Source organism: Streptomyces sp. NPDC050416, from assembly GCF_044458845.1.
Classification (GTDB): Bacteria; Actinomycetota; Actinomycetes; order Streptomycetales; family Streptomycetaceae; genus Streptomyces.
This window is the reverse complement of the sequence record NZ_JBITII010000020.1, coordinates 1-54424: the sequence shown is the minus strand read 5'-3', so window position 1 is coordinate 54424 and position 54424 is coordinate 1. Positions and strand designations below refer to the sequence as shown.

At 71.0% G+C, this 54424-nt stretch carries 54 protein-coding genes and 3 pseudogenes (1 of these 57 cut by a window edge); 30 read left to right on the top strand and 27 right to left on the bottom strand.

The genetic code is table 11. The features are described from left to right. The 3 genes from ACIBL4_RS38990 to ACIBL4_RS38980 all read right to left on the bottom strand — a co-directional run. Positions 1 to 220: the beginning of a VOC family protein gene (locus ACIBL4_RS38990; RefSeq protein WP_399416569.1), read on the bottom strand. The gene continues 221 nt to the left of window position 1, outside the view; only the first 220 of its 441 coding nucleotides appear in the window; its start codon is at positions 218 to 220; its stop codon lies off the left edge, out of view. Positions 221 to 330: 110 nt separating this feature from the next. Continuing rightward, positions 331 to 555, bottom strand: coding sequence for a hypothetical protein (locus ACIBL4_RS38985; protein ID WP_399416568.1), 225 nt, complete (start codon positions 553 to 555; stop codon positions 331 to 333). Between the two features lie 332 nt (positions 556 to 887). Continuing rightward, complete coding sequence (locus tag ACIBL4_RS38980; RefSeq protein WP_399416567.1) at positions 888 to 1733, bottom strand: LLM class flavin-dependent oxidoreductase; 846 nt, start codon at positions 1731 to 1733, stop codon at positions 888 to 890. 350 nt (positions 1734 to 2083) lie between these two features. Here ACIBL4_RS38980 and ACIBL4_RS38975 point away from each other — a divergent pair, with 350 nt between their 5' ends. The 3 genes from ACIBL4_RS38975 (at position 2084) to ACIBL4_RS38965 (ending at position 3234) form a co-directional block, all read left to right on the top strand. Further along, positions 2084 to 2422: a hypothetical protein gene (locus ACIBL4_RS38975; protein WP_399416566.1), complete on the top strand. Its 339-nt coding sequence runs from the start codon at positions 2084 to 2086 to the stop codon at positions 2420 to 2422. Positions 2423 to 2511: 89 nt separating this feature from the next. After that, a complete protein-coding gene (locus tag ACIBL4_RS38970; RefSeq protein ID WP_399416565.1) occupies positions 2512 to 2757 on the top strand; it encodes a hypothetical protein in 246 nt (81 codons plus the stop codon). A 45-nt stretch (positions 2758 to 2802) separates the two neighbouring features. After that, positions 2803 to 3234, top strand: coding sequence for a hypothetical protein (locus ACIBL4_RS38965; protein ID WP_399416564.1), 432 nt, complete (start codon positions 2803 to 2805; stop codon positions 3232 to 3234). A 92-nt stretch (positions 3235 to 3326) separates the two neighbouring features. Here the strand turns inward: ACIBL4_RS38965 and ACIBL4_RS38960 are convergent, their stop codons facing one another. Next, positions 3327 to 3833, bottom strand: a complete 507-nt coding sequence (locus tag ACIBL4_RS38960; protein WP_399416563.1) for a hypothetical protein — start codon at positions 3831 to 3833, stop codon at positions 3327 to 3329. A 319-nt stretch (positions 3834 to 4152) separates the two neighbouring features. Between ACIBL4_RS38960 and ACIBL4_RS38955 the strand changes: the two genes are divergently transcribed. The 7 genes from ACIBL4_RS38955 (at position 4153) to yicI (ending at position 12718) form a co-directional block, all read left to right on the top strand. After that, positions 4153 to 4575 carry a DUF350 domain-containing protein gene (locus ACIBL4_RS38955; protein WP_279543532.1) on the top strand — a complete coding sequence of 141 codons (423 nt, stop codon included), beginning with the start codon at positions 4153 to 4155 and terminating at the stop codon, positions 4573 to 4575. Between the two features lie 132 nt (positions 4576 to 4707). Then, the gene (locus ACIBL4_RS38950; protein ID WP_399416562.1) at positions 4708 to 5769 is read left to right on the top strand and encodes a LacI family DNA-binding transcriptional regulator; all 1062 of its coding nucleotides are present in this window, start codon (positions 4708 to 4710) and stop codon (positions 5767 to 5769) included. 90 nt (positions 5770 to 5859) lie between these two features. After that, a complete protein-coding gene (locus tag ACIBL4_RS38945; protein ID WP_399416560.1) occupies positions 5860 to 7113 on the top strand; it encodes an ABC transporter substrate-binding protein in 1254 nt (417 codons plus the stop codon). 10 nt (positions 7114 to 7123) lie between these two features. Next, complete coding sequence (locus tag ACIBL4_RS38940; protein ID WP_399416559.1) at positions 7124 to 8083, top strand: carbohydrate ABC transporter permease; 960 nt, start codon at positions 7124 to 7126, stop codon at positions 8081 to 8083. An 18-nt stretch (positions 8084 to 8101) separates the two neighbouring features. Next, positions 8102 to 8929, top strand: coding sequence for a carbohydrate ABC transporter permease (locus ACIBL4_RS38935; protein WP_399416558.1), 828 nt, complete (start codon positions 8102 to 8104; stop codon positions 8927 to 8929). Between the two features lie 13 nt (positions 8930 to 8942). Then, positions 8943 to 10376 (top strand): GH1 family beta-glucosidase, encoded by a 1434-nt coding sequence (locus ACIBL4_RS38930; RefSeq protein WP_399416557.1) that lies wholly within the window; start codon positions 8943 to 8945, stop codon positions 10374 to 10376. Next, positions 10373 to 12718 (top strand): alpha-xylosidase, encoded by a 2346-nt coding sequence (gene yicI, locus ACIBL4_RS38925; protein ID WP_399416556.1) that lies wholly within the window; start codon positions 10373 to 10375, stop codon positions 12716 to 12718. Before ACIBL4_RS38930 ends, yicI begins: the two co-directional genes overlap by 4 nt. A 162-nt stretch (positions 12719 to 12880) precedes the next feature. Here the strand turns inward: yicI and ACIBL4_RS38920 are convergent, their stop codons facing one another. Next, a complete protein-coding gene (locus tag ACIBL4_RS38920; protein WP_399416581.1) occupies positions 12881 to 13741 on the bottom strand; it encodes a helix-turn-helix transcriptional regulator in 861 nt (286 codons plus the stop codon). 136 nt (positions 13742 to 13877) lie between these two features. Between ACIBL4_RS38920 and ACIBL4_RS38915 the strand changes: the two genes are divergently transcribed. Then, on the top strand, positions 13878 to 14873 hold the full coding sequence (locus tag ACIBL4_RS38915) for an aldo/keto reductase (protein ID WP_399416555.1): 996 nt from the start codon (positions 13878 to 13880) through the stop codon (positions 14871 to 14873). A 33-nt stretch (positions 14874 to 14906) separates the two neighbouring features. On the opposite strand, the gene ACIBL4_RS38910 is transcribed toward ACIBL4_RS38915, so the two are convergent. The 4 genes from ACIBL4_RS38910 to ACIBL4_RS38895 form a co-directional block, all read right to left on the bottom strand. Continuing rightward, positions 14907 to 15749 carry a carbohydrate ABC transporter permease gene (locus ACIBL4_RS38910; RefSeq protein WP_399416554.1) on the bottom strand — a complete coding sequence of 281 codons (843 nt, stop codon included), beginning with the start codon at positions 15747 to 15749 and terminating at the stop codon, positions 14907 to 14909. Between the two features lie 3 nt (positions 15750 to 15752). Beyond that, the gene (locus tag ACIBL4_RS38905; RefSeq protein ID WP_399416553.1) at positions 15753 to 16772 is read right to left on the bottom strand and encodes a carbohydrate ABC transporter permease; all 1020 of its coding nucleotides are present in this window, start codon (positions 16770 to 16772) and stop codon (positions 15753 to 15755) included. 60 nt (positions 16773 to 16832) lie between these two features. After that, positions 16833 to 18173 carry an ABC transporter substrate-binding protein gene (locus tag ACIBL4_RS38900; protein ID WP_399416552.1) on the bottom strand — a complete coding sequence of 447 codons (1341 nt, stop codon included), beginning with the start codon at positions 18171 to 18173 and terminating at the stop codon, positions 16833 to 16835. Positions 18174 to 18267: 94 nt separating this feature from the next. After that, a complete protein-coding gene (locus tag ACIBL4_RS38895) occupies positions 18268 to 19290 on the bottom strand; it encodes a LacI family DNA-binding transcriptional regulator (protein WP_399416551.1) in 1023 nt (340 codons plus the stop codon). A gap of 181 nt (positions 19291 to 19471) precedes the next feature. Between ACIBL4_RS38895 and ACIBL4_RS38890 the strand changes: the two genes are divergently transcribed. Both ACIBL4_RS38890 and ACIBL4_RS38885 read left to right on the top strand, forming a co-directional pair. Further along, positions 19472 to 20821 (top strand): mucin-1, encoded by a 1350-nt coding sequence (locus ACIBL4_RS38890; protein WP_399416549.1) that lies wholly within the window; start codon positions 19472 to 19474, stop codon positions 20819 to 20821. A gap of 29 nt (positions 20822 to 20850) precedes the next feature. Then, positions 20851 to 22103, top strand: a pseudogene (locus tag ACIBL4_RS38885) (glycoside hydrolase family 1 protein). On the opposite strand, the gene murJ reads toward ACIBL4_RS38885, so the two are convergent. Beyond that, positions 22062 to 23738: a murein biosynthesis integral membrane protein MurJ gene (gene murJ / locus ACIBL4_RS38880; RefSeq protein WP_399416548.1), complete on the bottom strand. Its 1677-nt coding sequence runs from the start codon at positions 23736 to 23738 to the stop codon at positions 22062 to 22064. The pseudogene ACIBL4_RS38885 and the gene murJ sit on opposite strands and share 42 nt — an antisense overlap. 93 nt (positions 23739 to 23831) lie before the next feature. Continuing rightward, complete coding sequence (locus tag ACIBL4_RS38875; protein WP_399416547.1) at positions 23832 to 24449, bottom strand: hypothetical protein; 618 nt, start codon at positions 24447 to 24449, stop codon at positions 23832 to 23834. A 268-nt stretch (positions 24450 to 24717) separates the two neighbouring features. Here ACIBL4_RS38875 and ACIBL4_RS38870 point away from each other — a divergent pair, with 268 nt between their 5' ends. Together ACIBL4_RS38870 and ACIBL4_RS38865 are read left to right on the top strand one after the other, a co-directional pair. Further along, the gene (locus ACIBL4_RS38870) at positions 24718 to 25476 is read left to right on the top strand and encodes a DUF899 family protein (RefSeq protein ID WP_399416546.1); all 759 of its coding nucleotides are present in this window, start codon (positions 24718 to 24720) and stop codon (positions 25474 to 25476) included. A 104-nt stretch (positions 25477 to 25580) separates the two neighbouring features. Next, a pseudogene (locus ACIBL4_RS38865) lies at positions 25581 to 26052 on the top strand (DeoR/GlpR family DNA-binding transcription regulator); the annotation flags it as partial. 1 nt (position 26053) lies between these two features. On the opposite strand, the gene ACIBL4_RS38860 reads toward ACIBL4_RS38865, so the two are convergent. Both ACIBL4_RS38860 and ACIBL4_RS38855 read right to left on the bottom strand, forming a co-directional pair. Further along, positions 26054 to 26749, bottom strand: a complete 696-nt coding sequence (locus tag ACIBL4_RS38860) for an NAD(P)H-binding protein (RefSeq protein ID WP_399416545.1) — start codon at positions 26747 to 26749, stop codon at positions 26054 to 26056. Between the two features lie 188 nt (positions 26750 to 26937). Next, positions 26938 to 27297 (bottom strand): excisionase, encoded by a 360-nt coding sequence (locus tag ACIBL4_RS38855; RefSeq protein ID WP_399416544.1) that lies wholly within the window; start codon positions 27295 to 27297, stop codon positions 26938 to 26940. Positions 27298 to 27365: 68 nt separating this feature from the next. Between ACIBL4_RS38855 and ACIBL4_RS38850 the strand changes: the two genes are divergently transcribed. The 4 genes and pseudogenes from ACIBL4_RS38850 to ACIBL4_RS38835 all read left to right on the top strand — a co-directional run bounded on the left by ACIBL4_RS38850 (position 27366) and on the right by ACIBL4_RS38835 (position 30234). Further along, positions 27366 to 28337 (top strand): Clp protease N-terminal domain-containing protein, encoded by a 972-nt coding sequence (locus ACIBL4_RS38850; RefSeq protein ID WP_399416543.1) that lies wholly within the window; start codon positions 27366 to 27368, stop codon positions 28335 to 28337. 170 nt (positions 28338 to 28507) lie between these two features. Then, a complete protein-coding gene (locus tag ACIBL4_RS38845) occupies positions 28508 to 28777 on the top strand; it encodes a polyprenyl synthetase (RefSeq protein ID WP_399416542.1) in 270 nt (89 codons plus the stop codon). Next, positions 28767 to 29471 (top strand): annotated as a pseudogene (locus tag ACIBL4_RS38840) (polyprenyl synthetase family protein); the annotation flags it as partial. The gene ACIBL4_RS38845 and the pseudogene ACIBL4_RS38840, both read left to right, overlap by 11 nt. Positions 29472 to 29514: 43 nt before the next feature. Next, complete coding sequence (locus ACIBL4_RS38835; RefSeq protein WP_399416541.1) at positions 29515 to 30234, top strand: transporter substrate-binding domain-containing protein; 720 nt, start codon at positions 29515 to 29517, stop codon at positions 30232 to 30234. 25 nt (positions 30235 to 30259) lie between these two features. Here the strand turns inward: ACIBL4_RS38835 and ACIBL4_RS38830 are convergent, their stop codons facing one another. From ACIBL4_RS38830 to ACIBL4_RS38810, 5 genes are all read right to left on the bottom strand, one after another. Then, positions 30260 to 30823, bottom strand: a complete 564-nt coding sequence (locus ACIBL4_RS38830; protein ID WP_399416540.1) for a snapalysin family zinc-dependent metalloprotease — start codon at positions 30821 to 30823, stop codon at positions 30260 to 30262. A gap of 163 nt (positions 30824 to 30986) precedes the next feature. Beyond that, on the bottom strand, positions 30987 to 31661 hold the full coding sequence (locus ACIBL4_RS38825) for a hypothetical protein (protein ID WP_399416539.1): 675 nt from the start codon (positions 31659 to 31661) through the stop codon (positions 30987 to 30989). Positions 31662 to 31867: 206 nt separating this feature from the next. Then, positions 31868 to 33073, bottom strand: a complete 1206-nt coding sequence (locus ACIBL4_RS38820) for a glycoside hydrolase family 64 protein (protein WP_399416537.1) — start codon at positions 33071 to 33073, stop codon at positions 31868 to 31870. 519 nt (positions 33074 to 33592) lie between these two features. Continuing rightward, positions 33593 to 34834 (bottom strand): glycosyltransferase, encoded by a 1242-nt coding sequence (locus ACIBL4_RS38815; RefSeq protein ID WP_399416536.1) that lies wholly within the window; start codon positions 34832 to 34834, stop codon positions 33593 to 33595. Positions 34835 to 35005: 171 nt separating this feature from the next. Continuing rightward, the gene (locus tag ACIBL4_RS38810; protein WP_399416535.1) at positions 35006 to 36619 is read right to left on the bottom strand and encodes a cytochrome P450; all 1614 of its coding nucleotides are present in this window, start codon (positions 36617 to 36619) and stop codon (positions 35006 to 35008) included. Between the two features lie 150 nt (positions 36620 to 36769). Here ACIBL4_RS38810 and ACIBL4_RS38805 point away from each other — a divergent pair, with 150 nt between their 5' ends. After that, entirely contained in the window at positions 36770 to 37633 is an 864-nt protein-coding gene (locus tag ACIBL4_RS38805; protein WP_399416534.1) for an LLM class flavin-dependent oxidoreductase, read from the top strand. Between the two features lie 19 nt (positions 37634 to 37652). On the opposite strand, the gene ACIBL4_RS38800 is transcribed toward ACIBL4_RS38805, so the two are convergent. From ACIBL4_RS38800 to ACIBL4_RS38785, 4 genes are all read right to left on the bottom strand, one after another. Then, entirely contained in the window at positions 37653 to 38795 is a 1143-nt protein-coding gene (locus ACIBL4_RS38800) for an NADAR family protein (protein WP_399416533.1), read from the bottom strand. Positions 38796 to 38916: 121 nt separating this feature from the next. Next, positions 38917 to 39924 carry a trypsin-like serine peptidase gene (locus tag ACIBL4_RS38795; RefSeq protein WP_399416531.1) on the bottom strand — a complete coding sequence of 336 codons (1008 nt, stop codon included), beginning with the start codon at positions 39922 to 39924 and terminating at the stop codon, positions 38917 to 38919. Between the two features lie 238 nt (positions 39925 to 40162). Next, positions 40163 to 40645 carry an SRPBCC family protein gene (locus ACIBL4_RS38790; RefSeq protein ID WP_356928968.1) on the bottom strand — a complete coding sequence of 161 codons (483 nt, stop codon included), beginning with the start codon at positions 40643 to 40645 and terminating at the stop codon, positions 40163 to 40165. 140 nt (positions 40646 to 40785) lie between these two features. Then, a complete protein-coding gene (locus tag ACIBL4_RS38785; RefSeq protein WP_399416530.1) occupies positions 40786 to 41415 on the bottom strand; it encodes a flavin reductase family protein in 630 nt (209 codons plus the stop codon). 65 nt (positions 41416 to 41480) lie between these two features. Here ACIBL4_RS38785 and ACIBL4_RS38780 point away from each other — a divergent pair, with 65 nt between their 5' ends. After that, positions 41481 to 42206, top strand: a complete 726-nt coding sequence (locus tag ACIBL4_RS38780; RefSeq protein ID WP_399416529.1) for an ArsR/SmtB family transcription factor — start codon at positions 41481 to 41483, stop codon at positions 42204 to 42206. A 32-nt stretch (positions 42207 to 42238) separates the two neighbouring features. On the opposite strand, the gene ACIBL4_RS38775 is transcribed toward ACIBL4_RS38780, so the two are convergent. Next, positions 42239 to 42529 (bottom strand): zinc-ribbon domain-containing protein, encoded by a 291-nt coding sequence (locus tag ACIBL4_RS38775; RefSeq protein WP_399416528.1) that lies wholly within the window; start codon positions 42527 to 42529, stop codon positions 42239 to 42241. A gap of 173 nt (positions 42530 to 42702) precedes the next feature. Between ACIBL4_RS38775 and ACIBL4_RS38770 the strand changes: the two genes are divergently transcribed. Both ACIBL4_RS38770 and ACIBL4_RS38765 read left to right on the top strand, forming a co-directional pair. Further along, positions 42703 to 43020, top strand: a complete 318-nt coding sequence (locus ACIBL4_RS38770; RefSeq protein ID WP_399416527.1) for a DUF5949 family protein — start codon at positions 42703 to 42705, stop codon at positions 43018 to 43020. A gap of 10 nt (positions 43021 to 43030) precedes the next feature. Next, positions 43031 to 43192 (top strand): DUF5949 family protein, encoded by a 162-nt coding sequence (locus ACIBL4_RS38765; protein ID WP_399416526.1) that lies wholly within the window; start codon positions 43031 to 43033, stop codon positions 43190 to 43192. 54 nt (positions 43193 to 43246) lie between these two features. Here the strand turns inward: ACIBL4_RS38765 and pgm are convergent, their stop codons facing one another. Both pgm and ACIBL4_RS38755 read right to left on the bottom strand, forming a co-directional pair. Next, the gene (pgm, locus tag ACIBL4_RS38760; RefSeq protein WP_399416525.1) at positions 43247 to 44887 is read right to left on the bottom strand and encodes a phosphoglucomutase (alpha-D-glucose-1,6-bisphosphate-dependent); all 1641 of its coding nucleotides are present in this window, start codon (positions 44885 to 44887) and stop codon (positions 43247 to 43249) included. 239 nt (positions 44888 to 45126) lie between these two features. Continuing rightward, positions 45127 to 45555, bottom strand: coding sequence for a hypothetical protein (locus tag ACIBL4_RS38755; RefSeq protein WP_399416524.1), 429 nt, complete (start codon positions 45553 to 45555; stop codon positions 45127 to 45129). A 134-nt stretch (positions 45556 to 45689) separates the two neighbouring features. Here ACIBL4_RS38755 and ACIBL4_RS38750 point away from each other — a divergent pair, with 134 nt between their 5' ends. Further along, positions 45690 to 45836: a hypothetical protein gene (locus ACIBL4_RS38750; RefSeq protein WP_274813646.1), complete on the top strand. Its 147-nt coding sequence runs from the start codon at positions 45690 to 45692 to the stop codon at positions 45834 to 45836. A gap of 91 nt (positions 45837 to 45927) precedes the next feature. After that, positions 45928 to 46800: a hypothetical protein gene (locus tag ACIBL4_RS38745; protein ID WP_399416522.1), complete on the top strand. Its 873-nt coding sequence runs from the start codon at positions 45928 to 45930 to the stop codon at positions 46798 to 46800. Positions 46801 to 46807: 7 nt separating this feature from the next. Here ACIBL4_RS38745 and ACIBL4_RS38740 read toward each other — a convergent pair whose 3' ends face one another. Further along, a complete protein-coding gene (locus tag ACIBL4_RS38740; protein WP_399416521.1) occupies positions 46808 to 47758 on the bottom strand; it encodes a TIGR01777 family oxidoreductase in 951 nt (316 codons plus the stop codon). Between the two features lie 114 nt (positions 47759 to 47872). On the opposite strand from ACIBL4_RS38740, the gene ACIBL4_RS38735 reads away from it, so the two are divergent. Further along, positions 47873 to 48199, top strand: a complete 327-nt coding sequence (locus ACIBL4_RS38735) for an antibiotic biosynthesis monooxygenase family protein (protein WP_399416520.1) — start codon at positions 47873 to 47875, stop codon at positions 48197 to 48199. Between the two features lie 153 nt (positions 48200 to 48352). Here the strand turns inward: ACIBL4_RS38735 and ACIBL4_RS38730 are convergent, their stop codons facing one another. Then, complete coding sequence (locus tag ACIBL4_RS38730) at positions 48353 to 49705, bottom strand: diacylglycerol/lipid kinase family protein (protein WP_399416519.1); 1353 nt, start codon at positions 49703 to 49705, stop codon at positions 48353 to 48355. Between the two features lie 324 nt (positions 49706 to 50029). Here ACIBL4_RS38730 and ACIBL4_RS38725 point away from each other — a divergent pair, with 324 nt between their 5' ends. The 4 genes from ACIBL4_RS38725 (at position 50030) to ACIBL4_RS38710 (ending at position 54286) form a co-directional block, all read left to right on the top strand. After that, on the top strand, positions 50030 to 50536 hold the full coding sequence (locus ACIBL4_RS38725; RefSeq protein ID WP_399416518.1) for an SRPBCC family protein: 507 nt from the start codon (positions 50030 to 50032) through the stop codon (positions 50534 to 50536). Further along, a complete protein-coding gene (locus tag ACIBL4_RS38720) occupies positions 50536 to 51594 on the top strand; it encodes an LLM class flavin-dependent oxidoreductase (protein WP_399416517.1) in 1059 nt (352 codons plus the stop codon). The genes ACIBL4_RS38725 and ACIBL4_RS38720 overlap by 1 nt, the downstream gene beginning before the upstream one ends. Before the next feature lie 70 nt (positions 51595 to 51664). Further along, on the top strand, positions 51665 to 52354 hold the full coding sequence (locus ACIBL4_RS38715; protein WP_399416515.1) for a hypothetical protein: 690 nt from the start codon (positions 51665 to 51667) through the stop codon (positions 52352 to 52354). Between the two features lie 828 nt (positions 52355 to 53182). Next, positions 53183 to 54286: a GNAT family N-acetyltransferase gene (locus tag ACIBL4_RS38710; protein WP_399416580.1), complete on the top strand. Its 1104-nt coding sequence runs from the start codon at positions 53183 to 53185 to the stop codon at positions 54284 to 54286. The last annotated feature ends 138 nt before the right edge of the window (positions 54287 to 54424 follow it).

The window sequence follows — 54424 nt, the reverse complement described above, 5'->3', positions numbered from 1 at the left end:
GGCTGCGGTACTTCGCCAGCTCGAGCCGGCTGTGCCCGTCCGGGGTTCGGAGCATCGCGATGTCACAGCGGACGCCGTCGAGTCCGGTGCACTGGTCGGCGACGAGGCCCTCGACCTGCGCCCTGCCCTCCAGCTCCATACCGAGTTCCACGAAGAACGCGATGGCGGCATCCAGGTCCTCCACGACGATGCCGACGTTGTCCATCCGCTGAATCGCCATGCTGGTTTCTCCTTCTTCCATGGGCGGCCGGTGGTGGCCGCTGATGTCCCTGGGACGGAGCCGGTGGCACCTTCTCGACATCCTCAGACCGCCGAACTCCGAAGTCCGGTTCACGCGGCCGAAGTGATCGCTCGGGTGACGGCCGTGATCGCCGGGGCGGGGTGGCCGAAGAGGCGTGCCACGAGCACCCGGCGGATCTCGGGGGGTGCGCCGTCGACGCGTAGCAGGCTAGGCCCGATCGACATGGTGACCGACCTGCTGCAGTCGAACGCACCCAGCTCGGTTTCATTCGCGGCGGCCAGGACCGTGCGCGAGTACGGCCGCGTCGTGCTCATGGGCGGCGTCGGCATGCTCGGTGGTGACGACCTCGCACCCCCCTACTCATGGATCATGCGCAGCTCGATCACCGTGCGCGGGCAGTGGATGTACCCGCCCACAGCCAACGTCGGCATCATCCGGCTCCTCGCCGACCCGCCACCCTCACGAGCACAGGCGGCCAAGCGCTGCTGTTCGACGTGGACGAAGCCAGAGTTGCGGGGTTTCCGGGGCGGCCAGGGTGTGGCACCGAGCGGCCGCCCGCTTATCCCGAACCAGTGGCTCAGGGGGCGGGCGACACTGACCGCCGGGCACTTGCCCGACGACCGCTCGGATGTGCGCGCTTACGCCGTCACAGGACGTCTGCGAGGCGGTCTACCTGATCCGGGTCGAGGCCGTAGCAGTAGAGCATCACCTCGTCGGCGCCCAGGTCGGCGAAGTGGGCGATCGCATCGCGGATCTCGGTGGGCGTGGTGAGCAATCCGGCGACCATTCGGTCGGCCATGCCGGTGAAGGTGTAGTACGCGTGCATGTTGGCCCGGGCGTCGTCGATCACGTCTTGGGGGCCGAGGGCGACGTTGACCTGTGCGACGATGCGCGGTTCGCCGTCGCGGCCGTACTCCTTCCAGAAGGTGCGGACCGTGTCGAACAGGCCGCCTGCCCACGAGGGCGCAGCGGCGGCGAGGAAGCCGTCCCCCCAGCGAGCAACACGCTCCAGCGCGACCGGCTTGAATCCGCCGAAGAGCACCTCGGGGCCGCCGGGCCGGGCAGGCGAAGGGCCGATCGGGCCGACGCCGTCGCCGTACGGCTCGCCGGACCAGAGGCGGCGCAGCACCGTCATCTGCTCGTCGAGGCGTCGGCCTCGGGTGCGCTTGTCGATGCCCGTGACCTGGTGGTCGTCGTCCCGGCCGCCGATGCCCAGCCCGAGGACCAGGCGGCCACCGGTCATCCGGTCCAAGGTGGCGGCCTGCTTGGCGAGGAGGGCGGTATCGCGCAGTGGGGCGAGCAGCACCTCGGTCTGGACGCGGATGCGGGAGGTCGCGCCCGCGAGGACGGCCAGCGCGACCAGCGGTTCGGGGTTGTGGAAGACGAGCCGGTCCAGCAGGCCGAGTGTGCTGAAGGGTCCGGCGTCGGCGCGCTGGGCCCAGGTGAGCAGGGTGGTCGGGTCGCCGATGGGCAGACCGATACCGACGTTCATGAAGGAGACCTCCGAAAGGAAGGGTCGACAAAGACAGCTGCCGCCCCTCCGGCACCTCAGTGAGGTGGGACGCTCCCGCTCTGCGGCGTGCTTCTGGGGAACGTCTCGTCGAAGTGATCTGACCTTAGGACGACCCGTGTTCGTGGGACAAGCCAATTCTTGCCGCCACCCCCTGCCCCCGGCAGTTACAGGCAGGACGTCCCGGTGAGGCCTTCGTTTGAGCCCTTCGGTTGAGCCCTTCGGCCGAGGCTGGAGTGGTGCGCGGCCGACGCGCAGCGGGGCCAGGGGCGCGGAGGTATCGGTGCGGGCCGCCAATTGGGGTCCGTACCAAGGCCGGTGAGTATGGCGTGATGACTCACGCCATACCAGTGCCACTGCCGTCCGCGCTCGTCGAGCATCACGCTGTCGATCTGGGACGCAAGTACACCGACGGCTGGGGCGTGAGCGACGACGTCGCCACCACGCCCTCCGGCGAGAGCTACGCCCTCTACAGCGTCCACCGTCACACCTACGGCGTAGCGGACGACGAAGCCGCCCCGGCGACGGCCCACTTCGGCTACTCGCTGATGGCGAAGTACACGCCCGACGGGGCCCTGCCCGCCACCGCGGTCTCAGGGCAGAGCGAGTACCTGCGCCAGGACACGACTCTCGGCGGCCCTACGACGGGGCCGGGCAAGGGCCTGTGGTGAGCCAAGGGACTGTGCGTCCTGCCCGACGGGGCACTCGCGGCCACCGGGCCGGGAGACCACACCATCTGGTCACAGCGGACCTCACGGTGGTGACCGCGCACCACGGCATGCCGCGCCGCCGATACGACGACGGCCCACGCGACCCGTTCGCCACCTGGATCAGCACGACCCCGGCCGGCCGCCTGCTGTGCACGACCGGCGAGTACGGGCTCTACAACTACGGCGATCTGAGCGCGAACATCGTGTCGGTCACTGACCAGCCCCTCACCCCGACCTCGAAGCCGGCCCTGCGGGCCCTGGCATCCATGGAGCCGGGACCCGTCAAGCACACCTAAGCCGACCTGCGGCCGGACGTCCTGTTCAACGGCGAGCCGGTCGGCATGGACCACCGTCCTCGGCCCTCGCTGACCGAGCACCTCACCGCGCTCGATCACACCGCGCGGCAGTGGGACTGGCACTACGCCCGGCTCGGCCGGCCGGCGTACGTGAGGACCTGTTCGTCGTCCCGGTCTACGGGCACATCTACCGGGGCGGCAGCCGCGGCCGGCGGTTTCGCCTTCGTCCTGGTCAGCGACGAGGGCGAGATCGCCGGCCGGCTCGGCGGGATGCACCTGTACGGCGACAGTCCCTTCACCGGCTTCTGCTTCGAGATCGCCGCCGACCCGGTACGCGAGCGGATCTACCACCTCAACCGCTACGGGCTGTTCGCCTGGACGGCCACGGGAGTCCTAGCCCAACGACTGGACCTGGAAGAAAAACGGTTCAAGCTGCTCAAGCACTTCACGCTCATGGACTGCCGCCCCCACGGGTGAGCTGGTCCTCGGCCGGCTCGCCCGCGCGCGGCGTGACGGCCTGGGCCTTCAAGCTGTTGGGGTGAGGCCTGCTGGGCAGTGTTCCGCTCGCGTCAGTCCCAATCGTGTCCGTCTTCGGTGCGCCCGGCAGGGGTCCGGTACCGGGCGAAGCCCAGAAGGGAGTTCTGCTTCTCGGGCTCCGGCGATCGCGTGCCGTCGTGTTCCGGTCCCTCCTTTCGTCGGCTACGTCGCAGCATGATCGAGCGGAGCGACGAGCGGAACGCTGCCGCCGGCATCGCCACCACATCGGTGACAGCCAACGGAAGCCAGTCACCGCCTGCGGAGATACGGACCCGAAGCAAATCGCCCCACATCGCCGCCGGCAGCGGAGGCGGAGCGATCCCGTGCAAGGCGGCGAGTAGATCCGACCACGGTTGTGGGAGCGAAGCAGCAGGCATGTCCTCCGCCGGCGTTCCGGGCAGGACCTCCTCCAACACCATTGCGCCCGCTTCCTCGTCGACGGCCAGCACAGAGGGCACCCTGCCCGAGGCAACGAACCACCCCAGCATGCGCACCTGCTCGGCCAGGAGGGCCCGCTCCGGACTGATTCTCAGGACCACAGGCCTGCCGTCGGGCCAACGGCACCGCAAGGCGACCGACGAGGCACCGTCCGGGAGGGATTCACCGAGCGAAAGTCGCCACCCGCACGATGAGATCCGGCGTGTCAGCGCACGCACACGGCCTGACCCCTCGATCAGCGCGGCCGAGCGGACTCCGTCACATCACTGTCGGCGGAGTCCGCTCGCACTTCACTCCCACACGGACCTGACCGGCTCCGCTGTGTGGGGCGCCGATCAGCAGGCAGAACACATGCGCTAGATTTTGCCTCTCTTTGACCGCGATCACCCACGATCCCTACCCTTCGGAGTCGGCAACCCCATGAGCGACATCGTCAACGGACTCGGTCGGGCCACTGCGTACGGCGGCCTGGGGCTGGTCCTGTTGGTCCTCGGCATCGTCCTGGTCGACGTGCTGACGCCTGGAAAGCTCGGTCGGCAGATCTGGGAGCAGCGCAATCGCAACGCCGCCACGGTCCTCAGCTCCGCACTGCTCGGTATCGGCGGCATCGTGTTCACGTCCATCTGGACGACGTACGAGGACTTCGGCAAGGGGCTGGTCTCGACCGCCGCGTTCGGGCTGCTGGGGCTGGTGATGATGGCCGTGGCGTTCCTGGTGGTGGACCTGATCACGCCTGGGCGCCTGGGTGCGACGCTGGTCGAGGCAGAGCCTCATCCCGCGGTGTGGGTGACGGCGTCCTGCAACCTCGCTGTGTCCGCCGTCATATCGGCCTCCATCGCCTGAACCGCCGAGGTATTGCCCTTCCCGACCACCCGTGCTTAAGGTCACCCCGTTTGTCGAATCGATTCGATCGATTCGATTGATTCGAGGAAGAGGAAGCCGACGGCCCTGAGAAGGGCCGGGTGGGGGGCGGACATGGTCACGATCAAGGACGTCGCCGAGCGGGCAGGCGTCGCGCCGAGCACTGTGTCGTACGTCCTGAGCGGGTCGCGCAAGATCTCCGAGGACACCCGGCACGCGGTACAGGCCGCGATCGACGAGCTCGGATACCACCCGCGCGCGAGTGCCCGTACGTTGCGCAGCGCGCGGACCCGGGTGCTCGCGCTGGCCGCGCCGCGCGTGCCCGGGGCGTACCGGGCGATCGACGGGCGGTTTGCGATCGACGTCACCGACGCCGCCCGTGTGCACGGGTACGACGTGCTGCTGGTGACGGACAGCGACGGCGTCGGGGGGCTTCGCCGGGTGGCCCGCAGCAGGCTCGCGGACGCCGCGGTGCTGATGGCGGTCGAGGACCGTGACCCCCGTGTCGAGGTCCTGCGCGAACTGGGCTTCCCCGGTGCCCTGCTCGGTCACGACGATCACGCGGCGCTGCCCTGGACCGACCTCGACTGGGAGGCCGCCGTCGCCCTCGCCATGCGCGAGACCGCCGCTGCCGGCCACCGGCGGATCCTCTTCCTCTCGTCGGCCGAGCACGAGGTCGCCGCACGCCGCGGCTATGCCCTGCACGGTCTCGACGGTGCCCGGCGAGCGGCCGTGGAGACCGGGGCCGATGTCCGCGTGATCCCGTCCCACCGTGACGCGGACGTCCTCGCGCGGCGGTTGAGCCAGGCGCTGGCCGCGCCGCCCGTACCGACCGCACTGGTCGTCCAGCACCTGATCCTCCTCCCCCGCCTGCTGGACGCGGTGACGGCGGCCGGGTTGCGGATTCCCCACGATCTGAGCGTCGTGCTCGTCGGCAGCCTCCCGGACGAGCTGGGCGTCCGGCACCTGCCGCGGATCGATCTGCCCGTGGCGGAGATGTCCACGGCCGTGGCCCGGCTCGCCATCGACGCGATCGGACCCGGCCCCGGCGACCGGTCATCGACCGCGCGGGAGCCTGTCGCCGCACCTGCTTCGAGCATGCCCTCCAGCGCGCCGCACCATCTGATCCAGCCGCGGATGGCGGGGCCCGTCATCGCCCCGCCGTCGCCCGGCTGAGCACTCGGATCGCCCGTACGGCACGGCCCGCGACGCTCCCTCGCCGGACCACCGCATGTCCTGAGCCGCACATGTAACGGAGGATGAACCTTGCCCGTCTTAGCAGGACGCTTCAGAACAAGACGTGGACGCGTTCCAGCGCTCGCCGCCACCCTTGCCTGTGCCCTGGTCGCGCCGGGGCTGGGCGGCTGTGCCGCGGAGCCCGACCCGGGCACCGTCACCGTGCTCAACTCGGCGACCGACACCGCCGAGCACACCGCCAACCTGCGGTTCTTCGACCGCTGCGGCAAGCCGCTCGGCCTGAAGGTCGAGCAGATCAGTGTGCCCGCCGACCAGATCGCCTCGAAGGCACTCCGGATGGCGTCGTCCGACTCGCTCACCGACATCCTGGAACTCGACGGCTCGGAGCTGCCCCAGTTCGCGCAGACCGAGGGCCTGCGGCCGCTCGACGAGGTCGGGGTCCACACCTCCGGCCTCTCCCCGAGCGCGAAGTCCCTCGGCTCGTACGACGGCACCCAGTACGGCATCGCCCGTTCCGTCAACTCCCTCGCGCTGATCTACAACACCGAGCTCCTCAAGAACGCGGGCGTCGCCCCGCCCACCACCTGGAAGGAGCTGCGGGCCGCCGCGAAGAAGCTGACCTCGGGCGACACGTACGGCATGGCGTTCAGCGCGAGCCCGAACGCGGACGGCGTCTACCAGTTCCTTCCGTTCTTCTGGTCCGCCGGCGGTGACGAGGCAAACATCGACAACGGCAAGGGCGAGGCCGCGCTCCAGCTCTGGAAGGACCTGGTGGCGGACGGCTCCGCCTCCAGGTCCGTCGTCAACTGGAACCAGCAGGACGTCAACGACCAGTTCGTGGCGGGCCGTGCCGCCATGATGATCAATGGGCCGTGGCAGGTGCCGGTCCTCAGCGCCCAGAAGAACGTGGACTGGGCGGTCGCGAGCATTCCGGTGCCCGAGGCGGGCAAGCCGGCGGTGCCGCCCATCGGCGGGACCGTCATGGCCGTACCGAAGAACGACGAGGACCCGGCCCGCGAGAAGAACGCCGGGAAGGTCCTGAACTGCCTCAACTCCGAGAAGAACCAGCTTGAGTGGGGCCAGTCGGTCAACAACGTGCCCACCCGCGCCACGGCCGCACGGGCGTACGCCAAGAAGAACCCGAAGCTCGCCGCGTTCGCCGAGCTCGTCACCACCGCCCGCTCCCGTACGGCGAAGGTCGGCACCGGCTGGCCGGTCGTCGGCGACGCGCTCGCGGGCGCCTTCCAGTCCGTGCTGACGGGCCGGACCAGTCCGGAACAGGCCCTGCACCGGGCACAGCAGCAGGCTTCGGCGGGGAAGTGAGGAACCGGCCATGACCACCGTCACCTCCCCGGCGCCCGCCACGGGCGCCGCCGGAACGAAGTCCGCCGTCGGCCGCGCTCCGCTGCGCCGCGGGCTGCTGCGCTGGCTCTTCGTCGCTCCCGCGCTCGCCTACATGGCCCTTTTCTTCGGCTACCCGCTCGTCCGCAACATCGTGATGAGCTTCCAGCGCTACACGCCGAAGACGTACTTCACCGGCGAGGCACCGTTCAACGGCCTCGACAACTGGCGGGCCGTCTTCACCAATGAGCTGTTCACGGACGCCCTGTGGCACACGGCCCTGTTCACCGTCGGCTCGCTGTTCGGCCAGTTCACCCTCGGCCTGGCCCTCGCCGTCTTCTTCTGCCGCCGCTTCCGGCTCTCCGGCTTCGTACGCGCGATCCTGCTGCTGCCGTGGCTCGTGCCCATGGTCGTCTCCGCCGTCGTCTGGCGGCGCATCCTCGACCAGGACCACGGCATGCTGAACACGGCCCTCCACGCGGTCGGCCTGGTCCCGCAGGACGGCGTACCGTGGCTGAGCAGCCCCGGTGTGGCTCTGCTGTCGGCGGTCCTGGTCAACATCTGGATCGGCATCCCGTTCAACATGGTCATCCTCTACGGCGGCCTCCAGGAGATCCCGCGCGACCTGTACGAGGCCGCGTCGCTCGACGGCTCCGGCCCATGGCGGACGTTTCGCAGCATCACGCTGCCGATGCTGCGCCCGGTGATCACCGTCGTGCTCGTGCTGGGCTTCATGTCGACGGTGAAGATCCTCGACCTGATCCTGGCGCTGACCTCGGGCGGCCCCGCGGACTCCACCCAGACGCTGGGCACGGTCACGTACCAGCTCTCCTTCCTTCAGCTCGACTTCGGCCAGGGCGCCGTGGTGGGCAACGTCCTGATCCTCATCAGCGCGGTCTTCGCCCTGCTGTACCTGCGGGCCAACCGCGCCGACTTCGGCAAGGGGAAGTGACCGGTGATGAACCGACCGATGAAACGACCGGCGAGCCTTCTGCGCGTTCGTTCGGTGTGCAACACCGTCGCCGCGCTGCTGATCCTCGCCGTGCTGCTCTTCCCCGTGTACTGGATGCTCAACACCGCGCTCCAGCCCGAGTCGAGCATCGCCGCCACCGAGTGGTTCCCCCTCTCACCGTCCCTGAAGAACTTCGACACGGCGATCAGCACCCAGGGCGGCTCGCTGCTCACCAGCTTCGTCGTCGCACTCGGCGCCGTCGTCGTCTGTCTCGCGCTCGCCGCGCCCGCCGCGTACGGGCTCGCCCAGTTCGGGCTCCGGGGCGGGCAGGGCATCGTCTTCGCGACGCTCATCACGCAGATGGTTCCGGGCATCGTCGTCGCCAACGCCCTCTACAGCGCCTATGCGCAGCTCGACCTCGTCAACTCCTATCTGGGGCTGATCCTGGCGGACGCCTCGCTCGGTCTGCCGTTTGCGGTCGTGCTGCTGCGGGCGTTCATGGTGTCGATCCCGAGCGAGGTCGTCGAGGCCGCGATGGTGGACGGCGCCAACCGCTTCACGGCGTTCGTGCGGATCGTGCTGCCCATGAGCCGCAATGCCCTGATCACGGCGGGGCTGTTCACCTTCCTCTTCGCCTGGTCGGACTTCATGTTCGCGCTGACCCTCAACACCACGGACGACGTCAAACCCATCACGCTCGGCATCTACCAGTTCGTCGGCGCCCATGTCAGCGACTGGGGTGCGGTCATGGCGACGGCGGTGCTCTCCGCCGTACCGGCCGCGGTCCTGCTCGTCGTCGCCCAGAAGTACATCGCCGCCGGGATCACCGGCGGGTCGGTCAAGTAGGCAGGTGCCTTCCGTGAGTTTCTCCGAGTCCGTCGAGTTCCCCGAGTTCCCCGAGTTCCCCGCCGGCTTCTTCTTCGGTGCCGCCACGGCCAGTTACCAGATCGAGGGCGCGCACGACGAGGACGGCAGGGGTCCGTCCATCTGGGACACCTTCTGCCGTGAGCCGGGGCGCGTCGCGGACGGTGCCACCGGTGACGTCGCCTGCGACCACTACCACCGCTACCGCGAGGACATCGCGCTGCTGCGCGAGCTGGGCGTGGACGGCTACCGCTTCTCCGTCGCCTGGCCGCGTGTCCAGCCGGCCGGCTCCGGCCCCGCCAACGCGGCCGGGCTCGACTTCTACGACCGTCTCGTCGACGAGTTGCTGGCCTCCGGCATCTCCCCCGCCGCCACCCTCTACCACTGGGACCTGCCTCAGGCCCTGGAGGACCGGGGCGGCTGGCGGGTACGCGGGACGGCGGAGCGGTTCGCCGAGTACGCCGGGGTGGTCGCCGCCCGGCTCGGCGACCGGGTGGATCGCTGGATCACGCTCAACGAGCCCTTCTGCAGCGCCTTCGTCGGCTATGCGGCGGGCGCCCACGCCCCGGGCGCCCGGGAGGGCCGCGGCGCGCTCGCCGCCGCGCACCATCTACTCGTCGGCCACGGGCTGGCCGTGCACGCCCTGCGCGCGGCGGGGGCACGGGAGTTCGGGATCACGCTCAACCCCGACCGGCTGCTGCCGGCCACGGACTCCCCCGCCGACCTGGCCGCCGTACGCCGCGTCGAGACGCTCCACAACGACGTGTGGTTCGAGCCGCTGTTCGCCGGGCGCTACCCGGAGCACGAAGCCGAGACCTGGGGCGAGCTGCTGCCCGGCGGCGGCGGCTCGTACCGCCTCGACGGCGACCTCGATCTCATCGGCGCGCCCCTCGACTTCGTCGGCATCAACTACTACCGGCCGATCACCGTCTCCGACGCCCCGTACCGCGACGCCGATCCGGCCACCCGCACCACGGTCGACGTCCGGGCCGAGGAGACCTGGCGCGACGACGTCCGCCACACCACCATGGGCTGGCCCGTCGTCCCGCACACCTTCACGGATCTGCTGGTCGACCTGGCCGAGCGCTATCCCGCGCTGCCGCCGATCCTGATCACCGAGAACGGCTCGGCGGAGGCGGACACCGTCGACGCCGACGGCCGGGTCCGCGACGGGGACCGGATCGACTACCTCCACAGCCATCTGGACGCGCTCGCCGCCGCCCTGCGCGCGGGCGTCGACGTGCGCGGCTACTACGTGTGGTCACTGCTGGACAACTTCGAGTGGGCCCGCGGCTACGGCCAGCGCTTCGGCATCGTCCGGGTCGACTACGACACGCACGTACGCACACCCAAGGACAGCTACCGCTGGTACCAGCGGCTGATCGCCGCCCACCGCGCCCGCATCACCCCTGGCGAGGACCCCCGATGAAGTTCACCGACGGCTACTGGATGATGCGCGAAGGCGTCCGGGCGTCGTACGCCGCGGAGGTCGCCGATGTCCGCGTCGACGAGGACCGGTTCACTCTCTACGCGCCCGTGCGGCACGTCACGCGCCGCGGCCAGACCCTCAACAGCCCGCTGCTGACCGTCGAGTGCTGGTCCCCCGCCGAGGGCGTGATCGGTATCCGCTCCACCCACCACGCGGGCGCAGCCGAGCGCGGCCCAAAGTTCGCGCTGCGCACCGAGCCCCGGCACGCGGCACGGGTCACCCGGGAGGGCTCGCTGCTGGAACTCACGGCCGGCGAGCTGTCCTTGCGCGTGGACACCGCGGCCCCCTGGCGGCTGGACTTCACCGCGGAGGGTCGCGTCCTCACCTCGGCGAAGGCGCGCGGCACCGGCTTCGCGGTCACAGGCGACGGCAGCCACTACTCCCTGGCACAACTGACGCTCGGCGTCGGCGAGTTGGTGTACGGGCTCGGCGAGCGATTCACGCCGTTCGTGAAGAACGGGCAGTGCGTGGACATCTGGCAGGCCGACGGCGGCACCGCGAGCGAGCAGGCGTACAAAAACGTCCCCTTCCACCTCACCAACCGCGGCTACGGTGTCTTCGTCAACCACCCCGGCAAGGTCAGCTACGAGATCGACTCGGAGGCCGTCGGGCAGGTGCAGTTCAGCGTCGAGGACCAGTCGCTGGAGTACTTCGTGGTGTACGGTCCGACGCCCAAGGACGTCCTGGACCGCTACACGGCGCTGACCGGCCGCCCGGCGCTGCCGCCGGCCTGGTCGTTCGGGCTGTGGCTGTCGACGTCGTTCACGACCTCGTACGACGAGGAGACGGTGAACCGGTTCGTGCGCGGGATGGCCGAGCGGGACATCCCGCTGGGTGTCTTCCACTTCGACTGCTTCTGGATGCGCGAGTACCAGTGGTGCGACTTCACCTGGGACCCGGAGGTGTTCCCGGACCCGGAGGGCATGCTGCGTCGGCTGAAGGAGGAGCACGGCCTGCGCGTGTCGGTGTGGATCAACCCGTACATCGCGCAGAAGTCGCCACTGTTCGCCGAGGCCAAGCGGCACGGCCATCTGGTCCGCAAGGCCAACGGCGACGTGTGGCAGTGGGACCTGTGGCAGGCCGGCATGGCCCTGGTCGACTTCACCGATCCGGCCGCACGCGAGTGGTACGCGAGCAAGCTGCGCGCGCTCACCGTGCAGGGCGTCGACTGCTTCAAGACCGACTTCGGCGAGCGGATCCCGACCGATGTGGTCTGGCACGACGGCTCCGACCCGGAGCGCATGCACAACTACTACACACAGCTCTACAACGAGACGGTCTTCGAGGTGCTGAGCGAGGCCCGGGGCGCCGGTGAGGCCGTGCTCTTCGCGCGCTCGGCGACGGCGGGCGGACAGCAGTTCCCGGTGCACTGGGGCGGCGACTGCGAGTCGCACTTCGGCGCGATGGCCGAGTCGCTGCGCGGCGGGCTGTCGCTCGGCCTGTCCGGGTTCGGCTTCTGGAGTCATGACATCGGCGGCTTCGAGGGCACGCCGACTCCCGAAGTCTTCAAGCGGTGGGTGCAGTTCGGGCTGCTGTCGTCGCACAGCCGGCTGCACGGCAGCAAGTCGTACCGGGTGCCGTGGGACTACGACGAGGAGGCGGTCGCGGTCACCCGCGACTTCACCCGGCTCAAGCACCGGCTCATGCCCTACCTGTTCCGTGCGGCACAGCAGGCCGCCGAGCGCGGCACGCCGATGATGCGGGCGATGGTCCTGGAGTTCCCCGACGACCCGGCCTGCCACACCCTCGACCGGCAGTACATGCTCGGTGACGACCTGCTCGTCGCCCCCGTGTTCTCGGCCGACGGCGTCGTCGACCACTACCTCCCGGACGGCACCTGGACGCATCTGCTGTCGGGCGAACAGGTCCAGGGGCCGGGCTGGCGGCGCGAGCAGTACGGCTACGACAGTCTGCCCCTGCTGGCCCGGCCTGGCTCGGTCATCCCGTACGGCGAGAGCGACGACGCGGCGGAGTACGACTGGGCGCACGGGGTGACCCTGCGGATCCACACGCCCGTCGACGGTACGACGGTCGTGACACGGATCCCGGCCCCGCGCGCCCGGGACGGGGCGGCGGCCGTCTTCCGGACGACCCGCGACGGCGACACCGTCACGGTCGAGGCGGAGGGGGCACCGGGGCCGTGGCAGGTGCTCCTGGTCGGAGCGGAGGCGGAACGCGGCGACACGGGGTGCCCGGCGTCGGCCGAACGGACCGCGCTCGGCACTCTTCTCGCCGTGTCCGCGGGTACGACCCGCCTCACGGCACGGCTCGCCGGGAGCTGACGACGTCCTTCACCGAGGTCGGCCTGTACAGGAACCTCCGGCACGCCCTGCATCTGCACTGAAGGAGCCGCAGGCAGCTGCTGCCGTCCGCCGATGCCAGGGACGGGCATCCGGAACCGGTCCGTGGACCCGGTTCAGCCGCTGCCCCCGTGGCCCGGCGCTTCACCCTGTCGTCGGGTCCGTTGCTGCCGTGGGGAATTCCTCGACACCGATGACCCGCAGCAGTTCCAGCCGCTCGCGGGTCTCGGCATCCGCGGGGGTGAGCACCACCAGCTGCTGGCCCTGGTCGGGGGTGAGCAGGGTTTCGCAGTCCAGCAGCAGGTGGCCGACCCGGGGATGCAGCAGGGTCTTGCGGTCGGCTCGCCGGACCGCCACCTCGTGCTCGGCCCAGATCCGGCGGAAGTCGGCACTCTCGGTCTGCAACCGGTCGACGAGTCCGGCGACCATCGAGTCGCCGGTCCGGCGGCCGGCGGCCGCGCGCAGGTCGGCCACGAGCTGGCGGGCGTAGCGTTCCTGTTCCTCGGGCGGGGTGACGGCGCGGGCCGCGGGGTCGGTGAACCAGCGGTATACGGCGTAGCGGCGGTCGCCGGAGAAGAGCCGGAGGTCGCCCGCGAGCAGGAGGGCGGCCCGGTTCTGGGCGAGGACCTCGCCCAGGTCGGACAGGACCAGGGCCGGGGCGTCGCCGAGCAGGTCGAGCATGCGGATCAGGCCGGCGCGGGCCAGGCGGGCCACTCCGTCGGCGGGCGGGGGCTGGTGGCCGGCCAGGTGGAAAAGGTGGTCGCGCTCGTCGTCGGAGAGACGCAGCGCCCGGGCCAGCGCGCCGAGCAGTTGGACCGAGGGCCGGCTGCTGCGGCCCTGTTCGAGGCGTACGACGTAGTCCACCGACATGCCGGCGAGCGTGGCCACCTCCTCCCGGCGCAGGCCGGAGGTGCGGCGGCGGGGGCCGTCGGCGATGCCGACCTCGGCCGGACGCATCGCCTCGCGGCGGCGGCGCAGGAAGTCGGCGAGCTGGTCACGCTGCATGGTCCCCATGGCCCTCATCGTCCTCGCAGCGGCCGGGACGATCCAGGGAGCGTCTCTCCCAGGATGAACGCTCCGCTCCCGTACATCGCGGCGCGGGCCCAGGGTGAGGGGCAGACCGACGACGAAGGAGAACGCGATGCAGACACGAACCCTGGGCACCACCGGCCCGGCCGTTTCCGCGCTGGGCCTGGGCGCGATGGGCATGTCGGGTGCCTACGGCGAGGCCGACCGCGCGGAGAGCATCGCCACCGTCCACGCGGCTCTGGAGGCCGGCGTCACGCTGATCGACACGGGCGATTTCTACGCCATGGGCCACAACGAGCTGCTGCTCGCCGAGGCACTGCGTGGCCGGGACCGGGACAGCTACCGGTTGAGCGTCAAGTTCGGCATGCTGCGAGGGCCGGGCCGGGAGTTCGGCGGGATGGACAGCCGTCCCGAGGCGGTGAAGAACTTCCTGGCCTACTCGCTGACCCGCCTGGGCACCGACCACATCGACATCTACCGCCCCGCCCGGCTGGACCCGGCGGTACCGATCGAGGAGACGGTCGGCGCGGTCAAGGAGATGATCGACGCCGGGTACGTCCGGCACCTCGGCCTCTCGGAGGTCGACGCGGCGACCATCCGCCGGGCGCATGCCGTGCACCCGGTCGCCGACCTGCAGATCGAGTACTCGCTGATCTCCCGCGCCGTGGAGGCGGACGTTCTGCCGACGCTGAGGGAGCTCGGCCTCGGCCTGACCGCGTACGGAGTCCTCAGCCGCGGCCTCATCTCCGGGCACTGGTCCGCCGGCCGCGCCGCCGGGCCCGGCGACAGCCGCGGCTTCAGCCCGCGCTTCTCGAGCGGGAACGTGGAACACAACCTCGCCCTCGTGGAAGCGCTGCGCCGGGTCGCCGACGCGAAGGGGTGCACGGTTGCCCAACTGGCCATCGCCTGGGTGGCCGCACAGGGCGACGACATCGTGCCGCTGGTCGGCGCCCGCACCCGCGAGCGGCTGGCCGAGGCGCTGCCCGCGATGGAGCTGAACCTCACCGCGGACGACCTCGCCGAGATCGAGAAGGCGGTACCGCCGGGCGCGGCACGCGGCGACCGATACCCGCCCGCGTTCATGGCCGGCCTCGGCGTCGGCAACTGAGTCCGCCCCTCACTCACGTTCGAAGACGCGTGTTCAGCCCTTGACGGCGGAGCTGGCGACGCCTTGGACGAACCACCGCTGGAAGAAGGCGAAGACCACCAGGACGGGCAGGACCAGGAGGACGCCGAAGGCGAGGATCTGGCCCCAGTCCGGGGGCTCCTGGCCCTGGAAGACGCTCATCTCCAGCGGCAGCGGGCGCACCGAGGGGTCGGACACCATCAGCACCGGCCACAGGAACGAGCCCCACTGGATGAGGAAGGTCAGGATCGCCACGGAGGCGAAGGCCGGCTTCGACATGGGGACGATGATCGCGAAGAACGTGCGCCAGGGGCCCGCGCCGTCGATGCGGGCGGCTTCTTCGATGCTCGGCGGGATCGAGCGGAAGAACGTGTGGAACTGGTAGACCGAGAAGGCGTTGGCGATGAACGGCAGCGCCAGGATGGGGAGGGTGTTGCGCTGGTCGTTGAACATGTAGAAGAGCGGCACCGCCACCGACTCGAACGGGACCAGCATCAGCAGCAGGATGAGGGTGAAGACGGCGTTGCGGCCGCGCCACTTCAGGCGGGACAGCCCGTAGGCGGCCATCGAGTTGACGAACAGGCCGCCGGTGACGACGACGAACGCCAGCAGCAGTGAGACGCCCATGAAGCGCCAGAAGTAGCCGGTGCTGTCGGAGTCGAGGCTGTCGAGGACGGCGGAGTAGTTGTCGAAGGACAGGTGGGTGGGGAGGAAGCCGGACAGGCCGTTGAGGACCTCGTCGGACGGCTTGAGGCTGCCCAGGAACAGGTAGATCACGGGCAGGACGAAGACGAAGGCCAGCACGCCGAGTACGGCGTAGTCCAGGAAGCGGCGCAGGGGCGTAGGGGTGGTGCCCATGGGTCAGTCCTCGATTCCGGGCCGGACGACGCGGCGCTGGATGAGCGTCAGGACGACGACGATCAGGAAGAAGACGACGGTGATCGCGGACGCCTGGCCGATGTTGTTCTGGTCGAAGGCGGTGGTGACGGCCTGGTACATCACGGTGCGGGTGGCGTCCTCGTCCAGGCCGCCGCCGCGGACGAGGACGTACACCTGGTCGAAGACACGGAAGGACAGCACCGAGGTGAGCATCGCGACGAAGACGAGGGTGCCGTGGATGCCGGGCAGGGTGACGTGGCGGAACTGCTGCCAGCGGGAGGCGCGGTCGAGTGCGGCGGCCTCGTAGAGCTCCCCCGGGATCTGCTGGAGGCCGGCCAGCAGGATGACCATCTGGAAGCCGACGCCCTGCCAGATCGACAGCACGATGAGCGAGGCCATGGCGGTGGCGCCGTCGCCGAGCCAGTCGAAGGCGCCCCAGTTGCCGAAACTCACCGCGTCCAGTGCGGAGTTGAGCATGCCCTGGTCGCTGCGGGCCAGGATGAGGCGCCAGATCACGGCGACCAGCGCCATGGGGAACACGACCGGCATGAAGAACAGGGACCGGAAGAGGCCGATGGCCTTGAGCTTGCGGTTGAGGAGGATGGCCAGCCCGAGTGCCAGGGCCGTCTGCACCGGGACGACGACCACGGCGAAGGTCAGGTTGTTGAGCAGGGCCCGCAGGAACGGGCCCGACAGGTCCGGGTCGGTGAACAGCCGCCGGTACTGCTCCAGGCCGAAGAAGGTGGGCTCGAGCGGGGAGCCGAGGCGGACGTTGTAGAAGGAGAGCACCACGGCGTAGCCGAACGGCACACCGACGAAGACGATGAGTCCGACCACGGCCGGGGCGGACATGAGCAGCCCGTGCAGCCAGTCGCGGTTCTTACGACCGGGACGAGTTGATCGCATCGATCGCTTCGCACGCGCGGGCTTCACGGAGGTCACGGACGGGGCCTGCCCCGGGCCGGGCGGCGGCACGGCGGGCGCGGGTTCCACGGATGTCACGGGAGGGTCCTGTTCCCGGCGGGGCGGGCGCGCGGTGTGCGGCCCGCCCCGCCGATGGTCCTACGGGATCTTGTAGCCGGCGTTGTCGGAGAAGTCCCGGTCGATGGCGCGGGCGGCCTTCGCCAGGGCGCTCTTGGGGTCGGCACCGCCGTAGACGGAGTTCAGGGCCTCGCTGAACTTCGCGGTGACGGTCGGGTATCCGGCGGTCACCGGGCGGGTGACGGCGACGCAGGACTTGGTGATGTCGCTGTCACCGCAGGGCTTGGCGAGCTGGTCGGCGAAGAGCTGGAGCGGGCCGCCCTGCTTGTAGAGGCTGCTCTTGGCGAGCGCGGTCCTGGTGGCGGGCACCGCCCCGTTGGCGGTCGTCATGGCGGTGACGTTGGTGTCGTTCAGGAGGGTGTCCAGGAACGTGCCGGCCGCTTTGGCGTTCTTGGTGTCGGCGCCGATGCCCCAGGCCCACGAGCCCTGGCCGGTCTTGGGGCCGTTGCCGAAGTCGGGCAGCGGAAGGACGACGAGGTCGTCGCCGAGGGCCTCGCTGTAGGCGGGGTACATCCAGTGGCCGACCCAGCTGAGCGCGACGCGGCCCTTGGCGAAGGCGTTGCCGTCGGTGTTGGGGTCGACGTAGGTCTTCCAGGACTGGAAGGTCTTCAGGGCCGAGGCCACGGCCGGGGTGTCGAGGGCGCCCTCCGCCTTGCCGTCCTTGAGCAGGGAGCCTCCGGCGGACCAGACGATGGGGGCGAAGCCGTAGGTGCCCCACTCCTTGGCGTAGCCGCCGGACTCCTGCAGGTCGACGGTCTTGCCGTCGGGGTCCTTGGCCTTCAGCTTCTTGAGCGCGGCGGTGAACTGCTCCGCCGTCCAGGCGTCGGACAGGCCCTTGGGATACTTCACCCCGGCCGCGTCCAGCAGCTTCTTGTTGCCGTAGATGCCGAGGCCGGAGTCGAACATGCCCAGGCCGTAGTGCTTGCCGCCGACCTCGCCCTGCGCCTTGCTCGCGTCGGTGGCGTTGTCCATGGTCTTGGCGGAGACGTACGTGTCGATCGGAGCGAGCTTCTTGTTGTAGACGAAGTTCGCCATGGTCGGGCCGTCGAACTCCATCACGTCCGGCAGCTCGGCGGCGTCGGTGGCGGTGATGGTCTTGGTGTAGTCGGCCTCGGGTATCAGCTTCAGATCGACCTTGATCTTGTTCTGCGAGGAGTTGAAGGACTTCACCGCGTTCTGCAGCGCGGTGGCCTCGTTCTTCTGGCCCTGGTGGGCCCAGACGCTGATGGTGCCCTTGCCGCTCCCGGCTTCGGCGGAGGTATCGGTGCCACCGCCCCCGCCGCATGCGGCCAGCGCCAGCAAGGGGGCCAGGGCCAGGCCCGTACAGGCGGTGCGGCGGTACTTTCTGCTGGTCGAGCTCATGGCTGTGCCTCCGTGCTGTGGCGAGGGTTGAAGTGCGGGAGTGCTTCGGGTGTGCGGGGGTGCTTCAGGTGGGTGGGGGGCGTGGGGCGGGGAGTTACTGCGGTCCGCGTGGGCGTGGCGGCGCGGTGGTCTCGCGCAGCACGAGGCGGATGGGCATCTGCACCTGCTCGGCGGGTGGTTCGGCGTCCGGTTCCTCCAACTGCCGCAGCAGCAGCCGGGCGGCCTCGGCGCCCTGCTCGGCGACCGGCTGGGCGACGGTCGTCAGCCCGACCACGTCGGCGAGTTCATGGTCGTCGAAGCCGACCACGGACACGTCGTCCGGCACCTTCAGCCGGTGGCGGCGCAGGGCGCGCAGGGCGCCCATCGCCATCTCGTCGGACTGCGCGAACACGGCCGTCGGCGGACGCGAGACGGCCAGCAGCTCGGTCATCGCCCGCTCACCGCCCTCGACGGTGTAGTCACCGTCCGCCTCCAGGGCCGCATCGGCCTCGATCCCGGCGTCGGCCAGGACGTCGAGATATGCCTGTCTGCGCTCGACGGGAGTGGTCCAGTGCAGCGGACCACTGGACCCCGAGATCATGCCGATGCGGCGGTGGCCGAGGTTCACCAGATGCCGTACGGCGCTCTCGGTGCCGGCCCGGTCGTCGATGCCGACGACGGTGAAGCCGGGCCGGGTGCCGCCGACGGTGGTGGCCAGCGGCACCCCGAGTGAGCGCAGTGCGGCGGTCTCCTCCTCGTCGGGGATGAGCAGGGACAGCACGGCGTCCACCCGCTTGCGGACCGGGAGCCTGGTGAAGAAACGCTTGCGTGTCTCCGGCGAACGCAGGTTGTACAGCAGTACGTCGTACCCGGCGGCACTGAACACCTGCTCGGCGGCGTCCAGCACGGTGCCGAAGAACCAGCGGCCCACGTACGGGACCACGACGCCGATGGTGAAGGTGCGCCCACTGGCCAGGCTTGCCGCGGAACGTGAGGCCGTGTAGCCGAGTTGCGCGGCGACGGCCGTGATCTGCGCCCGCACTTCCTCGGAGACCCCCGGTCGGCCGCGCAGCGCGCGGGACACGGTGGACGCCGAGACGCCTGCGGCGCGGGCGACATCGGTGATGCTGGCCGTCACAACGCATTCCTCCCGTTGGTTTCACGTCGGTGTGATCTGTGGGTGACGTGACCGTAAACCCGCCCACCTTGTTGCGCAAGCGTTTGCGTTCATATTTACTTGGGCCAGTTTTGAGGAGACCTTTTCGTTATCGAGTATCAGCGCACACGTTTGGGCGCTGTCGAGCCGACAGGAACTGTGCATGCGATACGCCCCGCCCGGCCTCTGCGTGAACGACTTCGCCCTCCTGCGCGACGACGACGGCATGTACGCGGTCCTGCACCTGCAGGGCCCCTGGACAGCGGAGTTCGACCATCTGCGGATGGAGACCTCCTATGGCCGGGCCACCTCCACCGACCTGGTCCGCTGGGAGCCGCAGGGCACCGCCTTCGGCAACGGCCTGCCCGGCCGTTTCGACGAGCAGGCGGTGTGGACGATGCATCCGGTCCGGCACGGCGACGGAATGGCGATGTTCTACACGGGTGTCTGCGGGCTCACGCCGGGCGGCTGGCCGCTCCAGTCGGTGGGGCTGGCGTACTCCGACCGCACGGACGGTACCGCCTGGCGGCGCCATGGGACCGGCCCGGTCGTCGAGGCAGACCCGCGCTGGTACCGCACCGGTGAACGCATGGGCTGGCGCGACCCGTTCGTCGTACGCGACGACGAGTCGGACGGCTGGGTCATGGCCGTCTGCGCCAGCGACGCCTCCCTTCCGGTCGAGGTCAGCGGCTGCGTCGCCTGGGCCACCTCCGACGACCTGGAGCACTGGACCGTCCACCCACCGCTCCTCTCCCCCGGCGACGTCGACGAACTGGAGTGCCCGGTCCTGGAACGCCTCGACGACGGCTCCTGGCTGCTGCTCGGCTCCATCGGCGCAACCCGGGGCTTCGAGGCATGGACCGCGCCCCGCCTGCGCGGGCCCTGGACCCGGCGCGGGCCTCTCGGCCCGACCGGCGCCTACGCTCCGCGCGTCATCGCCGCGCCCGACGGCTCCCGCGTCGTACTGCACACCACGCCCCGCCGGGTCGGCCTCAGCGACAGCGGTGACCGCTGCCGCGGCATGCTCACCCAGCCGAAGCTCCTGGTCATCCCCGAGGATGCGGCGCCCCGCCTGGAGTGGTGGCCCGGCCTGAACGCCTGGCTCGGCGAGGAGACGGACCGGCCCACCCTGCACGCGGTCGGCGACGTCGGCATATCCGGCCCCGTCGAGATCACGCTGCGCACCGACACCGCGGACGGCAATCGCCCCGCCCTCGCGGTGGGCTGCGACGGCAAGAACCTGTGGGCCACCGGCCCCGACGGCGCCCGCCTCGGCGAGACCGTCCTGAGCGAACCCGCCACCGCCCTGCGCATCCTCACCGTCGGCGAATACGTCGAGGTCTACGCCGACGGTGTGTTCGCCCTGACCACCTTGTGCTACGCCGGCCGCCCCGTCCCGTGGACGGCCGTCACGGAAGGACGCGAACGCACCATTGCCGTCCGCCCGATCCGGCTGCCCGACCCCCACCGCGACGACGCCTCGGCCATCTGGCCCGGCCCGCTTCCGCGCTGATCCGAGCTCCCCTCCGGAAAGGCCCACCCATGCCCGCTGCGAACGTCACCGCCGACGGTCTCCGCTTCCCCGACGGCTTCCTGTGGGGTGCCTCCACCGCCGCCCACCAGATCGAGGGCAACAACGTCAACAGCGACTGGTGGCACATGGAACACGGCGGTGGCTCCATCGCCGAGCCCAGCGGCGACGCGGCCGACAGCTACCACCGGTGGCGCGAGGACATGGACCTGCTCGCCGAACTCGGCTTCACGGACCACCGCTTCGGCATCGAATGGGCCCGCATCGAGCCCGCCCTGGCCACTTCTCCAAAGCCGAACTCGCCCACTACCGGCGCATGGTCGACGGCGCCCTCGAACGCGGCCTGCGGCCCATGGTCACCCTGCACCACTTCACGGTCCCGCGCTGGTTCGCCGAGCGCGGTGGCTGGAGCGCGGACGGGGCGGTGGACCTGTTCGAGCGGTACGTGCCGGCGACCGCGCCGGTCATCGGCACCGGCGTACGGCACGTGTGCACCATCAATGAGCCCAACATGATCGCGGTCGCCGGCACCGTCCGCGAACTGGGCACCGAAGCGCCTCCCACGGCGGGCCTCCCGCTCCCCGACAAGGCCACCACCGACGCCCTGATCCAGGCCCACCACCGTGCCACGTCCGCCGTCAAGGCGATCTCCGCCGACATCCGGGTCGGCTGGTCGATCGCCAACCAGGTCTACCAGGCTCTGCCGGGCGCCGAAGCCGCGACCGCCGCCTACAGCCACCCCGCGAAGACGTCTTCATCGAGTCCGCCCGCGACGACGACTGGATCGGCGTCCAGTCCTACACCCGCACGAGGATCACCGGCGACGGTCCCATCCCCGCCCCCGACGACGCCGAACGCACCCTCACCGGCTGGGAGTACTACCCGCAAGCCCTCGGATACGCCTTGCCATACCGCCGCGATCGTCGGTGACGTCCCTCTGATCGTCACCGAGAACGGCATCGCCACCGGCGACGACACACGCCGCATCGCCTACACCACCGGAGCGCTCCAGGAAGTTTCCGCCGCCCTGGAGGACGGCCTAGACGTACGTGGCTACCTCCACTGGAGCGCCCTCGACAACTACGAGTGGGGCTCCTGCAAACCCACCTTCGGCCTCATCTCCGTCGATCCCGACACCTTCGCACGCACCCCGAGGCCCTCCGCGGCCTGGCTCGGCGGACTGGCCCGAACCGGCCTTCTTCCCCGAGCCGGCTCCTCGGATTCACCCCAGCCCCGGCAGGCTGCCCAGCTCCTGGATCCGTAGGAGGCGCGCGAGGAGCAGGAACAGCAGGACCATCGCGGTGCCGCCCGCGGTGAGGGAAAGGGCGGGCGTCCAAGAGACCGATGTCAGGCTCTGGCTGCAGGCGCGGGCGATGAGCCACCCGGCAGCACCGGCGGCGGTGGCGGCCGCGGTGAGTTTCGCGTAGGTGCGGCAGATCCGTCGGCCGTCGAGGAGACCCTCCGTGCGTCGCCGCAGGCGCAAGGCGGTCAGCAGCAGGCCGGCCGCGTAGGACAGAGCGTAGGCGGCGGCCATCCCCGTGACCGCCCAGCGCGGGGACAGCAGGAAGTGGCAGGCCGTGGCGAGCGCGATGTTGATGCCGCTGATCCACAGCGCCATCCGGAAGGGCGTGCGGGTGTCCTCGAAGGCATAGAAGCCGCGCAGCAGGAGGTACTGGGCGGAGAACGGGATCAGTCCCAGTCCGAAGGCCTGCAGCATGTGGCCCAGGGAGACGGTGGCGGCGGCGTCGGCGGTGCCGTGGGCGAACAGCAGCCGAGCGATCTGCGGACCGAAGGCGAGGAAGAAGAAGGCGGCGGGGACGATGACGACACCGCTGATGCGCAGCGCGCGGGACAGGTCGGCGCGCAGGTCGTCGACACGGTGCTCCGTCACTGCCCGGCTCATGCGCGGGAGCAGCGCTGTCACGAGGGAGACCGTCACGATCGACTGGGGCAGCATCCAGATCTGCTGGGCGTAGCTGTAGGCGGTGTAGCCGACGCCGTCGTGCGGCAGAGCGGCGTCGGCGGAGGAGGCCAGGCGGGTGACCACGGTGCTCGCCACGAGGTTGGCCAGCACGAACAGCAGGGCCCAGCGGGCCGCGTTCACGCTCTTGCGCAGGCCGGTGCCGCGCCAGTCGAAGCGTGGCCGGAACCGGAAGCCGGCCGCGTGTGCGTAGGGGATCAAGGTGAGCGCCTGGAGGGCCAGGGCGAGGGTTGTCCCGATCCCGAGCAGTCTGACCTGGGCCTCGGTGATGTCCGAGACCCGCTCGGGGACGGTCATCAGGCCGAGGTAGAGGCCGAACATGGCGATGAGCACGAGGTTGTTGAGGACCGGCGTCCACATCATCGCGCCGAACCGGTTCCGGGCATTGAGGACTTGACCGAAGATGCTGAACACGCCGTAGAAGAAGATCTGCGGGAGCAGGAAGCGCGCGAAGGTCACGGTCAGCTCGAACGCGTCGTGCGTGGCGGGTGTGTCGTGCTGGTAGACGCTGATGATCGCAGGGGCGGCCCATGTGGCCAGCGCGGTTCCCACGCCGAGGACGCACAACACCAGGGTGACCAGGCGCTGTTCGAAGGCGGCGCCGCCGTCGGGGTCTTCTGCGCGGGCCCGGACGAGTTGGGGGACCAGGACGGAGTTCAGTGCGCCGCCGATCAGCAGGAAGTACAAACTGGTCGGCACGGTGTTGGCCTGGTTGTAGGTGGTGGCCAGCAGTCCGGTGCCCAGCGCGGCGGCCTGCAGCACCTGCCGTATCAGCCCGGTGGCACGCGAGACCACGGTGCCCGCCGCCATCAGTGCCGACGAACGCAGCAGTCCGCCCTCTCGTTCCGCCTTCTTCGGGGCAGCGTGCCTCCGTCTCGTGGACCGCTCTAATCGCTCGGACGACGTCTCATCGATCATGGGCACAAATCTACGACCAGAGCTCTCTGGTCCCGGCCTCTCAGGGGCTGTCGATAAGGGCGACGATTCCCCGGGCGCCGTGCGACGAAGTCGTCAGCCGGGCCCAGGAACCATCGCGGAAGGAGATCTTGAAGTCGGACTCGGCCACGGTGAACGGTTTGATCTCCGCGCCGACGATGTCCTCCCGGGGCACCGACCAGAGCACGGCCTCGGATCCCGGAACCTTCTCGCCGCCGCCCCATGAAACGAACCGATTGCCACGGCCGTGTCTTCGTGCGACAGGATGCGCACCAACCCTTCCGACTCCGCCAGTTCGATCTCGGTCACCATGCGCCAGGGTCGCCGGGAGGGATCGAGCTGCCAGGGCAGCGTACGAGCCGTCTCGCCCATGCCCGCCCACATGACGGGGAAGTCGTCGACCTCGTTCTCACGCTCCTCCGGCTTCCCCCTCTTCTCGGGCGACGCGGGGCTGCCCAGGGCGTCGGCGATGATGTGGAGCGGCAGCATCAGGAGCCCGGTGACGACGGTCTGGACGTACCGGCCGAGCTTGCCGAAGAACCCCCGCACCGCGAAGGACCGGCCGGGAGGCCAGCCGGGCAGATCGGGCTCGATGTCGTTGCGCTCTCGGTCGCGAAACGAGCGCCGCTTCGCCACCGAGGCGGCGGTACCGCTCGCGAACTCGACCCGGTAGCGCTCCGGTTCCTCGTGCATGACCTTCCTTCCCCGCCACTGTGGCGGGGTCCACTATGCCAATCCCATCGGGCCGCGACGTCGCAGCGGCTCCCCCGCCCAGCACGCTCGCGACCGTGCTGGGACGCGCCACTTTGCCGTCCCAGGGTCCGATCCACCGACCGGGCCGGTCACCACCGCCGCCGCGCCCGTCCACGGGAGGGCCACCCGTCCTGCCAGCAGCCTCCGCGTTGCAACGCGTGATGCATTCGAACGATGAGTTCTTGCGGGCTGCCGGGTCAGTACCGGCATGACTGCAAAGAACACGCCGCCCGTCGTCTCCCGTGTGGAGTGGCTGGCCGCGATCGACACCCTTCGCACCCGGGAGAAGGCGCACACCCGGGAAGGCGACGCGATCGCCGCCGCCCGGCGCCGTCTGCCCATGACGGAGGTGGACCCCTCGGCCCCGCTCGTCGGAGACAAGGGTCCCGTCCCCCTGATCGACGTCTTCGAGGGCCGCACCCAGCTGTTCGTCTCGTACCACATGTGGCATGACGGCCGCTCCGCCGCCGAGCAGTGTGAGGGCTGCACCTTCTTCACCGGCCAGGTCCGCGAACTGTCCTATCTGCACCAACGTGATGTCACGTTCGCCGTCTTCTGCCAGGGGCCGTACGAGGAGTCGGACCGCTATCGCCGATTCATGGGCTGGGACCTGCCCTGGTACTCCGTACCCGCCGAGTCGCACGAACGGCTCGTCGCAGATCGCCACTTCGGAATGAAGGCGTGCTACCTCCGCGACGGGGACCGTGTCTACGAGACGTACTGGACCACCGGCCGCGGCGTCGAACCGATGGCGCCGTCGTACGGCATCCTGGACATGACTGTCCACGGGCGGCAGGAGACCTGGGAGGACAGCCCGCCGGGCTGGCCGCAGCCGTACGAGACCCGCGGTCAGCAGTTCCGAAAGGACGGGCGGCCGACCGCGCAATGGGCACGGATCGCCGCCGGGCACGACGACGGCATCCACGACGGCCAGGCCGACACGGGCAGTTCGGGCTGCTGCTCCTGAAGCCGGGTCGGAGTCGCAGGCGGTGTGAGCTGCGCTCCCGACGCCCGCGTGGCTGGAGGGCCGGGCGGGCGGCCGGAGGGATGGTGGCTTCCAGGTTCTGTCCCATTCGCGCAGACGAACCTCCCTTCGCGCTGCGCGCCCACGAAGCCATGGACGCCAAGCGCCGGATCGCTGCGGAGGTGGCCTCTCATCGCCGACGGCGAGACCGTCCTGCTCGACAGCGGTACGACCTGTCTGGAGGTCGCACGCCTGCTGCACGGACGGCAGGTCACCGTCATGCCCCTGTCGCTACAGGCGATCGGCATCCTCGGTGACGCCCCCGAACCGACCTCACTCCTGGTCCCCGGGGGCCGGCCTCGCGCCGACGAGGGGGCCCTCACCGGGCCCCTCACCCTCACCTCGCTGTCGGCGCTGCGCTTCGACACCGCCGTCCTGGGCTGCTGCGGCGTGACCGCCGACGACGGCATGACCGCCTACGACCTCGACGAAGCAGCGGTGAAGAAGGCGGTCATCGCCTCAGCACGCCGCATCCTCGCTGCTGCCGACGGCAGCAGACTCGGCCGCACCACCGCCGCCGTCAGGAGCGGACGTTCGCCCGGACCGCCACTTCGATGGGTGTCGAGCCCGAGTTGAGTTCGAGGATCTGCCGGCCGATCCGGGGCTCGTGGAGCAGTTCGGCGAGAGTGGCGGCGACGTCGTCGCGAGTGATCTCGCCGTGGAGTTCGGCCGGCCCGAGGGACACGGTGCCGGTCCCCGGACCGTCGAGAAGGAGCGACGGGCGCAGGATCAGCCAATTCAGATCACTGCGGCTGAGCTCGACGTCTGCGCCCTTCTTCACGGCGAAGTAGTACTCGACCTCCTCGCCGAGATCGCGTTCCCGCCATGATTCCGGGAGCACCGACACCAGCACGAAGCGTTCCACACCGGCGAGGCGTGCGGCCTTGATCGCTTTGACGACCCCATCGCCGTCGACGGCCTTCGTGACCTCCCTGCTACCGCCGTTCGATCCGGCACTGAAGACGACCACGTCGACGTCGCCGAATGCTGCCGCCAGTTGTTCGGCGGACATGCTCGAGAGATCGCCGACTCGCGCGTTCACGCCCCGCGTTGCGAGTTCGGCCCGCTGGTCGTCCCGGCGAACGAGCCCGTGGACGGCGTCTCCTCTACTGCGCAGTTTCTGCGCGAGCAGGCCACCGATACCGCCGGTGATGCCGATGATGAAGACGTCCACGCCGAATGCTCCGATCTCTCGATGTAATTCAACGATCCGCAACCAGGCGGGTGTTCCAGGTGGTCGTCCACTGGCGGGACGGCTCGACTGGCGCACGGCCGAGACCGCCATCAACGCCCACGAGCACTACGAGGTGAGCGTCGCGCGTCCCACGCCCCTGGGTCAGGGGCGGCGAGTTCGTAGCGGGTGCGGCGGCCGTCGAGCCGATCGCACCGGGCTTCGCACGCCGGTCACTTCCGCTCCAACGCGGCCAGCCGCAGCTCGAGTTGGTCGACCCGGTGCCGTAGCAGGGTGATCTGGGCTTCCATGCTGACTTCCCGTTCCGCTCGGCGCTGAATGCGCGGTGACGCGGCGGCGCGCTCGATCACCGCGTCCAGCCGGACCAGACGCTGCGGCCCGTTCGGGCCGTCCACCAGCCGGGACTCGATCTCGCCGTTGCGGTACCAGGACCGCAGGGTCGAGCGGGAAACCCCCGTCTCGGCTTCCGCCTTGGCCAGCGTGACCCAAGGTGTCTCGTCCAGCTGCTCGAACAACTCCAGCTCGTTCTGCCAGCGCGCGAGCCGGTCCTCCCAGTCCGACGGTGTCCCCATCACACCCTCCCTTGGACACGGTAACCCTGTCAATGACAGTGTATTGACAGGGTTGGGACCATGGAACCATGACTTTTGAGAGGTTCACAGTGAAAGCCCGCCGCGCGGTCGTCACGGCCCAGGAGCAGGCGAGGCTGCTCAAGCACCATCACATCGGCACGGAGCACCTCCTGTTGGGACTGCTCGACGTGCCGGACAGCACAGCGGCGAAAGTCCTGCACGAGCTCGGGTACGACAAGGAGACGGCGCAGGCCGATATCGCGGCGGTGGTCAAGCCGGGTACGGAGGAGCTGAGCGGGCACATCCCGTTCGCGCCGCGCGCGAAGAAGACGCTGGAGCTCGCCCTGCGGGAGGCGCAGCGGCTGCGCCACACCTCCATCGGTACGGAACACATCCTGCTCGCCCTGGTCAGGGAAGGAGAGGGCGTCGGCGCGAAGGTGCTGGCCGAGCGCATCGATCCGCTCAGCAGGATCCGTGCCGCGGTGCTGGCCTCCTTGGAGGATGAGCAGGACGTCGCGGCCGGCCCCTGGCCGGTCGGCACCCCTGCCACCGAGGACACGGTGTCCGCCGCCAGCGCCCTGGCCGGTGGCGCACCGGTGGGCAGCCATCACCTGCTCGAGGCGATGCTGCGGGCGGAGAACAGCATGGCGGCCAAGGTGCTGCGGGAGCTCGGGGTCGACCCGGACGCGGTCGCCGCCAAGATCGACGAACTGGATCCGGAGACGACCACGGACGCGAACCCGGAGGAAGCCGCCGCACGCAAGATGGAGATCAGGCTGGTCGACGACGAGGTGCACGTGATCCTCAGGGACCCGGCTACCGTCACGATCGCCAAGAAGGTCACCGAGCTGTCCGACGGCCCGATCCAGGGTGTCGGTCCGGTCGCCGGCCAGTTCGTCCCGCTCTGGCGGTCGACCAACCAACTGCTGCTGCGGATCCAGAAGATGCTGGAGCCGGGACCCGAAGAAGAGGAGGCATCCGCCGCGAGCAAGGTGGCCAAGGTCGTACGCACGGTACTCGCGCCCCGGCTCCGCCGGTGAACCGGCCGGCCAGCGGGCCGGGGCCTGTTGTCCGCAGCGGCTATCAGCACAGTCGAGCGATGTGATCACTCGATCGTGAGTTCTTCCGTTCTCGTGCCCGGCCTGCCCAATGCTCGAAGGAACGGCGCGTGACCGGCGCCGCCCGGTTGTGGTGTGAGTGGGGGAAGAGCATGACGCGAGAAGCGGGACGGCGCGACGGCCTGGACGAGCAGGCGGTGCTGCTGGTGGCCGGGCTGGCCGATCTGACGGTGAGTTCGGCCGTGGGGACGCTGCGGGGGTTCCTGCGCCGCTCGGACACCGCAGAGCTGGCGGCGCAGGCCGAGAGCGAGCTGGTGGCGCGTGGGCGCCTGGCGCTGGACCGGTACGCGGCCGTGCCTCCGGCCCACCTGGAGATCCTCGCCCGGCACGTCCAGGCCCGGAAGGCCGCCGATGGCGCCTGACCGGTGGGAGCCGGCTGCATTCAAGTCCCGTGTCGACGAGGTACTGCACCGGTTCGCCGCCCGGGAGGCCGATCAGTTCGCCGCGATCGATCCGCTCCTGGCCCCGGTGGCCGAGCAGTCGGAGGCGGCGGTGGCGGACGGCAAGCGGCTGCGAACGGCGTTCTGCTACTGGGGCTGGCGCGCGGTGGGACAGCCGGACAGCGACGCACTGGTGCGGGCCGCGGCCTCCATGGAGCTGGTGCACGCCGCTGCGGTCGTGCACGACGATCTCATCGACGACAGCCCGCTGCGGCACGGTCGCCCCACCGCGCACATCGCCCTGCGCGGTGCCGTGCGGCGGCGTCCGCGCGCCGACGCCGACGCCAGGTCGCTGGCGATGCTCGTCGGAGACCTGCTGATGGCGCTGGCCGGGCAGTTGTTCACCACCAGCGGTCTGCCCGCCGCCTACCTCGCCCGGGCCCGCCCCTTGTGGTCGGTGATGGCCCGCGAGCTGATCGCGGGAGAGTGCCTGGAGATCCTGCGCACGGGAGCCGGTCCGGACACCACCGCGTCGCTGAAGGTGATCCGCTACAAGACCGCCAAGTACACCGTCGAGCAGCCCCTGCTGATCGGCGGCGCTCTGGCCGGGGCGGGCGCGCAGTTGCGCGAGGGCTACTCCGCGTACGGGCTGCCGCTGGGCGAGGCGTTCTCGCTTCCGGCCTGGCCTGGCCGTCGGACCGGGAACCTACACTCGCGGCATGGTCCTTCCCTCTCTGGCCGCCGACCTCGCGCCCACCGGTGTCCTGCGCGCCTCCATCAACCTCGGCAATCCCGTCCTCGCCCAAGGGACGCCGCAAGCGCCCAGCGGCATCACCGTCGATCTCGCCCGGGAGATCGCGGCCCGGCTCGGGGTGCCCGTGGAATTCCTCTGCTTCGACGCCGCACGCGCCTCGTTCGAGGCGATGGCCGGCGGGCGGGCCGATGTCTGCTTCCTCGCGATCGAGCCCGCACGGGAGACGGAAGTCGCCTTCACCGCCCCGTACGTTCTCATCGAGGGCGTGTACGCCGTACCCCGGGAGTCCGATCTGAAGACTCCCGAGGACGTCGACGCGCCGGGCATCCGCATCGGAGTGAAAGCCGGATCCGCCTACGACCTCTACCTCACCCGAACCCTGCGCCACGCCACCCTGGTTCGCGGCCACGAAGGTGTCGACGCCTTCACCGAGCACCGCCTCGAGGCGGGTGCGGGCATCCGGCAGCCGATGACCGCCTACGCCGAAGCGCACCCCGAAGTGCGGCTGATCGAGAAGGAGTTCATGGAGATCCGCCAGGCCGTCGGCACCACCACCACTCGGCGGCCCGAGACCATACGATTCCTCCGGGGGCTGGTCGAGGAGCTCAAGAGCGACGGCTTCGTCGCCGCCTCACTGCTTCGCGCGGGCCAGCCCGAAACCCTCGCGGCACCAGCCGTGCCGTAACACCGCCCTCCTCGTGGAGGCCGTGTCAGTCCACGATCACCTCGGCACGCGCCGCCGGGGCCCGCCCGACGAGTGCGCCGCCGAAGTTCTCCTCGACCTCCGTCTTCTCCGCAACGTTCGGATACGGGTTCTTGCAGGAGGTGCCCGCGGAGGAACCGGACATGAGGCTCGAGCACGGTCCGGGCTTGCGGTCGGGCAGGCCCAGGATGTGCCCGAGTTCATGGGCGGAGATGCGGATCGTGTCGTACCCCTGGTCGACGGCCTGGCGCCCTATGTAGACGGTTCCGTTGCCGAGGGTGGTGGGCAGGGCGCGCGGCCAGCCGTTGTCCGCGAGGACGCGTATGTTCGCGCGTTGCCCAGCGGCGGCCGGCCGCAGCTCGACGGCGTCGACGCTCTCGTTCCAGATCGCCGCGCCCCGGTCGACCGCGCTCTTGAACTCCGCGGAGCCACCGGCGTCGTAGAGGAGGACGCGGGCGGCCAGGGGGGCGTCCTCCCCGTCGGGAGGAGTGGCCACGGCCTGGCCACCCGTCAGGGACACGGACAGCACCAGGGCAGCGGCCAGGCCGCCGGTGAGCGTACGGACGTACATGATCGACCTCCTTGTGGGGAAAGGCAGTCGTGCTCATGACATTCTCTGGCTCACTGCCCAGCGGGCAGGGAGGTGAATCCGTCAATCGCGTCCGCGGTCCGAACAGCGGGAGGTGCGGGCCGGGCTCCGGCCGGACCGGCCGGACCGGCCGGCCGGAGCGCGCTCAGGCCTCTTGGGTGAAGAGCTTGCCCCGGGTGGAACCCGTGGAGCACAGCTTCTTTTCCTCGGCCGTCATCTTGCGGGACTTGACCACGACCGCGCTGTGCTTGCCCTCCGTGCCGTTCGGGGCCGGGCCGGTGACCACGTCGGGGACGAACCAGTAGTAGTGGCCCCACTTGGGGTCGTCGTAGTGGGTCTGCCACGTCCCGGTTATCTGCTGCATCACCTGCGCGCGGGAGATCCAGCCGACTTCTCCGGGCTTCACGTTCACGGTGAAGGAACTCGTCTCGGTGTGCGAGCTCTGCCACGTGTAGTTGTACGTCGCGGTCACGCTGGCCGTGATGATGCCTTCGATGCCCCCGCCCGCCGTGACCGAGCCGCCCACCGAGTGGGAGGAGCCCACCGTGTCGGCCCAGGACATCGACTGGGAGGCGGGCGAGTCGGTGCAGTTGTAGAGGAGTTCGGAGACCTGGCGCGCCTCACCGAGGTACGCCCGGCCGAGCTGCGGGGCGTTGAAGGTGCACTTGCCTTCCCCGGACGCGCAGTCGGCCATGATCTGCTCGGCGGTGGGCTGTTCCTCGGCCGCTGCGGGGACGGCCGTCGCGATCACTCCGAGCGCGGTCGCCGTCAGCGCCAGCGTGCGGCTGCCGTAGCGCACGGTGCGGTTCTTCGTCGTCATGGTTGGTGCCTCTCACCCTTGCATGGGGGGACAGTGACGACACCCCCCTGATGCAGGAGGGTGTTCAGTCACCGCCTGGTGCCCATGAGGCTCACGTAAACCGCAGTCCATCTACACCAAGGAAAAGCAAAGTTGTAATTGATTTCCAGAAATGATGAAGAGTCAACAGTACGGCAGTGGACCGGAGTTGGGGAGCGGAGCCCAGGTCAGTTGAGGGGGTCGAGGGTGAGGTAGGCCTGGCGCGGGTTGCCGTCGTGGACGAGGGACTCGTGGTGGCCCACGTCGTCGAACGCGAAGGCGTACGCCTTGCCGTCGGCCATCTGTGCGTGGATCTTGCGGGCGTAGTGGTTGGTGACGACGTCCTTGTAGAAGGCGTCGGCACTCGAGTCGGGCTGCTGGGGGTTGACCAGCAGGGTGGAGCGGTTGAAGCCGGCGCACAGGGTGCGGGAGATCGGGCCGCGGACCTGGTCGTTCGGCGCGTCGAGCCGCCCGTGGCAGCCGAAGACGGAGGAGGCGTCCGGCTTCTGGAAGCTGGTGACGGTGACGCCCGCGCTGTTGGTGAAGTTCATGACCCCGCCGGAGACCCGGCCGTAGTACTTGGTGCCCGGCTGGTCGGCGAACGGGGTGACCGTGAGAGTCGAGGTGGAGTACTTCTGCCAGACGCGGTTGATGTAGTCGTCCATGACGGTGGCCGGCAGTGCGCCCGTCTCCAGGCCGTACAGCGGGGACAGGGCGCGCAGTACGGTGCCGTCGGCGCGGGTCTGGATCAGGTTGGCCCAGCCTCCGGGCTGTCCCCTGAGGGCGTTGAAGAAGCCGTTGTAGCCGCCGGGCTTGAGCCGGCCGGTGTTCGCGGTGGTCCCGTCGGACCGCTGCACTCCCACCGCGTACGGTGCGGAGAACATGTCGACCTGTGTGCTGTTGATCCACAGGCCCGCGTCGTTGAGTGTGTACTCCGACCAGTTGAACAGGATGTTCCGGTTGGGGTCGGACGGGTTCTGCACGGCGGGCTGGACCAGGCCGCCTGTGGTGAGCCTGAACACCAGTTTCTGGCCGTAGGAGAAGTAGACGCGGCCGGAGAACTTCGGCATGCGGATCGTGGTCGACTGACCTGCCGCCGGGCCGGGGATCGACGCGTCGGGGGCGGGAGTCGGCGGGTTGCCGCCCGCGGGCCAGGGGTGGAACGTGCCGTTGGCGTCGGCCCAGCCCTGCCGTCCGGTCGACAGGTCGGTGCCGAGGTTGTAGATGTACACCTGCTCGCCGCGGGCCGAGTTGTTGGTGATCTTCAGGGGGATCGTCGCCGGGACGGCGGCGTGGGCCGGTGTTCCCGCTCCGGTGGCGAGGAGGGAGCCGGTCAGGGCGGCGGCGAGGGCCAGCCCGACAGCCCTGAGGCGGCGTCTGAGAGTACGTGACATGCTCTGTCTCCGTTCGACGAGGGGTCGATCCGGGAAGGGGTGAGAGCGCTCTCAAAGCGTGCCGCGTTGGTCCGGACCTGTCAATGTGCCGGTATGGATGGGGAGTTGTGCGCCGCGCGGTTGCCAGACCCGGAACGGTCAGCGGCGCAGGGGACGCGGTCGCCTCGGCGCCAGTTCCTGATCAGGGTGAGGTAGGTGCCGGAGCGGCTCCGGCCCTGACGTCTGCGTCCCGGCCGCCGCTGACCAAGTGTCGACATGAAACTGGAACAGGTCGGCCGAGCGGCGCCGCGCGCCCTGTCCACGGCGATCCCCGGCACGCGGCGGTCGGAAGTAGAGACGCTGCCCTGCCGGGGGTCATCAGGGGGTCGACAGTGCCGCTGACGTGAGCTGGTGAGCGGGAGTGGGGCGAGGGGGGCACGGGGCGGAGGCGACCGGCCACGAGGCGAGGGCGACCGGCCACGAGGCCGAGGCGACCGGCCACGAGGCGAGGGCGACCGGCCACGAGGCCGAGGCGACCGGTCATGGGGCGAGCCGGTCGAGCGCGGCCAGGACCGGTGCCACGCCGTCCTCCTCTGCCAGTCGGCTTGCCAGGGTCTGGGCGCGGTGGCGGTGGGCAGGGTCGGTCGTGGCGCGGCGCAGTGCGGGCGCGAGGGCCTCGGCGGTGAGGTGGCGCAGTGGGACGGCGCGGGGCGCGGTGCCCAGTGCGACGAGTCGGGCCGCCCAGAAGCCGCCGTCGAACTGCACCGGCACCGGCACGGTGGGGACGCCCGCGCGCAGGACGGCGCCGGTGGTGCCGGCCCCGGCGTGGTGGACCACGGCGGCCATCCGGGGAAACAGCGGCGCGTGCGGTACGTCGCCGACCGTGATCACATCGTCGGCGTCGGCGGCGAGGCCCGCCCACCCCTGCTGGATCACGCCGCGCAGTTCCGCCGCCCGCAGGGCGCGCACGATCTCGCCGCTGAGGCGCTCGGGGTCCGGCACGGTGGCGCTGCCCAGCCCGACGAAGACCGGGGCGGGTCCGGCGGCGAGGAACTCCTCCAACTCCCGGGGCAGCGTGCGGGTGTCGTACGGCCACCAGTACCCGGCAATGTCCAGTCCGGGACGCCAGTCCCGGGGGCGCGGCACCACCAGTTCGCTGAATCCGTGCAGCACGGGCCACCGTGCCCGCTCATGGGCCCGGCGGAGCGCGGCCGTGCCGGGCAGGGTCATACCGTGCCGGGTGCGCAGCCGGCGCATGGCCTGGGTGAAGACCCCGTCGACGGCGGTGGCGACGGCTGCTCCGCCCAGGCGGTTGCCCACGGCGCCAAGCGAGCGTCCGCCGAGCATGGGCGCGCCGAACTCGCGTGTCGGATGCTGGGGTTGGAGGAACAACCCCAGGCTTGGCAGGGCCAGGCTCTCGGCGATGGCGAGGCCCAGCGGTGCCACGGCACCGGCGGCCAGGAGGGCGTCCGCGCCGCGGGCCGCCTGGACCAGGGCGTCGGTCATCTCCTCGGCCGCGGACCGTGCCATCGACACGGCGCGCAGCAGCTTGCCGAGCCCGGTGGTGCTGGCGTGCAGGCTGCGGCCGCGGTCGGAGTGCGACACGGCGTGCGGGTCGACGGGGGTCGGGTGGAACCGCACGCCGGAACCGGCGGCCAGCGGCTCGAACACGCCGTGGGTGACGAGCGTGACCTCATGCCCGCTCCGCGCCAGCCCCGCTCCCAGCCCGGTGTACGGCGCGACGTCGCCGCGCGATCCAGCCGTCATGATCACCACGCGCATGGGTTCCAGTGTGGGCCGCCCGGGAGGGCGACACGCGGTGTACCGCGTCCGGCGTCCGAGAATCGCCGGTGTGGGTGCTGCCCGGGGCCGGTGCGAAGGGGCTGGTGAGCGGGACGGGGCAGCCGGTGTCCCCGACGGAACCGGTTCCGGTGGCGCTGCCGCCCCGTGGCGTCAACTGCCGGACGGGGTGGGCGTCGTGTCCGGGCCCGGATCCGGCGCGGTCACCTCCCGGGACGGGTTGTCGCTCGTCGGCCGCGCCGGTGCCTCCTTCCGGCGGAACTCCATGGTCAGGCGGTCCGGCTTGACCGTGACCACGGCCTGGGGCCGGGGCGCCGGGGAGGTGAGCTCGAAGGACTGCCAGGTCCGCAGGATGGTCGCGAGGATGATCTGGAGTTCGGCCCAGGCGAAGTTCTCCCCGATGCACTTGCGGCGGCCGTCGCCGAAGGCGAGGAACGAGCCGCGGGTGGCCGACACGTTCTCCGGTGTCCAGCGGTCCGGGTCGAACGCGGCGGGGTCGGCGAACACGTCGGGGTCGTGCTGGTGGAGGTAGGGGCTCCAGACCACGTCGGCGCCCTGGGGGACGAGGTGGCCGCCCAGGTCGATGTCGCGGGTGGCGGTCCGGGTCACCAGCCAGGCCGGCCCGTACTTGCGGATGGCCTCCTGCAACACCTGGCGGGCGTACGGCAGGTGGTCGAGGTCGCCGTAGCGCAGGGGACGGTCCCCGCAGACCGTGGCGAGTTCCTCGCGCAGCCGCCGTTCGATCCGCGGCTGACGGGAGATCTCGTACAGCGTCCACGCCAGTGTGGTGCCCGTGGTCTCGATCGCTCCGGTCAGCAGGGTGATCGCCTCGTCCTGGAGTTGCTGGCGGGTCAGCGGGTTGTCGGCGGTGAGCAGGGTGTCGAAGAGGCCGGCCTGCTGCTCACGGACTGCCGCGTGCGGGCATCCGGCGGCGTCCGGGGCCGCTTCGGAACGGGAGGCCGCTTCGGAGCCGGGGATCGCTCCGGAACCGGAGACCGCTTCGGCGCCGGAAGCTGTATCGGCACCCGAACCCGCCTCGGAACCGGAAGCCGTCTCAGCGCCGGAAGGCGTATCCGCACCGGAGGAAGAGCCGGTCGCCCGGCTCGCGCGGTGGTCGATGGCCTGGTCGATGAGGGCGCGCAGGCGGGCCACGCGCTGGGCGTGCGCCCGGTTCGCGGGCAGCGGCAGCCGGGTGACCCACGGCGGGAGGATGGTCTGCCGGATCGTTCCCTTCATGATCTCCGGCATCAGCGCGGTGAACTCGCCCTCCAGGTGTTCGGGAAGGTCGGCGCCGAACAGGGCGACGAGGAAGGCCGCGAGCGTGACCTCGTTCATGTCCTCGTACACCTCGCGCGGCCGTGCCTCGGGCCACGCGCCGACCATCGCCGCGACCTGTTCGATCATGGCGTCACCGCGTTCGGCGATGTGCGCCTTGTTGAACATGGGCTGCATCAGGCGCCGGTTGCGCAGGTGGGCGTCGCCGTCCGCGATCGTGGCGAGCCCGTCCCCGAAGAAGACACGCAGGGCATCGATGATCTTGCCGCCCTTGGCGTAGTGCGCGGCATCGGTCACCAGGACCTTGCGGGTCAGGGCGGGATCGGTGACGACGTAGGCCGGGGTGGGGCCTATCCGGATGCGTACCACGGGGCCGTGTTCGCGCAGGGAGCTGATGAAGGGCAGGGGGCTGCGGGCGAGTTGAAGGCCGTGGCCGAGGAGAGGGAGGGCTCCGGGAGCGGTGCGGGTGGGGGACGTCGCGGGAGCGTTCATGGCCGGTTTCACTCCTTGTGAGGGCGACAAACGATCGATGCATGCCCATCGCGCGGTCGCGAAATCCCTCACTCTGTGATCGGTGCGTCACATCCGGTTCGCCCGGCACCGGGTGGGTAGGTGATCCCCCTCTCACGACCGGAGGTGGACATGGACATCGGTATAGGCCTTCCCAACACGGTTCCCGGGACCGAGGGTTCGGTTCTTGTGGAGTGGGCCCGGCGGGCCGAGGAGGCGGGGTTCAGCACGCTCGGGACGATCGGGCGGCTGGTCTACCCGGGGTACGAGGAGCTGGTCGCGCTGAGTGCGGCCGCCGCGGTCACCAGCCGGATCCGGCTGACGACGAGTGTGCTGCTGGGGCCGCTGTACACGAACAGCGCGCTGCTGGCGAAGCAGGCGGCCTCCCTCGACCGGCTCTCCGGGGGGCGGTTCGTGCTCGGTGTGGGCCTGGGCGGGCGGGACGACGACTTCGCCGCGAGCGGTCTGTCCACCGAGGGCAGGGGGCGCCGCCTAGAAGAACAGCTGACGGAGATGAAACGCGTCTGGGCGGGCGAGGAGCGGGGGCTGGCCGGTGCGATCGGGCCGGAGCCCGCGCGCGAGGGTGGTCCCGAGCTCGTCCTGGGCGGGTCGACCCCGGTCAGTTTCCGGCGGGTGGCCCGGCTGGCCGACGGCTGGATCATGGGCGGTGGTACGCCGGAGATGTTCGCGGAGGCCTCGGCCGGCGTCGACACCGCGTGGAAGGAGGCGGGGCGTACCGGCGCGCCGCGCAAACTGGCGCTGGCCTACTTCGCGCTCGGCCCGGACGCCCGGGCTCACGCGGACGGCTATCTCCAGCACTACTACGGCTTCCTCGGCGACGCCGCCGCGCAGATCGCGGCGAGTGCCGCGGTGAGCGCGGAGATGGTGACGTCGTACGCCGACGCGTTCGCCGCGGCCGGCTGTGACGAGCTCATTTTCGTGCCCGCGGCGTCGGGGCTGGAGCAGGTGGGGCTGCTCGCCGAGGCGACCGGCTGAACCGCCGGCGCACCGTCGCTCACCCTGGTGTGGTGGCCGGTTCCGGGAGGGTGATTCCGGCCTGATCGGCGCGGAGTTCGGAACGGACGAGTTCCAGGAGGCGGCCCGTCCAGTTCCGGCCGCGGCCGCCGTTGTCGCCCCAGTAGCCGGAGTCGGAGTCGTCGTAGACGAGTGTGGCGTCGCGGGTGTCCAGGAGGATCCGGGCGAGGGCCGGGTGCCGGGTGTACTTGGCCCTCAGCAGGGCGGTCATGACGGCGGTGCGGGCCTGGTCCCAGCCGTCGCGCCGGGGCGCGCCGGCTGCCGTGTTCCGGGCGGCGTATCCGGTGTCCGCGTCCCTGATGGCGGCCCGGGCACCGGGGTCCGTGGTGGAGAGGGCCCAGTACGCGTGGGCGACGGAGGGGTAGGTGACGCCGTCGGCCGGGACGGGGGCGGGGAAGTCGTTGCGGAGGGCCTTCGTGCCCGGGTCGTCCGAGGGCGTGCGGGAATAGCTCTCGTAGAGGTGGATCGCGGGGGCGACCGGTGTCGCGGGTCCGTCCGCCGGGACCCGTGCGGGCCGTTCGGCGATCCACTTCGCCCGTTCCTCGAAGTAGGCGATCGCCTCGTCGTACTCCTCCCGCGTGACCGGTTCGCCGGCCGCAGTGCCGTCCAGGTGCTCGCCGGGGCCGGTCACCAGGACCTGGAGCGGCCAGTCCTCGCGGTCCATGTCGCCGAGCGCGTAGTGGCGTTGGGTCTCGGGGATGGCCAGGTAGGCGGCGCGGGCCGCGGCCCGGTTCCGCTCCGTCCGGTCGGCGAGGAACGTGCCGACCGCGGCCAGGCAGCGGTCCGTGGAGTCCGGGCGTCCGTTGAGCTGGTCGATGGTGTCCCGGACCTCGGCCAGCAGCAGCTCGGGCGTGAGCCAGGTGCGCGGCTCGCTGAACCGCCACGCGGCCAGCTCATGGGCGGACACCCTTGCGCCGTCCGGGAGTTCGGTGGCCACCCAGCCGCGGCGCAACTTCTCCGCGAACTCCGCCAGGGTGACCAGGCCCCAGCAGTCGATCAGCCCGTCCGCGTAGATGAACAGATCGGTGAGGAAGTAGTCACCGTTGCGGATGAAGGCGTGTCGCCAGGTTCCGGTGACGCGGACGCCGTCCGCCGTGCGGTAGGTGATGCGGTTGCCGATCATCCCGGCATTCTGTCGGAACCACCGGCCGGCGCAACGTGTTTGCCGCCCGCGCTGCGACGCCCGGAAGCCGGGTCCTCCCCCGCCGCCGGACGGAGGACCCGGCTCCCGGATGGCCGGTCGCTCAGGACGACTGGGCGCTCTGGTACAGGTTCTGCGCGTCCGCGCCGAAGTACGGGCCGTACATGGCGTTGGGCAGGAAGTTGTACTTGAAGCTGTTCACCGAGGACTGCAGGCCGGTTCCGGTGGCCTCGTCGAACCGGGTGAACCACGGGCCGCCGCTGGAGCCGCCGGTCATGTCGCAGGTCAGGCCGTGGTCGCCGGACAGCAGGAAGTCCCGGTAGGTGGTGCCGCTGCAGTAGATGAACTTCTGGCCGTCGTAGGGAGCGGCGGCCGGGAAGCCGAAGGCGTACATGGCCTTGTTGTAGCCGGTGTTGAAGGCCAGGCCCTGGCCGCCGACGACGTCGGTCAGCTTCTTTCCGTCCAGCGGGGCGACCACGGCCGCGCCGATGTCGTAGTTGATGTCCTCACTGGCGGTCCACTGCGGTGTGGAGAGGGTCTTGGACGCCGTCCAGGTGCCGTACGGGGTCTGTCCGTCGTGGTAGCCGGGAGCGAACACCCAGTTGGTGTGCCAGGCCCCCTCCAGCTTCACGCAGTGGCCCGCGGTGATCACGGTGCTCTTGTTGGCGCTGGTGACGGCGTTGCCGGAGCAGGACGCGGTGCGGCCCTGGTAGGTGAAGAACACCCGCCCCGCGGTCTTGGTCACCGCGCCGCCACCGGTCCAGGGGCCGCCGCCGTTCGGGATCGCCAGGGGGCCGGTGTCGGCGGCGGGCGTGCTGGGTGCCACGACGGTCGCCTTGCCCTTGCGGGGTGCCGAGGTCCGCACGTCGGAACGGTCGAAGGACAGGACGTCGAGCGGGGTGGCCTCGCGCATCCGCTGCGGGGTCCAGAAGGCGAGGGCGCGTTCCCGCGCCGAGGGCGCCACGGTTCCCGGGTCGGGCGCGGCGCTCGCCGGTATGGCGGTGACACCGGTCGCCAGCAGCGCGGCAACGCCGACGAGTGCGCCGAGGACGGTGTGACGAACGCGGGTGCCGCTGCCGCAGGAGCGAAGGCTACGGAGTGTGCCTGTCACGCGGTCTCCTTCTGCTGTGGGGGCCGGGTGGCGGGGCTCATCCACCCGGTCAGGCAGGGGTGTCGCTGCGAATCAGAGGGCAGCGTGCCACCAGGAGTGCGATTTGGACAGGTGCATGTCACCGAGATGACCGAAACACCACAGGTTCCCCGCGTCGGGGACACGGAAGCGGGCACAGAAGAACCCGGCCTCCACCGTTGTGGTGGAGGCCGGGTCCGGGAGCCCGGGGCCCTGGGTGTCAGAGAGGGGTGGGGCCGGTGTCTCCGCCGGGCTGGATGCGTCCGCGCCAGGCGCCGGACTCGCCGCCGCGCTTCTCGATGTACTGCTTGAAGCGCTTCATGTCGCCCTTGATCTGGCGGTCGATCGCGCCGAGCATGTCCCCGGCCTTTTCCACGGCTCCGCTGGGCTCGACGTCCATCACGAGCTCCACCCGGGTGTGCGTGTCGTCCAGGCGCTGGAAGCGGACCGTGCCCTTCTGGTGGGTGTCTCCGCTGGTCGTGCGCCAGGTGACGCGCTCGTCGGGCAGCTGGTCGACGATCTCGGTGTCGAACTCGCGCCGTACTCCACCGATCTTGGTGGTCCAGTGGTTGTGACGGTCGTCGAGCTGCCTTACTTCCTCGACGCCCTCCATGAAGTTCGGGAACTCCTCGAACTGGGTCCACTGGTTGTACGCGGTGTGGACGGGGACGTCGACTTCCACGGTTTCCTTCACGGTGCTCATCTGTATGCCTCCGTTTTCCTGATCGACTGCTGGAGGCCCATCGGCCCACACAGGTCCGGGCCCGTGGCGGACGAGTACCCGGGATCTTCCGGTTCCCACACGGTTCGGTGCCGTCCCGGCAAGGCAGGGTGCTGGGCGGGTCAGACGGCGGAGGCGGTGGCCCCGGCCGTCTCCGAGCGGAAGCCGTGGCCGACTTCGGGAGCCAGGCCGTGGTAGTGGCGGAAGTTGTAGATGAGCGGGCTCCAGACGGCCGGGTCGATGTGGTGGGTGCCGGGTACGACGACGCGGTCGGCGGCGTGGACGCGCAGGACCTGGCACTCGACGCTGAAGAAGCGGCCCGCTCCGCCGGGGGTCAGCACGGCGGCCCGTGCCTCCAGCTGGAGAGCGCACTCGGCTACGCGCGGCGGCGTCACGAGGTCGGCGACGGCCGGGGTGAGCCCGGCCGCGGCGAACTTGTCCGGCTCGTAGCGGTACAGCGCCCGCTTGGTCTCGGGCACCGGGTCGGCCCCGGTGAGCGGTGCGAGGCGTTCCACGTGCTCCCACAACTCGGGCGAGGCGACGTTGATCACGAGTTCCGGGCGCTCGGCGAGGTTGCGCACGGTCCGGCTCTCGCTGCCGATGCCCAGGACGATGTGCTGTCCCAGGGCCCAGGCGGAGGAGATCGGGGCGAGATTGCAGGTGCCGTCGTCGTTCTCGGTGGTCAGCAGCACGACGGGCGTGCCGAAGTAGAGGACGCTCGGCCGGATCACTCGGTGGGTGTCGGTCGTCATGGCCCTGACGCTACGGGCGGGACGTTTCGATGCGCGTCGAAGCGTCGGCCGGGGACAATCGGCCGGTGACCAGTCCCGACGTCCATGCCGAAGAACCGGATCTCGCCTCGCTGGCGGCGCTGCTCGCCGATCGCACGCGCGCCGCGATCTGTCTCGCCCTGCTCGACGGCCGTGCCTGGACGGCCTCCGAGGTGGCCCGCCTCGCCGGTGTGGCGCCGTCCACGGCCACGAGCCATCTGAACCGGCTGGTGGCGGGTGGTCTGCTGGCTCAGGAGCGCCGGGGCCGGCACCGCCACGTGCGTCTGGCGGACCCCGGCATCGCGGAGATGGTCGAGGCGCTGGCGGCCAGGGCGCCCCGCCGGCTGGTCCCGGTCCGTTCGCTCACCGCCGCCCGGCGGCACCGCGCCGTCGGCTTCGCCCGCGTCTGTTACGACCATCTCGGCGGCTCCCTCGCCGTGGCGATGACCGATGCCATGACCGCTCGCGGGCTGCTGTCCTGGGAGTCGGGCCCGGCGCTCACCGCGTCGGGCACGGCATGGCTGGCACGCCTCGGGATCGCGGACGAGGCGGCGGGGGCGGCGGGCCGTCCGCATGTGCGGATCTGCCTGGACTGGACGGAGCGGCGCCCGCACCTGGCGGGCGCGGTCGCCGCGGCCCTGTTCCACCGCGCGCTGGAGGCGTCCTGGCTCGTGCCGGGTGACGGCTCCCGCGTCGTGCGGCTGACGGAGCAGGGGCGCGACGCCCTCCGACGGCACCTGGGCCTGGCGGACGAGGCGCTCACGACCGGCTGAGCACCTCCCCGCCCCGGGAAGCCCGGCCGGGCTCAGAACCGGTGTTGCTGCTGCTGCGGCTGCCCGTAGGTCTGGCCGCCGTCGCCGCTCGCGCTCTGGGCCTGCAGCTGCTCCGCCTGTTCCTTGGTCACCTTCTGTTCCGCACCGCAGAAGGTGCACTGCGTGAGGTGCTTCGTCGAGATCGGGAACAGCGGCACGAAGAACAGCGTGAACTTCGTGACGCGCTTCCTGAGCGTGTGCGCGGCGGGGTTGCCGCACTGGCCGCAGACCAGCGTCAGTATCGCCAGCTGGTACAGGTACCCCTTGGTGCCGAAGATGATCACGTGACGGTCCTTCCCGGGTCGGATCTTCCTCCAGTGTCCTGTATCGCGGTCCGCGCCGACGAGCCGGTGTCCACAGGAGATGTGCCCTCGCTCGTGTGGAGAGCCCGGCGGGGCGTGGTCCAGTCGGGTGACGGCGGGCCGTGCGCCGCCCCGGTGCGCCGATGGGTTCCGCGGTGACCTCGATCTCACCCGAAACGCAGTCCGTGCACACCGACGACCTGGGCTCCCTCGTCGTCCTGTCCTGGCGGGGCACGACCCCCGCGGGGACGTTCCGTACCTCCTGGCGTGCTCCCTCGGCGACGGTGCGACGGCCCGGAGGCCACGTCGAAGGCCATCGGGCAGCTGCTGACCGGCGCCGGCATCCCCCGGGCGAGGGCCTCGTCCACGCGACCCAGCGGCCGAGTCTGCCGGTCGGCCTGCTCGTCGTGCCGGGGTCGGCCGTCCGCACCGTGCGGCACCTCAAGTCCCAGTTCGTCCCGCCGGAGACCTGACCTGGAGACCGTGGGCCAACTCGGGTACGCCGTCCTCGTCTTCGCCACCCGGCTGTGGCCGGAGGGCGCCGAGCCCGGCGACGTCGAGACGCTGGCCGCCTTCACGTCCGACGAGGACGTGCTCACGTCGGCGGCGCATGTCGTGCTGCCCGCCCGCAGCCTGCGCAGCTGAAACCCGCCCGGCCCGGGACACCGTGAGGTGACCCGGGCCGTCGCGTGCCCGCGCTCAGCTGGAAAGCGCCGTCAGCACCACGGTCTTGGCCTCCTCCTGGACCTGGTGGAGGTGGTCGGGGCCGCGGAACGACTCGGCGTAGATCTTGTAGACGTCCTCGGTGCCCGAGGGGCGGGCCGCGAACCAGGCGTTGTCGGTGGTCACCTTGATGCCGCCGATGGAGGCGCCGTTGCCGGGGGCCTCGGTGAGCACCGCGGTGACCGCGTCCCCTGCCAGGGTGTCCGCGCTGACCTGGGCCGGGGAGAGCTTGGCGAGCAGGGCCTTCTCCTCGCGGGACGCCGGCGCGTCGATCCGCGCGTACGCCGGTTCGCCGAAGCGGGCGGTGAGCGCGGCGTAGTGCTCCGAGGGGGTCTTCCCGGTGACCGCGGTGATCTCGGAGGCGAGCAGCGCCAGGATGATGCCGTCCTTGTCGGTGGTCCACACGGAGCCGTCCCGGCGCAGGAAGGACGCCCCGGCCGACTCCTCCCCGCCGAAGCCGATGGTGCCGTCGACCAGTCCGTCCACGAACCACTTGAACCCGACGGGCACCTCGGCCAGTTCGCGGCCGAGGTCGGCGGCGACCCGGTCGATCATGGCGGAGGACACCAGGGTCTTGCCGACACCGGCGGCCGCGGGCCAGCGGTCACGGTGGGCGTACAGGTACGAGATGGCGACGGCGAGGTAGTGGTTGGGGTTCATCAGCCCCGCGTCCGGGGTGACGATGCCGTGCCGGTCGGCGTCGGCGTCGTTGCCGGTGGCGACGTCGAAGCGGTCGCGCTGCTCGATGAGCGACGCCATCGCGTACGGCGACGAGCAATCCATGCGGATCTTGCCGTCCCAGTCCAGCGTCATGAACCGCCACGTGGGGTCGGTGTGCGGGTTGACCACGGTGAGGTCGAGACGGTGCTGTTCGGCGATCCGGCCCCAGTAGGCGACGGACGCCCCGCCCAGCGGGTCCGCCCCGATGCGCACGCCCGCCGCGCGGATCGCGTCCAGGTCGAGGACGCCGGGCAGGTCGGTGACGTAGGTGCCCAGGAAGTCGTAGCGGCCGGTGGTGGCCGCGGCGAGGGCCCGGGCGTGGGGGATGCGCCGTACGTCCTTCAGGCCGCCGCGGATGATCTCGTTCGCCCGGTCCTGGATCCAGGAGGTCGCGTCGGAGGCGGCGGGCCCGCCGCTGGGCGGGTTGTACTTGAACCCTCCGTCGGCGGGCGGGTTGTGGGACGGGGTGACGACGACACCGTCGGCGAGGCCGGTGGTGCGCCCGCGGTTGTGGGTGAGGATGGCGTGCGAGACCGCCGGGGTCGGCGTGTAGCCGTCCGCCTCGTCGATCAGCACGGTCACCTCGTTGGCGGCGAAGACCTCCAGCGCGGTGACCCGCGCGGGCTCCGACAGGGCGTGGGTGTCGGCGCCCAGGAACAGCGGGCCGTCGGTGCCCTGGGCCGCGCGGTACTCGCAGATGGCCTGGCTGGTGGCGGCGATGTGGTCGTCGTTGAACGCGCCGGCCAGTGAGGTTCCGCGGTGTCCGGAGGTTCCGAACGTGACGCGCTGACCCGGGTCGTCCAGGTCGGGATGGAGCGCGTAGTACGCGGTGACCAGCCGAGCGACGTCGATGAGATCTTCGGGACCGGCCGGACTGCCCGCTCGCTCGTGCTGCATGGGCCCGCTCCTCCACGTGGTGTGATCCTTCGCTTGCGCACTCATCCTTCCTCGTCACAGCCGTGACACGCGAGAGGGGCACCGCTGTGAGTGCCGGATGTGCGCCAGGCCACGCGGCGAACCGCCGGACCGCAGCACGCACCACGAGGAGGCGGCGCCGCGTACCACCGGGACTCCCGGTGATGCGCCGCGCCGCCTTCCTCCCTGGTGGGCGCCTTGCCGGGCGCCGTCGCCCCTGGTCAGATCCGCCCGCCGGTGAGCCGGGTGAGCGGGCCGTACGCCTGGCGCTCGGCGCGCCGTCCCACCGCGTACGACGCGGCGGTCAGAGCGGTCAGGCCGGCCCCGACGCCCGCGGCGACGGCCTTGCGGTGGGCGATCACCGTCCAGGCGGTCTTCGCGGTGGCGGCGACCTGGCCGGACGCCGCGACGACCGCCTGGCGGCCCGCCTCGACCCCCTTGGCCGCGGTCTGCACGGCCGCCGTCGTCGTCTCGGCGGAGCGCTCGGCGCCGGCCTTGACGGCTGACGCCGCGTCATCGGCCTTCGTCGTCGCGCGCTTGGCGGCCTGGGTCGCCGGCGCGGTCGCCTTGTCCGCCGTGCGACGGGCCTTGGACTCCGTCGCCCGTATGGTGGTCGGCTTCTGATTCGTGCGCTTGTTCTCTTCAGTCATGGACTCCGACTTGCCTCTGACTCCCGCGGCAAACGTTCGGCCGCGCACCGTCCGGGCCTGCGCAGGGCTGAGCACCTCGTCGGAGGGGTAAGCGAACTGCAGGCAAGACGACGTCAGAACACGAGGGAGTGCACATGGCCGGCATCCTGAATCGCATCAAGCAGTTCGCCCGGAGCCCGCAGGGGCGGCGGGCCGTCGAGCAGGCACGGCGGGCCGCCGCCGATCCGCGCAAGCGGGCCCAGGCCCAGCGGCTGCTGGGCAAGCTCCGCGGGCGCCGCTGACCGGGCCGGAGACCAACTCCTCGCACACACGCGTGTGTTCATGCCCGGCAGGGGCACTTGGGTCGCACCACACCTGAGAGGAGCTGGTTCGATGCGCAGGGCAGGGAACGGCAGGAAGGTCTGTGCCTTAGGCGTCGCCGGTGTGCTGGCCGGCACGGTGCTGGTCGGCTGCGGCGACGACGACGGCACGGGTGACGGCGCAGGGGGTTCCTCGGCGCGGGGCGACGCACAGGAGCAGGGCACACAGGCGGTGCGCTCGGCCTACGACAGGACGGCCGAGGAGGACACCGCCAAGGTGAGGCTGCGGGTGCAGACCTCGGCCCAGGGCGCCTCGGAGACCGCGAACGGACAGGGCGCCGTGGACCTGGACGACGGCGACAGTGTCATGACGCTCACGGTGCAGGGGCAGCGGATCGAGCAGCGGGTGGTCGATCAGGTGCTGTACCAGAAGATGCCGGAGGGGCAGGCGCCGGGCGGCAAGCCCTGGATCAAGATCGACCTGGGGAAGGTCTCCGCACAGCAGGGCACGGGCGACCGGTCCATGAGCGATCCGGCGCGGTCCGCGGCGTACGCCAAGGCGATCACCGACAAGGACGTGACCAAGAAGGGCACGGCCAGGATCGACGGCGTCGAGACCACGCGGTACCGCGTCTCCGTCGACGTCGCGAAGCTGCCGGGCGGCGACGCGCTGCGGAAGCAGGTCGGTCCCACCCTCCCGATGGACGTGTGGCTGGACGAAGAGGGCCGCATGCGCCGTCAGCAGATCGACATGACCCTCAAATCCGCACCGGGGTCGACGGAACGGTCCTCCACCGACGCCTCTTCCTCGCCCCAGAAGGTCACGGTGCGCACGGTCATGGACTTCACCGACTTCGGCACCGAGGTGGAGGCGGACGCGCCCCCGGCCGGGCAGGTCACCGACATGACCGGCAAGGCCCTGGAGCAGGGCAGGAAGCAGGGCTGACCCGGGCTCACCCCACGCCACGGCTGCGGAACCGCCGTACGAGGTCGTCCGCGGCCGCCGGCCAGTCGGGGTGCCCGAACGTGAAGCCCGCGTCCAGGAGGCGGCCGGGGACGACGCGGCGGCTCTTCAGCAGCAGTTCGGTGTCCGAGCGCAGGACGAAGGCACCGGCCTCGGCCATCCAGCGCGTCGCGGGCAGGCCCACCGGGACCCCCCACGCGGCCCGCAGGGCGCGCATGAAGTCGCGCTGCGGCAGGGGCCCGGGAGCGGCGAGATTGACCGGCCCCGTGATGTCGTCCCGGGCGACGAGGAACTCGACCGCCCGGACGAAGTCCTGGTCGTGGATCCACGACACGTACTGTGCGCCGCCGGCGACGGGGCCGCCGAGGCCCAGCCGGGCCAGCCGCAGCAGGACGTCGAAGACGCCGCCGCGGTCGGGGCTCATCACCATGGCGGCGCGCAGGGCCACCTTCCGGGTGTGCGGGGTGCCGGCCGTCTCCTGCTCCCGCTCCCAGGCCTTGGCGATGTCGACGCTGTAGGCCCAGTAGCCGGGGGCGTCGGGTTCGCTGCCGCCGATCACGCCGGTGGCCTCGTCGTTGGGCGCGTCGTAGCGGTGGGCGTAGACGGTGGCGGTGCTCATCTGGAGCCAGACCCGGGGCGGCCGAGCGGCCTCGGCGATCGCCTCGCCCACGACCCGGGCGGAGTGGACCCGCGAGTCCATCATCTCCCGGAGGTTGGCGGGCGTGTAGCGGCAGTTGACGCTCCGGCCGGCCAGGTTGACCACGACATCGCTGCCGTCGATCTCCTCCGCCCACGGCCCCGGGGTGGCGCCGTCCCAGTGCACCTCGCCCTGCCGCCCCGGGCGCCTGCTCAGCACCACGACGTCATGTCCGGCCGCGCTGAGCGCGCGCTTCAGGACTGTGCCGACCTGCCCGGTCCCGCCGGGCATCACGATCTTCATGTCACTCCCCCTCGACGTGTGGGAATGACCCCAGCTCATATTTTGAACACGTTCAAAACCTTTGATGGCGTAGGTCTTAGCCTGCGCAGATGCACCATCGGGCAAGATGGGCCCATGAGCGTAGTCAAGATCAATGTGCTGACCGTGCCCGCCGAGCAGCGGGAGACGCTGGAGAAGCGGTTCGCTTCCCGCGCGCACACCGTGGAGAGCTCCGACGGCTTCGAGTGGTTCGAGCTGCTCCGCCCCGTGGAGGGCACCGACACGTACCTCGTCTACACCCGGTGGCGTGACGAGGCGTCGTTCCAGGCCTGGATGGAAGGACCGATGAAGGCCGCGCACCAGGGCGGCGGCGAGGGCGGCGAGCGCCCCAAGGCGGCGGCGAGCGGCTCGACGCTCTGGTCGTTCGAGGTGGTGCAGCAGGCGGGGCCGAAGGGCGCCTAGATTCTTTGCTTCGCCGCGAGCGCGAAGAACGCGGCCGTCCGGCCCCGCGGCGGCGCACGCCGCCGCGAGGCCGGCAGCCGGGCCCGACAGACCGCCAGCCGTAGGCCGTGCGGCGGCGGCCAGGTGCAGTATGGCGGCGGTCAGGTGCCGTGTTCAGGGGCGCCGGGAGCGCGAGGGGGCGGCCGTACGGCCGACCGCCGCGGCCAGTTTGCGGAGGCGGCGCCAGTCCAGGCGCGGCGGCGCCTCGGGGACCCCGGGGCGGTTGCGGGGCACCCGGACGCGCAGGGCACGGCGGGCGATGCGGCAGTGGACGGGGGCGGGCAGGATCAGTGCCTCGCCGTCCAGGCCGACCTCCAGGTGCGGTGCGTCGGCCTCGACGACCACGTGCTGGGCAGTGAGCATCGTAAGGCCCTCCGGGCGCGGGGCCAGCAGGAGTTCGGCCGCTTCCACGGCACTGTCGACGCGGACGGCGAGCACGCCCAGCTTCCCGGAGTCGAGCCGCTGGCGCCGGCCGAAGCCGAACGGATCGTCCATGCGGTACGGGTTGTTACTCACCAGCACCGCCTGCGGATCGGCGATGACGGTGCCGTCGGCGCCGGCGGTCAGCCGCGGGCCGCTCTGCCGGGTGAGCAGTTCGGGCAGCCGCTCCAGCGCCGCGCCCACCTTGTCCTCGCGGTAGCCCGGGCTCTGGACGACGGCCCCGTACGCGCCGAACGACGCGTTGTTGACGAAGGGGCGGTCGTCGGCGAAGCCGAGATCGACGCGGAGTTCCACCCCGTCGGTGAGGGCGTCGAGGCACGTGGACGGATCGTCGCGGTCCAGGCCCAGGTCCATGGCGAAGTGGTTGCGCGTGCCGGCCGAGATGACGAGGAACGGCAGGCCGTGTTCCGCCGCGACGGCGGCGACCAGAGCCTGCGTGCCGTCGCCGCCCGCGACGCCGAGCAGGTCGGCTCCGTCGGCCACGGCGGCCTTGGCCAGGGCGGTGACGTCCTGGTGCTGTTCCGGGTCGAGGAGGACGACTCGGGCGCCCAGTGCCTCGGCCTTCTCCTTGATGCCGAACTTCCCGACCTTGCCGCCGCCGGAGCGGGGGTTGAGCAGGAGGAAGGGGCGCTTCGGCGGTGGCGTGCGGTACTCCTTGACCCGCACCGGCCGCAGGCCCGTGCTACGCAGGGCGTAGCGGCCGCTCCAGACCGCGAGGCACCACAGCAGCAGGGACGCGAAGACCACCCAGAGCAGATTCGCGACCGCGAAGAGCGTGATGACGGCGACGGGGGTGACGAAGGCCAGTGCGGCCGCCGCTGTGCGGACCGGTCCCCGGCGGGACAGGACCCACCAGAGCGCGGCCGCGGTCAGGGCGATTCCCGCCAGGCCTGCCGCGAGCAGCAGCAGGCCCTTCAGACCGCCGGTCACCAGGGGCAGCAACGCCGCCAGCGCCACTGAGGCCAGGGCTCCCCTGGCCGCCCATCTCTGCCGGCGGTGATTCCGCTCGCTCATCGCCGATCCCATGTCGTCCTCCGCTCGAAGGCGCGGGCGGACCTTCCGGACCGCGCCCGGCCGTGAAACATCGTGCCCGCCGACGGATCGGCATGGCTACCGCCATCCCCGATGAACTCCCCCGCCCTGAGTGACGTCAGACGTGACGATCTTCGGGGGCGGAGCCATCGGTAGCGTACGCGGCCCGCGAGCGCGGTTCCACGCACCGGGGCACGTCGGCGCCCGCCCGCGCCACCGCTGTCGGCAGTGGACGCGCACTCCTCCTTGACCTTGTGAGTCTCATTACGCAACTCTGCTGCCTGCCACAGTTCCTGTCGACGAGGAGGCCGGCACGCGATGGAGTGGACGGGCGCGCGGTACGCGGACGGACCGACGGTCGAGGTGAGTACGTGGATCGCCGCCCCGCCGGGGCGGGTGTGGGCGCTGGTGTCGGATGTGACGCGGATGCCGGAGATGAGCGAGGAACTCCAGTCGGTGCGGTGGGTCGACGGGGCCTCCGGTCCCGTGGTCGGGGCCCGGTTCGTCGGGCGGAACAAGCACGAGGCGTTCGGCGAGTGGGAGACGACCTCCACGGTCGTCGCGTGCGAGCCCGACCGGGTGTTCTCCTGGGCGGTCGGGGATCCGGACGAACCCAGTGCCGTCTGGCGGTTCGTCCTCACACCCGTGAACGGCGGGACCGAGGTGTCGCAGTGGATGCGGATGGGGCCCGGTCGCTCCGGGCTCTCCTTCGCGATCGACGCCATGCCGGCGAAGGAGCAGAAGATCGTGTTCGTGAGGTTGCGGGAGTTCGAGCGCGGCATGACCGCCGCGCTGGAGTGCGTCCGGCAGTGGGCGGAGGCCTGATGCGGACGGCGACGACCGTCGAGGCGTCGGGCCTCGGCTCCTGGTCCCGGCAGGCCGACTTCGTCGTCGAGGCCGAGAAACTGGGGCTCGACGTCTGCTGGGTGGCCGAGGCGTGGGGCTCCGACGCCCCGTCCGCCCTGGGCTTCTACGCGGCCCGTACGGAACGGATGCTGCTGGGCTCCGCGGTCATGCAGGTCGGGACGCGCACTCCGGTGGCGCTCGCCCAGACGGCGATCACCCTGTCCAACCTGTCCGGAGGGCGCTTCCTGCTCGGGCTCGGCCCGTCCGGTCCGCAGGTGATGGAAGGCCTGCACGGGGTGCCGTTCGCCCGTCCCCTGGCGCGCGTGCGCGAGACGGTGGAGATCGTGCGGCAGGTGCTCACCGGCGGCAAGATCTCCTACTCGGGCTCGGAGTTCCAGATTCCGCTGCCCGGCGGGGAGGCGGTGCCGATGCGCCTGTCCATGCGGGCCGAGCACGCCGTGCCCGTCTATCTGGCCGCGCTGTCACCCGCCATGCTGCGGCTGACCGGCCAGGTCGCGGACGGCTGGCTCGGCACCAGCTTCGTACCGGAGGGCGCGGCGGACGCCTACTTCGCTCCGCTGGACGAGGGGCTGGCCGCCGCGGGCCGCGGCCGTGACGGCTTCGACGTCTGCCAGGGCGCCGAGGTCGCCTTCGCCCCGGACGAGGAGGCGCTGGGCGCCATGGTCGCCGGCCGGAAGAAGGAACTCGCCTTCAGCTTGGGCGGCATGGGCTCCGCGTCGGCCAACTTCTACAACCGGGCCTACAGCCGGCAGGGCTGGGCGGAGGTCGCGGCGGAGGTTCGGGAGCGCTGGCAGGCGGGCGACCGGGACGGTGCGGCCGGTGTGGTCACCGACGAGATGGTGCTGGCGACCACGCTCATCGGCACGGAGGAGATGGTGCGGCGGCGGCTGCGCGTCTGGCGGGACGCCGGGGTGGACACGGTCCGTCTCTATCCGGCCGGTGAGACCCTGGAGGACCGGCTCGCCACCCTCGGCCGGGCGATCGAGCTGGTCCGTGAGGTCGGCGGCACCGCCTGAACACGGTGGCCGGGTAGGCTCCCTTGCCGATCATCGGACGACAGGAAAACAGGGGGGCTCCGTGCGGGCCATGGCTACCGTGACGACGACCGCCCTCGCATTCCTGCTGGCCGGTGCCGCACTGACCGGCTGCGGCGCCGGTGGCACCGGTGAGGAGAAGTCCGCCGGTGACATCCTCGACGAGGCCAACGCGACGATGCGGAAGCTGAGTTCGGTCACCGTCGACATCACCATCCGCACGCAGAGCGGCGGTTCGGTCACCAACCGCCTCGTGACCGACCTCGACAGCCGCTGCAGATCCAGGACCACCTGGTCCGGGGGCGGCACGCTGGAGCAGATCCGGCTCGGCGAGACGGACTACGTCCGGCCGGACCGGGCCTACGTGCAGAAGTGGAAGAACTATCCGGGCGTCACCGGCGAGCAGAAGCTGTGGGTGAGGACGCCGGTGGACCCGGCCGCCCGGGGCGGCGACGGACTCGCCTCCTGCGAACGGCCCTTCGACTCGTTCGGCATGGCACGCAAGGGCGGCTCCACTCGCGTCGAGGGTACGAAGGCCGTCGAGCTGATCGTGACCGACAAGGCGGACAAGAAGGGGACGTACACCTTCTACGTGGCGGCCGAAGGCAAGCCGTACCTGCTCAGGACGGTCTACAAGAGCGCCGCACAGCAGACCACCACCTCGTTCGGCGACTTCGACGAACCGCTCGACATCCGGGCCCCGAAGGCGGGCGAGGTGCTGAGCCTGCCGGGCCGCAACTGACCCGGCGCCACAGGAGAGCGGGCAAGCGCCGACAGCGCTTTCCGTTGGCATTCCGGCAGCTAGTGGCCGAGCGGGGGCGAATCGGCTCACAAGGGCTTGACGGGGCGGGATGCGCTCGGCCTACTTGAAGGCGCAGCCGGCCGTGTCGGGGGTCTGGTCCGGCGTCGGCCTCTTGGGCCGAATCGCTCCGTCCTCCCCCGCCGATACGCAGGTCAGGGGTCTGATGGTGCGGCGACGATGGGCAGCGGCGGTGGGCCTGGTGGCCTGCCTGCTGTTGCTGCATCTCGCCGTTCCGGGGGCCGCGCCGGGCGGCCGCGTGGCTGACGCCGCGGTCACGGCGGCGGTGAACTCGGTGGAGCCGGGGGCGGCTTCGAGCGCCGGGGGTGAAGGGACCGGAGCCGATGGAGCCGGAGCCGAGCGGACCGGAGCCGAGGAGACCGGAGCTGAAGAGGCCGGAACCGAAGAGACCGGAACCGAAGAGACCGGAACCGAAGAGGCCGGAACCGAAGAGGCCGGGGAGCCCTGTCCGTGCGAGGAGGAGCCGTCGGTTCGGCAGTCGGCGGCGCGGACGCCGAGGACGGCGGGAGCGGCCCGGGCGGGCACCGTGGTGACCGGCGCGTCCATGGTGGACCGGGGTGGTGCGGACGTCCGGGCGGCGGGAACGGGCCGGCGTCCAGGAGTGGCCGCAGCCGCCCCCAACGCCGTTGAGTTGCAGGCGTTTCGCTGCTGAGCGACGGCAGTACCGACCAGGGCCTGCGCCGTGCGGCCCGAGTACTGCCTGGTGCCGGTACGCGGTGATGTGCAGGCCTTCGTGTGTCCCCCATGCCGATGACACAGGAGGCGGAGTTGCCCGGACAGCGTGTTCTGATTCTCAAGCCGGACGAACTGAGCCCTTCCGACCAGAAGATGTGGCGGGAGATTCGGACGGAGTCGGGTGCCCCGGCGAATCCCTTTCTCGACCCGGCGTTCACCGCGGCGGTGGGGCAGGTCAGGCCCGCGGCCAGAGTGGCGGTGTTGCTCGACGACGGCTCCCCGGTCGGGTTCTTCCCGTACGAGAGGGGGCCCTTGGGGCAGGGCCGGGCCATCGGGCTCGGCGTGTCCGACAGCCAGGGGGTCGTCCTACGCCCCGGGATCCGGCTCGACGCCCGCAGGTTACTGCGGTCCTGCGCGCTGTCGTCCTGGGAGTTCGACAACCTCGAAGCCGGTCAGCGGGTGTTCGTGAGGCACGCGGTCGAGGAACTCGCCTCCCCGGTCGTCGACATCGGCGACGGGTTCGAGCCGTACACGCGGCGGCTGCGCGCGAAGTCGCCGAGTTTCCTCAGACAGACCCTGGCCAAGGAGCGCAGGCTGGCCCGGCAGGTCGGCGAGGTGCGGTTCGCGTACGACGCCCGGGATCCGGATGCCTTGCGGGCGCTGATGGAGTGGAAGTCGGCGCAGTACCGGCGGACCGGCCGGCGCGACCGGTTCGCGCAGGAGTGGATCACCCGGCTGGTGGGGCTGCTCGGGCAGAGCGAGGAACCGGAGTGCCGGGGCGTGCTGTCCGTGCTGTACGCGGCGGACCGGCCGGTGGCCGCGCACTTCGGTCTGCGCTCGCGCACGGTGCTGTCCTGGTGGTTCCCGGCGTACGACCGCGCCTACGCCAAGTACTCCCCCGGACTCGTGCTCCAGCTGAGGATGCTGCAGGCCGCGGCGGCGGACGGCGTCGAGACGGTCGATCTGGGGAGCGGTCCGGCCCGCTACAAGGAGTCGCTCAAGACCCGTGACCTGCGGGTGTACGAGGGAGTCGTGGTACGGCCGGTGCCGGGCGGGGCCGTCCACTGGCTGGGGCGGGTGCCCGCACGGGCCGCCCGTCGCTTCGTCCGCAACCGGCCCCTCCTGGCCGGCGCGGCGGCGCGGGCACTGGAGGGGGTGGGGCGGCTGCGCGGTCACTGAGACCGGCCCGGCCGGGGGGGCGGGGGGGGGGGGGGGGGGGGCCCCCCGGGGGCGCGGGGGGCGGCCGCGGGGGGGGGGGCCCGCGACCACGCCCCCGCGGCCCGGCCGCCCCCCCCCGCGGCCCCGCGCCCCGGCGCG

Excerpts from the sequence above, each read along its gene's own strand:
- ACIBL4_RS38985 (WP_399416568.1), bottom strand. The coding sequence starts at position 555 with ATGAGCACGACGCGGCCGTACTCGCGCACGGTCCTGGCCGCCGCGAAT.
- ACIBL4_RS38980 (WP_399416567.1), bottom strand. The coding sequence starts at position 1,733 with ATGAACGTCGGTATCGGTCTGCCCATCGGCGACCCGACCACCCTGCTC.
- ACIBL4_RS38975 (WP_399416566.1), top strand. The coding sequence starts at position 2,084 with ATGACTCACGCCATACCAGTGCCACTGCCGTCCGCGCTCGTCGAGCAT.
- ACIBL4_RS38965 (WP_399416564.1), top strand. The coding sequence starts at position 2,803 with ATGGACCACCGTCCTCGGCCCTCGCTGACCGAGCACCTCACCGCGCTC.
- ACIBL4_RS38955 (WP_279543532.1), top strand. The coding sequence starts at position 4,153 with ATGAGCGACATCGTCAACGGACTCGGTCGGGCCACTGCGTACGGCGGC.
- ACIBL4_RS38950 (WP_399416562.1), top strand. The coding sequence starts at position 4,708 with ATGGTCACGATCAAGGACGTCGCCGAGCGGGCAGGCGTCGCGCCGAGC.
- ACIBL4_RS38940 (WP_399416559.1), top strand. The coding sequence starts at position 7,124 with ATGACCACCGTCACCTCCCCGGCGCCCGCCACGGGCGCCGCCGGAACG.
- ACIBL4_RS38935 (WP_399416558.1), top strand. The coding sequence starts at position 8,102 with ATGAAACGACCGGCGAGCCTTCTGCGCGTTCGTTCGGTGTGCAACACC.
- yicI (WP_399416556.1), top strand. The coding sequence starts at position 10,373 with ATGAAGTTCACCGACGGCTACTGGATGATGCGCGAAGGCGTCCGGGCG.
- ACIBL4_RS38920 (WP_399416581.1), bottom strand. The coding sequence starts at position 13,741 with ATGCAGCGTGACCAGCTCGCCGACTTCCTGCGCCGCCGCCGCGAGGCG.
- ACIBL4_RS38915 (WP_399416555.1), top strand. The coding sequence starts at position 13,878 with ATGCAGACACGAACCCTGGGCACCACCGGCCCGGCCGTTTCCGCGCTG.
- ACIBL4_RS38910 (WP_399416554.1), bottom strand. The coding sequence starts at position 15,749 with ATGGGCACCACCCCTACGCCCCTGCGCCGCTTCCTGGACTACGCCGTA.
- ACIBL4_RS38900 (WP_399416552.1), bottom strand. The coding sequence starts at position 18,173 with ATGAGCTCGACCAGCAGAAAGTACCGCCGCACCGCCTGTACGGGCCTG.
- ACIBL4_RS38890 (WP_399416549.1), top strand. The coding sequence starts at position 19,472 with ATGCGATACGCCCCGCCCGGCCTCTGCGTGAACGACTTCGCCCTCCTG.
- murJ (WP_399416548.1), bottom strand. The coding sequence starts at position 23,738 with ATGATCGATGAGACGTCGTCCGAGCGATTAGAGCGGTCCACGAGACGG.
- ACIBL4_RS38875 (WP_399416547.1), bottom strand. The coding sequence starts at position 24,449 with ATGCACGAGGAACCGGAGCGCTACCGGGTCGAGTTCGCGAGCGGTACC.
- ACIBL4_RS38870 (WP_399416546.1), top strand. The coding sequence starts at position 24,718 with ATGACTGCAAAGAACACGCCGCCCGTCGTCTCCCGTGTGGAGTGGCTG.
- ACIBL4_RS38855 (WP_399416544.1), bottom strand. The coding sequence starts at position 27,297 with ATGGGGACACCGTCGGACTGGGAGGACCGGCTCGCGCGCTGGCAGAAC.
- ACIBL4_RS38850 (WP_399416543.1), top strand. The coding sequence starts at position 27,366 with ATGACTTTTGAGAGGTTCACAGTGAAAGCCCGCCGCGCGGTCGTCACG.
- ACIBL4_RS38845 (WP_399416542.1), top strand. The coding sequence starts at position 28,508 with ATGACGCGAGAAGCGGGACGGCGCGACGGCCTGGACGAGCAGGCGGTG.
- ACIBL4_RS38835 (WP_399416541.1), top strand. The coding sequence starts at position 29,515 with ATGGTCCTTCCCTCTCTGGCCGCCGACCTCGCGCCCACCGGTGTCCTG.
- ACIBL4_RS38830 (WP_399416540.1), bottom strand. The coding sequence starts at position 30,823 with ATGTACGTCCGTACGCTCACCGGCGGCCTGGCCGCTGCCCTGGTGCTG.
- ACIBL4_RS38825 (WP_399416539.1), bottom strand. The coding sequence starts at position 31,661 with ATGACGACGAAGAACCGCACCGTGCGCTACGGCAGCCGCACGCTGGCG.
- ACIBL4_RS38820 (WP_399416537.1), bottom strand. The coding sequence starts at position 33,073 with ATGTCACGTACTCTCAGACGCCGCCTCAGGGCTGTCGGGCTGGCCCTC.
- ACIBL4_RS38815 (WP_399416536.1), bottom strand. The coding sequence starts at position 34,834 with ATGCGCGTGGTGATCATGACGGCTGGATCGCGCGGCGACGTCGCGCCG.
- ACIBL4_RS38810 (WP_399416535.1), bottom strand. The coding sequence starts at position 36,619 with ATGAACGCTCCCGCGACGTCCCCCACCCGCACCGCTCCCGGAGCCCTC.
- ACIBL4_RS38805 (WP_399416534.1), top strand. The coding sequence starts at position 36,770 with ATGGACATCGGTATAGGCCTTCCCAACACGGTTCCCGGGACCGAGGGT.
- ACIBL4_RS38800 (WP_399416533.1), bottom strand. The coding sequence starts at position 38,795 with ATGATCGGCAACCGCATCACCTACCGCACGGCGGACGGCGTCCGCGTC.
- ACIBL4_RS38790 (WP_356928968.1), bottom strand. The coding sequence starts at position 40,645 with ATGAGCACCGTGAAGGAAACCGTGGAAGTCGACGTCCCCGTCCACACC.
- ACIBL4_RS38785 (WP_399416530.1), bottom strand. The coding sequence starts at position 41,415 with ATGACGACCGACACCCACCGAGTGATCCGGCCGAGCGTCCTCTACTTC.
- pgm (WP_399416525.1), bottom strand. The coding sequence starts at position 44,887 with ATGCAGCACGAGCGAGCGGGCAGTCCGGCCGGTCCCGAAGATCTCATC.
- ACIBL4_RS38755 (WP_399416524.1), bottom strand. The coding sequence starts at position 45,555 with ATGACTGAAGAGAACAAGCGCACGAATCAGAAGCCGACCACCATACGG.
- ACIBL4_RS38750 (WP_274813646.1), top strand. The coding sequence starts at position 45,690 with ATGGCCGGCATCCTGAATCGCATCAAGCAGTTCGCCCGGAGCCCGCAG.
- ACIBL4_RS38745 (WP_399416522.1), top strand. The coding sequence starts at position 45,928 with ATGCGCAGGGCAGGGAACGGCAGGAAGGTCTGTGCCTTAGGCGTCGCC.
- ACIBL4_RS38740 (WP_399416521.1), bottom strand. The coding sequence starts at position 47,758 with ATGAAGATCGTGATGCCCGGCGGGACCGGGCAGGTCGGCACAGTCCTG.
- ACIBL4_RS38735 (WP_399416520.1), top strand. The coding sequence starts at position 47,873 with ATGAGCGTAGTCAAGATCAATGTGCTGACCGTGCCCGCCGAGCAGCGG.
- ACIBL4_RS38730 (WP_399416519.1), bottom strand. The coding sequence starts at position 49,705 with ATGGGATCGGCGATGAGCGAGCGGAATCACCGCCGGCAGAGATGGGCG.
- ACIBL4_RS38725 (WP_399416518.1), top strand. The coding sequence starts at position 50,030 with ATGGAGTGGACGGGCGCGCGGTACGCGGACGGACCGACGGTCGAGGTG.
- ACIBL4_RS38720 (WP_399416517.1), top strand. The coding sequence starts at position 50,536 with ATGCGGACGGCGACGACCGTCGAGGCGTCGGGCCTCGGCTCCTGGTCC.
- ACIBL4_RS38715 (WP_399416515.1), top strand. The coding sequence starts at position 51,665 with ATGGCTACCGTGACGACGACCGCCCTCGCATTCCTGCTGGCCGGTGCC.
- ACIBL4_RS38710 (WP_399416580.1), top strand. The coding sequence starts at position 53,183 with ATGACACAGGAGGCGGAGTTGCCCGGACAGCGTGTTCTGATTCTCAAG.